This window comes from Spirillospora sp. NPDC047279 (genome assembly GCF_040643285.1).
GTDB lineage: Bacteria > Actinomycetota > Actinomycetes > Streptosporangiales > Streptosporangiaceae > Spirillospora.
Map to the genome: position 1 here is coordinate 580,676 of NZ_JBEYUA010000003.1, position 56,408 is coordinate 637,083.

General features: G+C 70.7%; 51 protein-coding genes, 2 tRNA genes and 1 pseudogene (2 of these 54 running past the window's edge). 24 read left to right on the forward strand and 30 right to left on the reverse strand.

Going from position 1 to position 56,408, the window contains the following annotated elements:
• A protein-coding gene (locus ABZ810_RS09975; RefSeq protein ID WP_358401567.1) for a BBE domain-containing protein crosses the window boundary here: on the forward strand, positions 1–120 show its final stretch. The gene continues 1,473 nt to the left of window position 1, outside the view; only the last 120 of its 1,593 coding nucleotides appear in the window; its start codon lies beyond the left edge, outside the window; its stop codon occupies positions 118–120.
• A 9-nt stretch (positions 121–129) separates the two neighbouring features.
• Here the strand turns inward: ABZ810_RS09975 and ABZ810_RS09980 are convergent, their stop codons facing one another.
• Complete coding sequence (locus tag ABZ810_RS09980) at positions 130–645, reverse strand: Lrp/AsnC family transcriptional regulator (protein WP_358401569.1); 516 nt, start codon at positions 643–645, stop codon at positions 130–132.
• A gap of 34 nt (positions 646–679) precedes the next feature.
• On the opposite strand from ABZ810_RS09980, the gene ABZ810_RS09985 reads away from it, so the two are divergent.
• On the forward strand, positions 680–1,495 hold the full coding sequence (locus ABZ810_RS09985) for an EamA family transporter (protein ID WP_358401571.1): 816 nt from the start codon (positions 680–682) through the stop codon (positions 1,493–1,495).
• Positions 1,496–1,508: 13 nt separating this feature from the next.
• On the forward strand, positions 1,509–2,477 hold the full coding sequence (locus ABZ810_RS09990) for an aldo/keto reductase (RefSeq protein ID WP_358401572.1): 969 nt from the start codon (positions 1,509–1,511) through the stop codon (positions 2,475–2,477).
• Positions 2,478–2,673: 196 nt separating this feature from the next.
• Here the strand turns inward: ABZ810_RS09990 and ABZ810_RS09995 are convergent.
• The 5 genes from ABZ810_RS09995 to ABZ810_RS10015 all read right to left on the reverse strand — a co-directional run bounded on the left by ABZ810_RS09995 (position 2,674) and on the right by ABZ810_RS10015 (position 5,418).
• A tRNA-Leu gene (locus ABZ810_RS09995) sits at positions 2,674–2,746 on the reverse strand.
• Positions 2,747–2,997: 251 nt separating this feature from the next.
• Positions 2,998–3,303 (reverse strand): cytochrome C oxidase subunit IV family protein, encoded by a 306-nt coding sequence (locus ABZ810_RS10000; protein WP_358401574.1) that lies wholly within the window; start codon positions 3,301–3,303, stop codon positions 2,998–3,000.
• Positions 3,304–3,308: 5 nt separating this feature from the next.
• Entirely contained in the window at positions 3,309–3,890 is a 582-nt protein-coding gene (locus tag ABZ810_RS10005) for a cytochrome c oxidase subunit 3 (RefSeq protein WP_358401576.1), read from the reverse strand.
• Positions 3,887–4,666, reverse strand: coding sequence for a hypothetical protein (locus ABZ810_RS10010; protein ID WP_358401578.1), 780 nt, complete (start codon positions 4,664–4,666; stop codon positions 3,887–3,889). Before ABZ810_RS10010 ends, ABZ810_RS10005 begins: the two co-directional genes overlap by 4 nt.
• Positions 4,663–5,418 (reverse strand): hypothetical protein, encoded by a 756-nt coding sequence (locus ABZ810_RS10015; RefSeq protein WP_358401580.1) that lies wholly within the window; start codon positions 5,416–5,418, stop codon positions 4,663–4,665. The genes ABZ810_RS10010 and ABZ810_RS10015 overlap by 4 nt, the downstream gene beginning before the upstream one ends.
• 180 nt (positions 5,419–5,598) lie before the next feature.
• On the opposite strand from ABZ810_RS10015, the gene ABZ810_RS10020 reads away from it, so the two are divergent.
• Positions 5,599–6,189 carry a TetR/AcrR family transcriptional regulator gene (locus tag ABZ810_RS10020; protein ID WP_358401581.1) on the forward strand — a complete coding sequence of 197 codons (591 nt, stop codon included), beginning with the start codon at positions 5,599–5,601 and terminating at the stop codon, positions 6,187–6,189.
• Positions 6,190–6,193: 4 nt separating this feature from the next.
• Here ABZ810_RS10020 and ABZ810_RS10025 read toward each other — a convergent pair whose 3' ends face one another.
• The 3 genes from ABZ810_RS10025 to ABZ810_RS10035 form a co-directional block, all read right to left on the reverse strand.
• A complete protein-coding gene (locus ABZ810_RS10025) occupies positions 6,194–7,288 on the reverse strand; it encodes an ABC transporter substrate-binding protein (RefSeq protein ID WP_358401583.1) in 1,095 nt (364 codons plus the stop codon).
• A gap of 171 nt (positions 7,289–7,459) precedes the next feature.
• A complete protein-coding gene (locus tag ABZ810_RS10030) occupies positions 7,460–8,647 on the reverse strand; it encodes a HAMP domain-containing sensor histidine kinase (RefSeq protein WP_358401585.1) in 1,188 nt (395 codons plus the stop codon).
• The gene (locus ABZ810_RS10035) at positions 8,634–9,308 is read right to left on the reverse strand and encodes a response regulator transcription factor (protein WP_358401587.1); all 675 of its coding nucleotides are present in this window, start codon (positions 9,306–9,308) and stop codon (positions 8,634–8,636) included. Before ABZ810_RS10035 ends, ABZ810_RS10030 begins: the two co-directional genes overlap by 14 nt.
• A 126-nt stretch (positions 9,309–9,434) precedes the next feature.
• Here ABZ810_RS10035 and ABZ810_RS10040 point away from each other — a divergent pair, with 126 nt between their 5' ends.
• From ABZ810_RS10040 to ABZ810_RS10055, 4 genes are read left to right on the forward strand one after another with little or no spacing between them, the layout of a single operon-like run.
• On the forward strand, positions 9,435–9,980 hold the full coding sequence (locus ABZ810_RS10040; RefSeq protein ID WP_358401588.1) for a hypothetical protein: 546 nt from the start codon (positions 9,435–9,437) through the stop codon (positions 9,978–9,980).
• Entirely contained in the window at positions 9,977–11,170 is a 1,194-nt protein-coding gene (locus ABZ810_RS10045; RefSeq protein WP_358401590.1) for a peptidoglycan-binding protein, read from the forward strand. Before ABZ810_RS10040 ends, ABZ810_RS10045 begins: the two co-directional genes overlap by 4 nt.
• The gene (locus tag ABZ810_RS10050; protein WP_358401592.1) at positions 11,167–11,904 is read left to right on the forward strand and encodes an ABC transporter ATP-binding protein; all 738 of its coding nucleotides are present in this window, start codon (positions 11,167–11,169) and stop codon (positions 11,902–11,904) included. The genes ABZ810_RS10045 and ABZ810_RS10050 overlap by 4 nt, the downstream gene beginning before the upstream one ends.
• Before the next feature lies 1 nt (position 11,905).
• Positions 11,906–13,141 (forward strand): ABC transporter permease, encoded by a 1,236-nt coding sequence (locus tag ABZ810_RS10055; RefSeq protein ID WP_358401594.1) that lies wholly within the window; start codon positions 11,906–11,908, stop codon positions 13,139–13,141.
• Positions 13,142–13,166: 25 nt separating this feature from the next.
• Here ABZ810_RS10055 and ABZ810_RS10060 read toward each other — a convergent pair whose 3' ends face one another.
• The gene (locus ABZ810_RS10060; protein ID WP_358401596.1) at positions 13,167–13,517 is read right to left on the reverse strand and encodes a hypothetical protein; all 351 of its coding nucleotides are present in this window, start codon (positions 13,515–13,517) and stop codon (positions 13,167–13,169) included.
• Positions 13,518–13,604: 87 nt separating this feature from the next.
• The gene (locus ABZ810_RS10065; RefSeq protein WP_358401598.1) at positions 13,605–14,285 is read right to left on the reverse strand and encodes a hypothetical protein; all 681 of its coding nucleotides are present in this window, start codon (positions 14,283–14,285) and stop codon (positions 13,605–13,607) included.
• Between the two features lie 158 nt (positions 14,286–14,443).
• Here ABZ810_RS10065 and ABZ810_RS10070 point away from each other — a divergent pair, with 158 nt between their 5' ends.
• From ABZ810_RS10070 to ABZ810_RS10080, 3 genes are all read left to right on the forward strand, one after another.
• Positions 14,444–14,803 carry an HAD hydrolase-like protein gene (locus tag ABZ810_RS10070; protein ID WP_358401600.1) on the forward strand — a complete coding sequence of 120 codons (360 nt, stop codon included), beginning with the start codon at positions 14,444–14,446 and terminating at the stop codon, positions 14,801–14,803.
• 170 nt (positions 14,804–14,973) lie between these two features.
• Positions 14,974–15,498, forward strand: coding sequence for an LURP-one-related family protein (locus ABZ810_RS10075; RefSeq protein ID WP_358401602.1), 525 nt, complete (start codon positions 14,974–14,976; stop codon positions 15,496–15,498).
• A gap of 103 nt (positions 15,499–15,601) precedes the next feature.
• The gene (locus ABZ810_RS10080; protein ID WP_358401604.1) at positions 15,602–16,657 is read left to right on the forward strand and encodes a hypothetical protein; all 1,056 of its coding nucleotides are present in this window, start codon (positions 15,602–15,604) and stop codon (positions 16,655–16,657) included.
• Between the two features lie 316 nt (positions 16,658–16,973).
• Here ABZ810_RS10080 and ABZ810_RS10085 read toward each other — a convergent pair whose 3' ends face one another.
• Together ABZ810_RS10085 and ABZ810_RS10090 are read right to left on the reverse strand one after the other, a co-directional pair.
• Complete coding sequence (locus ABZ810_RS10085) at positions 16,974–17,933, reverse strand: hypothetical protein (protein WP_358401606.1); 960 nt, start codon at positions 17,931–17,933, stop codon at positions 16,974–16,976.
• A 95-nt stretch (positions 17,934–18,028) separates the two neighbouring features.
• Complete coding sequence (locus tag ABZ810_RS10090; protein ID WP_358401608.1) at positions 18,029–18,427, reverse strand: nuclear transport factor 2 family protein; 399 nt, start codon at positions 18,425–18,427, stop codon at positions 18,029–18,031.
• A gap of 84 nt (positions 18,428–18,511) precedes the next feature.
• Here ABZ810_RS10090 and ABZ810_RS10095 point away from each other — a divergent pair, with 84 nt between their 5' ends.
• Positions 18,512–19,069 (forward strand): TetR/AcrR family transcriptional regulator, encoded by a 558-nt coding sequence (locus ABZ810_RS10095; protein ID WP_358401610.1) that lies wholly within the window; start codon positions 18,512–18,514, stop codon positions 19,067–19,069.
• A 13-nt stretch (positions 19,070–19,082) separates the two neighbouring features.
• On the forward strand, positions 19,083–19,775 hold the full coding sequence (locus ABZ810_RS10100; protein ID WP_358401612.1) for a short chain dehydrogenase: 693 nt from the start codon (positions 19,083–19,085) through the stop codon (positions 19,773–19,775).
• A 197-nt stretch (positions 19,776–19,972) separates the two neighbouring features.
• Here the strand turns inward: ABZ810_RS10100 and ABZ810_RS10105 are convergent, their stop codons facing one another.
• From ABZ810_RS10105 to ABZ810_RS10130, 6 genes are all read right to left on the reverse strand, one after another.
• A complete protein-coding gene (locus ABZ810_RS10105) occupies positions 19,973–20,764 on the reverse strand; it encodes an alpha/beta fold hydrolase (protein WP_358401614.1) in 792 nt (263 codons plus the stop codon).
• A gap of 119 nt (positions 20,765–20,883) precedes the next feature.
• Positions 20,884–24,087 (reverse strand): family 78 glycoside hydrolase catalytic domain, encoded by a 3,204-nt coding sequence (locus ABZ810_RS10110; protein WP_358401616.1) that lies wholly within the window; start codon positions 24,085–24,087, stop codon positions 20,884–20,886.
• Between the two features lie 106 nt (positions 24,088–24,193).
• Positions 24,194–26,713, reverse strand: coding sequence for a glycoside hydrolase family 78 protein (locus tag ABZ810_RS10115; RefSeq protein ID WP_358401618.1), 2,520 nt, complete (start codon positions 26,711–26,713; stop codon positions 24,194–24,196).
• A gap of 168 nt (positions 26,714–26,881) precedes the next feature.
• Entirely contained in the window at positions 26,882–27,715 is an 834-nt protein-coding gene (locus ABZ810_RS10120; protein WP_358401620.1) for a carbohydrate ABC transporter permease, read from the reverse strand.
• The gene (locus ABZ810_RS10125; RefSeq protein ID WP_358401622.1) at positions 27,712–28,767 is read right to left on the reverse strand and encodes a sugar ABC transporter permease; all 1,056 of its coding nucleotides are present in this window, start codon (positions 28,765–28,767) and stop codon (positions 27,712–27,714) included. The genes ABZ810_RS10120 and ABZ810_RS10125 overlap by 4 nt, the downstream gene beginning before the upstream one ends.
• On the reverse strand, positions 28,764–30,068 hold the full coding sequence (locus tag ABZ810_RS10130) for an extracellular solute-binding protein (RefSeq protein ID WP_358401624.1): 1,305 nt from the start codon (positions 30,066–30,068) through the stop codon (positions 28,764–28,766). Before ABZ810_RS10130 ends, ABZ810_RS10125 begins: the two co-directional genes overlap by 4 nt.
• A 226-nt stretch (positions 30,069–30,294) precedes the next feature.
• Between ABZ810_RS10130 and ABZ810_RS10135 the strand changes: the two genes are divergently transcribed.
• Both ABZ810_RS10135 and ABZ810_RS10140 read left to right on the forward strand, forming a co-directional pair.
• Positions 30,295–31,380, forward strand: a complete 1,086-nt coding sequence (locus tag ABZ810_RS10135; RefSeq protein ID WP_358401625.1) for a LacI family DNA-binding transcriptional regulator — start codon at positions 30,295–30,297, stop codon at positions 31,378–31,380.
• Positions 31,381–31,526: 146 nt separating this feature from the next.
• On the forward strand, positions 31,527–32,756 hold the full coding sequence (locus tag ABZ810_RS10140) for an ATP-binding protein (protein WP_358401714.1): 1,230 nt from the start codon (positions 31,527–31,529) through the stop codon (positions 32,754–32,756).
• Positions 32,757–32,858: 102 nt separating this feature from the next.
• Here the strand turns inward: ABZ810_RS10140 and ABZ810_RS10145 are convergent, their stop codons facing one another.
• Positions 32,859–33,731 carry a helix-turn-helix transcriptional regulator gene (locus ABZ810_RS10145; protein ID WP_358401627.1) on the reverse strand — a complete coding sequence of 291 codons (873 nt, stop codon included), beginning with the start codon at positions 33,729–33,731 and terminating at the stop codon, positions 32,859–32,861.
• 280 nt (positions 33,732–34,011) lie between these two features.
• Here ABZ810_RS10145 and ABZ810_RS10150 point away from each other — a divergent pair, with 280 nt between their 5' ends.
• The 6 genes from ABZ810_RS10150 (at position 34,012) to ABZ810_RS10175 (ending at position 39,209) form a co-directional block, all read left to right on the forward strand.
• Positions 34,012–34,989, forward strand: coding sequence for an aldo/keto reductase (locus tag ABZ810_RS10150; RefSeq protein ID WP_358401629.1), 978 nt, complete (start codon positions 34,012–34,014; stop codon positions 34,987–34,989).
• Positions 34,990–35,059: 70 nt separating this feature from the next.
• Positions 35,060–35,317, forward strand: coding sequence for an alcohol dehydrogenase catalytic domain-containing protein (locus ABZ810_RS10155; RefSeq protein WP_358401631.1), 258 nt, complete (start codon positions 35,060–35,062; stop codon positions 35,315–35,317).
• Positions 35,318–35,327: 10 nt separating this feature from the next.
• The gene (locus ABZ810_RS10160; protein ID WP_358401633.1) at positions 35,328–36,176 is read left to right on the forward strand and encodes an aldo/keto reductase; all 849 of its coding nucleotides are present in this window, start codon (positions 35,328–35,330) and stop codon (positions 36,174–36,176) included.
• Between the two features lie 26 nt (positions 36,177–36,202).
• Positions 36,203–36,913: a flavodoxin gene (locus ABZ810_RS10165; RefSeq protein ID WP_358401635.1), complete on the forward strand. Its 711-nt coding sequence runs from the start codon at positions 36,203–36,205 to the stop codon at positions 36,911–36,913.
• Between the two features lie 391 nt (positions 36,914–37,304).
• Positions 37,305–37,559, forward strand: coding sequence for a hypothetical protein (locus ABZ810_RS10170; protein ID WP_358401637.1), 255 nt, complete (start codon positions 37,305–37,307; stop codon positions 37,557–37,559).
• 957 nt (positions 37,560–38,516) lie between these two features.
• Positions 38,517–39,209: a hypothetical protein gene (locus tag ABZ810_RS10175; RefSeq protein WP_358401639.1), complete on the forward strand. Its 693-nt coding sequence runs from the start codon at positions 38,517–38,519 to the stop codon at positions 39,207–39,209.
• A 407-nt stretch (positions 39,210–39,616) separates the two neighbouring features.
• Here ABZ810_RS10175 and ABZ810_RS10180 read toward each other — a convergent pair whose 3' ends face one another.
• From ABZ810_RS10180 to ABZ810_RS10200, 5 genes and pseudogenes are all read right to left on the reverse strand, one after another.
• Complete coding sequence (locus ABZ810_RS10180) at positions 39,617–40,045, reverse strand: hypothetical protein (RefSeq protein WP_358401641.1); 429 nt, start codon at positions 40,043–40,045, stop codon at positions 39,617–39,619.
• A 346-nt stretch (positions 40,046–40,391) separates the two neighbouring features.
• Positions 40,392–40,669 (reverse strand): annotated as a pseudogene (locus ABZ810_RS10185) (hypothetical protein); the annotation flags it as partial.
• Positions 40,670–40,909: 240 nt separating this feature from the next.
• Positions 40,910–42,247, reverse strand: a complete 1,338-nt coding sequence (locus ABZ810_RS10190; RefSeq protein WP_358401643.1) for a tetratricopeptide repeat protein — start codon at positions 42,245–42,247, stop codon at positions 40,910–40,912.
• A 251-nt stretch (positions 42,248–42,498) separates the two neighbouring features.
• The gene (locus tag ABZ810_RS10195) at positions 42,499–42,732 is read right to left on the reverse strand and encodes a hypothetical protein (protein WP_358401645.1); all 234 of its coding nucleotides are present in this window, start codon (positions 42,730–42,732) and stop codon (positions 42,499–42,501) included.
• 22 nt (positions 42,733–42,754) lie between these two features.
• Positions 42,755–43,516, reverse strand: coding sequence for a L,D-transpeptidase (locus tag ABZ810_RS10200; protein ID WP_358401647.1), 762 nt, complete (start codon positions 43,514–43,516; stop codon positions 42,755–42,757).
• Between the two features lie 93 nt (positions 43,517–43,609).
• On the opposite strand from ABZ810_RS10200, the gene ABZ810_RS10205 reads away from it, so the two are divergent.
• Entirely contained in the window at positions 43,610–44,299 is a 690-nt protein-coding gene (locus tag ABZ810_RS10205) for a response regulator transcription factor (RefSeq protein WP_358401649.1), read from the forward strand.
• Positions 44,289–46,337 carry a HAMP domain-containing sensor histidine kinase gene (locus tag ABZ810_RS10210; RefSeq protein ID WP_358401651.1) on the forward strand — a complete coding sequence of 683 codons (2,049 nt, stop codon included), beginning with the start codon at positions 44,289–44,291 and terminating at the stop codon, positions 46,335–46,337. Before ABZ810_RS10205 ends, ABZ810_RS10210 begins: the two co-directional genes overlap by 11 nt.
• Before the next feature lie 285 nt (positions 46,338–46,622).
• Here ABZ810_RS10210 and ABZ810_RS10215 read toward each other — a convergent pair.
• The 5 genes from ABZ810_RS10215 to ABZ810_RS10235 form a co-directional block, all read right to left on the reverse strand.
• Positions 46,623–46,713 (reverse strand) — tRNA-Lys (locus ABZ810_RS10215).
• 68 nt (positions 46,714–46,781) lie between these two features.
• On the reverse strand, positions 46,782–48,011 hold the full coding sequence (locus ABZ810_RS10220; RefSeq protein ID WP_358401653.1) for a TIGR02679 family protein: 1,230 nt from the start codon (positions 48,009–48,011) through the stop codon (positions 46,782–46,784).
• Entirely contained in the window at positions 48,008–52,075 is a 4,068-nt protein-coding gene (locus tag ABZ810_RS10225; protein ID WP_358401655.1) for a TIGR02680 family protein, read from the reverse strand. The genes ABZ810_RS10220 and ABZ810_RS10225 overlap by 4 nt, the downstream gene beginning before the upstream one ends.
• Positions 52,072–53,235, reverse strand: coding sequence for a TIGR02678 family protein (locus ABZ810_RS10230; protein ID WP_358401657.1), 1,164 nt, complete (start codon positions 53,233–53,235; stop codon positions 52,072–52,074). Before ABZ810_RS10230 ends, ABZ810_RS10225 begins: the two co-directional genes overlap by 4 nt.
• The gene (locus ABZ810_RS10235; protein WP_358401659.1) at positions 53,235–54,776 is read right to left on the reverse strand and encodes a TIGR02677 family protein; all 1,542 of its coding nucleotides are present in this window, start codon (positions 54,774–54,776) and stop codon (positions 53,235–53,237) included. The genes ABZ810_RS10230 and ABZ810_RS10235 overlap by 1 nt, the downstream gene beginning before the upstream one ends.
• Positions 54,777–55,135: 359 nt before the next feature.
• Here ABZ810_RS10235 and pglW point away from each other — a divergent pair, with 359 nt between their 5' ends.
• A protein-coding gene (gene pglW / locus ABZ810_RS10240) for a BREX system serine/threonine kinase PglW (RefSeq protein ID WP_358401661.1) crosses the window boundary here: on the forward strand, positions 55,136–56,408 show its 5' portion. It continues 3,134 nt past the right edge of the window; only the first 1,273 of its 4,407 coding nucleotides appear in the window; its start codon is at positions 55,136–55,138; its stop codon lies off the right edge, out of view.

The window sequence follows — 56,408 nt, forward strand, 5'->3', positions numbered from 1 at the left end:
TGGTCGCAGCTCTATTACAAGGACGCCTATTCACGGCTGCAACGTGCCAAGGCGCGGTGGGATCCCCTGAACGTCTTCCGGCACGTCCAGTCCATCGAAGCGCCCGCCGAACCCGTTTAGGAGAACGGATCAGGGCGGCGCCTGCTCCGGGCCGGCGTCGGACGGCCCGCAGGGGAGGGGGCGCCGAGGCACGGGCGCCGACTGGAGGATCGAGGTGGTGGTGCGGCCGTGCGGGGTGAAGCGGTCGAGGATCGGTTCGAGCTCGTCGACCGAGCGCAGATGGGCGATGAAGAAGAAGCAGTCGTCGCCGGTGATGCGGTGGCATTCGACGATCTGCGGGATCTCGTCGGCGATCTTGGGGATCAGGCGCAGCTCGCGCGGGGCGGGCTGGACGCGGACCAGCACGCTGATCGGGAAGCCCAGCGCCCGCGGATCGACCGTGGCGTGGTAGCCGACGATCACCCCGGTGCCCTCCATCCGCTGGACACGTTCGGCGACGGCGGGCGCCGATAGGCCGACCCGGCGGCCCACCTCGGCGTGGCTCACCCGGGCGTTCTGCTGGAGCTCGGTGAGAATCCGAAGGTCGGTGTCGTCGAGTTCCTTGGATTCGTAGGCGCGGCCGGGCCTGCTCTTTCTGTTCGCCATTCCGCCAGGTTAGAGAGTGCCCGACGATACGGCCATGCGATTTCCGCCGTCGGGGTTCTTCGTCGGAAGCGCCGTTTTCCACTATCTGGGACCGGCGCTGGCGGTCCTGCTGTTCGTTCGCATGGAACCCCTCGGCGTCGCCGCGGTGCGGATCTGGGGCGCGGCCGTGGTGTTCGCGGTGTGGCGCCGTCCCGCTCTCCGCGGCATCGACCGGACGGTGCTGGCCTGGGCCGCGGTCCTCGCGGCGATGAACACCACGTTCTACCTGGCCATCGACCGGCTGCCGCTGGGCACCGTCGCGGCGATCGAGTTCCTCCCGGTCGTCGTCCTGGCCACGCTCGGCGCCCGTACGGCCCGCAACGTGCTCGCCCTGATCGCGGCCGTGGGCGGAGTGGCCCTGCTGACCGACGCCGAGCTGGCGAAAGAACCGGCGGGGCTGGCGTTCGCCTTCGCCAACGCGGGGTTGTTCGCCGCCTACATCGTGCTCGCGCACCGGGTGGCGCGGCGTCCGGGCGGCGGCGGTGTGGACGGGCTGGCGGCGGCGATGGTCGCGGCCGCGGTGCTGGTGGTGCCGTTCGGAACGGCGCAGGCGGCGCCGGCGGTGTCCGATCCGGCGCTGCTCGCCGCCGGGATCGGCGTCGGGATCTGCTCGTCGGTGATCCCGTACGTCCTCGACCAGCTCGCCATGGAACGCCTGCCCAGGGCGACCTACGCGCTGATGACGTCCCTGCTGCCGGCGACCGCCGCGGTGACGGGCGCGCTGGTGCTCGGGCAGTTCCCGTCGGCCGCCGAGGCCGCCGGAGTGGGATTGGTGATCGCCGGAGTCGCGTCGCATCGCGATCCCGGCTGAACAGGAGAGAGACATGGAACAGACACGGCTCGGGGCGACGGGGCTGAAGGTCTCGCGCATCTGCCTGGGCATGATGAGCTACGGCGATCCCGAGGAGGAGGCCTGGTACCTGGACGAGGAGCGGGCCGAGCCGATCGTCCGCGGCGCCGTCGAGGCCGGCGTGACGTTCTTCGACACGGCCGACATGTACTCGCTCGGGCGCACCGAGGAGATCACCGGGCGGCTGCTGTCCAGGCTGTTCGCGCACCGCGAGGACTACGTGCTCGCCACCAAGGTCTATTTCCCGATGGGGCCGGGGCCCAACGACGGGGGGCTGTCCCGCAAGCACGTCCTGTCGGCCATCGACGCCTCGCTGCGCCGCCTCGGCACCGACCACGTCGACCTCTACCAGATCCACCGCTGGGACCACGAGACGCCGATCGAGGAGACGATGCAGGCGCTGGACGAGGTGGTCAAGGCCGGCAAGGCCCGCTACATCGGCGCGTCCAGCATGTACGCCTGGCAGTTCGCCAAGGCGCAGCAGTGCGCGCCGACCAGGTTCGTGTCCATGCAGAACCACTACAACCTGGTCTACCGCGAGGAGGAACGGGAGATGATCCCGCTCTGCCTCGACCAGGGGGTCGGCGTCATCCCGTGGAGCCCGCTGGCGCGGGGGCTGCTCGCGGGCAACCGTGAACGCGGCGGGGGCCTCCGCACGGTGCGGGCGGGCAACGACTCCATCGCCGACGACCTCTACGAGGACGCCGACTTCGACGTGGTCGACGCCGTCCGGGAGGTCGCGACCGCACGCGGCGTGCCGCCCGCCCGGATCGCGCTGGCCTGGCTCCTCGGCCGTCCGGGCGTGACGGCGCCGATCGTCGGCGCGACCTCGCACAAGCACGTGGACGACGCCGTGGCGGCGGCGGAACTGCGGCTGACAGAGGAGGAGACGCGGCGGCTGGAAGCGCCGTACCGGCCGCACCCGATCCTCGGCCACACCTGACGACCTCTCGGGCGGGCGCAACGGGCTCGGCGGAACGTCCGCCGACGTCGGCTACCTCGACCAACAGCCCGCAGACCGGCCTCCACGTCTTCCCGATCCGCAACTGGCGCCGCGGTGTTCAACTGCCTCACGGCCGCGGTTGAACACCGCCGCGCGGCCCGGAGGGGCCGTTCACCGCCTCGATGGAGGAAACCGGTACCCCCGGTCGGATTCGAACCGACAACTGGTCCCTTTTAAGGGGACTGCCTCTTCCATTGGGCTAAGGGGGCCAATGGAAGGGGATCCTAAGTTTGGAAATGTCGGAACGTCCATTTGTTTGACCGCGCACGGTGGCCAGTGTGCCCTGTTGCACAATTGCGTCCTGCGAGAGGATGTGGCATGCGGGGGTGGGTCTCCAGGGGCTCGGGCGCGAGGATCTGCCGACGGAAATCATCGCGGCGTTTCCCGCGTCAATGACGCCGGCGGCGAGCCGTAGGCCGGGCGGCCGCCGGGGGCCCGCGGGGTCGGAGGCGTCGTGCGGTCAGGCGAGGTGGATGCCGAGGAGGGTCAGCCAGAGGACGGCGAGCCAGGCGTCCGTGGTGTGCTGGAGCCAGCGGGGGGCGTGCCGGACCTCCATGAAGTAGCGGATGATCAGACGGCATTTGATCGCGCCGAGGACGGCGATGCCGGCGACGAGCTCGTCGCCCAGCGCCGTGGCGGCCTGGGATTCGCCGGGGGACAGGAGCCAGCCCAGGACGGTCGCGGCGGACAGCGCCGCCCAGGCGATCACGACGGCTCGCCTGCTCGTCGTGGGGATCCGGTCGTGCGCCGCGGGCGCGCTGGTCATGCGGGTCACCTCATGAGGTAGAGGATGGCGAAGATCACGACCCACAGCAGGTCGATCATGTGCCAGAACAGGACGCCCTGCTCGACGACCGAGACGCGCGGCCGCCGGATCGCGATGCCGAGGATGAGCAGGCCGAGGGCCAGATGGACCAGGTGAACGCCGGTCAGGACGTAGTAGAAGCTGAAGAACTCGTCCTGGAGGGTGTGGCCCTGGCTGATCTTCAAATGCCACTCGTAGACCTTGATCAGGGTGAACAGCGCCCCGCACGCGCCGGTGGCCAGCAGGAGGCGTCGCGCGTCGCGAGGGGCGCCGCGGCGGATCGCGATCACGGCCAGGGCGGCGAACAGGGAACTGGTCAGGAGCACGGCGGTGTTGACGACCCCGACACCGATGTCGAGGTGGCGCTGGGCGGCGGAGAACTCCTCGGCCGACAGCGCCCGGAAGACCATGTAGACGACGAAGTAGCAGCCGAAGAAGAACAGGTCTCCCAGGACCATGACCCACATGTCGACGTCGCCGGGGAGCCGCCGTTCGCCGGCCCGCTCGGCCCTCGGGTCCGTGGACGGGCCGGCGCCGGGGGCGGTCACCGGGCGCCCTCCGGTTCGTAGAGCGCGGGCGTCCGCGCGGTCTCCCGGCGGGCGGCGATGCGCATGAGCGGCAGCAGGCAGGCGACCCACAGACCGAAGACGACCACGGCGATGTAGAGGGTGATCATGCCGTTCCAGGCGAACGCGCCGGAGTGGAACAGCCACATCTGGGTGGCGATGACCTCGGTGACGATCTGCCAGATGGAGACATAGGCGAACCATTTGGGGAAGACGCGGTCGCGGTCGTACAGGATGGCGATCGCCAGGACCATGTAGGCGGCGGTGAAACAGCCGAGCGACCCGTTGTAGGACAACATGCCCAGGTCGTAGAGCAGGTGCAGGATCCGCGGGTCGCGTTCGGGCCGGAAGGTCGCGGTGAGCCAGCAGGCCAGCAGCAGCTGGAAGCCCGGGACCGCGCCCACTCCCATGGTGGCGATGAAGGCGTAGGCCAGCACCCTTCCCGAGGACATGCGCTTCATGAGGTAGCCGATGATGCCGTTGGAGATCGCGGCACCGCCGGCGATCATCAGCAGGGCCACGAACCCGACCTGGATGCCGAGCCGATGCTGGTCGAACCACGCCGCGGCCTGGAGATCGGTGACGTCCGGGCGGGGCGGCGGGGTGGCTCGCCCCAGCAGGCACACTCCGACCGACAGGGCGGCGTAGAAGGCGGCGAACACCCAGTAGGCGACGGTGACGTCCCGCCTGCTCCGGCGGACCGGCTCTCCGGGCTCGCCGGAAGCGCCTTGGGCGAGGGCCGAGGCCGCCTCGGTCATGACGCCACGCCCCGCCCCGCCGCATCGTTCTCCGCCTGCCGGCGGAGCGCGGCCCGCAGGACGAAGAACATCACCACCACGAACAGCGCGAACGCGCCGTTGCGCAGCCAGAACGACACCAGCCCGTCCCAGGCCAGGGGGCCGTCGCGGTACACCGCCGACGCCGCCGAGGGCACCATGGCCGCGGCCGTGAACAGCGCGTAGTGCGCGACCCACCGCGGGAAGACCGGCGCCTGGCGGTCGTCGGCGTGGACGGCCAGCGCCAGCAGGACGAACTGGGCGACCAGCATGCCGATCGGCGCGACGAAGGTGATCCAGGCCAGGTCGTTGAGCACCTGGATCAGGTCGTCACCACGATCGGGCCGGAACGCGGCGACGGCGAAGAAGATGTTCGACAGCGCGAACAACGTCGCTCCGGCGACCACGGCCGCCAGGTAGGAGAAGGCGTAGATGTGGCTCTGCCCGCGCATGCGCTGCATCTGAGCCATGATCAGGACGAAGAACGGGACGATCAGGATCCCGAACAGGTTGAACCCCACCATGCTGAACCGCACCAGCGGGGTGTTGTCCCGGTAGAACGCCCCGACCTCCGCCGCGCTCATGTCCGGCGACATCGGCGGGAAGAACCCGGGGAAGGCCACGAACAGCACCAGCAGGACGAGCGCCACCGCCGGCGCCGACCACAGGATGACCTGCTGGGCCCGCAGCCCCGAAGCGGACGCCTCCCGCGTCCCGGCAAGCGCCGTCTGCATGGTCCCTCCGCCTCTCCCGAGAGAACATCGTTCTCTTCAGGCGTGAAGTGGCCTTCCGTTGGCGGAGCATCGCATAGTTTTCTGACGGTAGTCAATAATCTCGATGCGTTAGAGTGCCTGGTCATGGTGCGGAGTGCGGGGAAGCCAAAAAATGACCATGGTCAGGGCAGGGCCACCCCGGTGCGAGCACGGTCGCACGCGAGCCGGGAGGCGATCATTCAGGCGGCGCTGGCCCTGTGGCGCACCAAGGGCTTCGCCGCCACCACCGTCACCGACATCTGCAAGGCCGCCGACGTCTCCAAGGGCCTGTTCTACGTCTACTTCGAACGCAGGGAGGACGTGCTCCTGGAGATCGAGGTGTTCACCATGAGCGACGCCCACGCCGCCGCCGAGGCCGTCGCCTCCGGCCCCTACGAGCTCGCCGACCTCATCGAGGCGCTCATCGAGCACCTGGAACGTGACTGCCGCCGTTACCCGGCCGAGCTGGTCTTCGAATGCGTCATCGAGACCTACCGCGCCGAACGACGCGCCCTGGCCGGCGGCGCCACCGACGCGGACCTGGCGTTCCTCTTCCTCCAGCCGTTCCGGCGCGCGCAACGCGACGGCAAGATCCCCCCGGACGCGGACGTCGTCCGGCTGGCGCGGATCGCCCAGATGTTCATCGGTGACGGCATCAGGCACTGGGCCGCCTCGGACCTCCGGCAGGAATCCCTCGCCGAGCCCCTGGCCCGGGAGATCAGCGCAGCCGTCCAGGGCCTGGCGAACCTCTGACCGTTCAGCCGGAGTGCAGGACCCGGAAACGGCCGGGTTCGGCCGGATCCCGATCGACGACCTGGACCGGTGGCCAGGCCCACTGCCAGACGCCGATGCCGGGCGTCCGCGAGAACCGGATCGGCCCGCGGGTGCCTTCGACCGCCACACGCGGCCAGGCTCCGGCGGCGCGTGCCCCGTCCGACCGCAGCACATCGGCGAGGACGGTGACCGTGTCGTGGCCCTCGAACGCGACGAACGAGGGCGCCTCGCCCAGCCGTTCGCGGAGGGCCGCCTCGACCCGTTCGCCGAGCGGGCCGAAGCGCTCGGGCAGGTAGCGCAGGAACGGGATCGCGCCGCCGTCCTCACCCAGCGACCTGACCCATTCACCGAACTCCGGTTGCCCGGCCGGGGCACCGATCATGACCTCGTCCAGGCGCCGGTCGCCGCGGACGGCCTTGACGATCGACATCGCCGGCTCCGGGTTGCCGACCAGAAGCAGAAGGGCCGTCGCGCGATGCTCGGCGAGCGCGTCGCACACGGCCGCCGGGGCGAGCGCGCGCATGTCCAGTTCGACGACGGTGCCGCCGCGCGGACCCAGGTGATCCCGCAGAACGCGGGCCCCGGACGCCCAGTAGACGCTCGGCTCGGCCGCCACGGCGATCCTGCCGTGGCCCGCGCCGAGCAGGAAGTCCGCGTAGATCTGCCAGCCATGGGACTGCGCCGGGGCCAGGCGCGCGACCCAGTCCGTCGGCTGTTCGGTGAGCGCGTCGAGAACCGCCGACGAGCAGAGGAACGGCACGCCGATCGCATCGGCTCTGGCGGCCACGGCACGGGCGACGACGCTGTGATACTCGCCCGCCAGGGCGGCCACGCCCAGGCCGGCCAGCTCGTCCACCGCCGCCGCGGCCCGCTGTGGATCAGCCGCGGTGTCCCGGACCACCAGTTCGAGCGGCCGTCCGGCGATCCCGCCCGCGTCATTGACGTCACGAACACCCGACTGGAGCCCGGCGAGCAAGTGCCGCCCCGCCTCGACCCACCCGGGCCGGGTCAACGGAACGAGGGCCCCGATCCGGACCGACGATCCGTCCGTCCGTTCCTCTCCAGATGGCGTGGTCATGAGCAGGCGTCTCCAGCAGCAAGATCGGTGGCCCGTCGACTGTACTAGCGGCAAAGACCTCCCAGCCGAGCACCCTGATCCGCAGCAGAACGGCACCGCCCCGTTGGACGGATCGGCCACGAGGGCCGGCGTCACCGGCCATCACGCAAGATCAGCAGTGCCCGAACGAGGTCACGGCGCGGGGGCGGGGGCTGCTCGGGCTGGGGTGGTGTGGGGGGCGGGGCGGTGGGTCGGGGGGAAGGTGATCTCGATGGAGAGGCCGCCGTCCGGGCGGGCACGGGCGGTGATGCCGGCGCCGTGCGCGGTCGCGATGGCGCGGACGATCGAGAGACCGAGGCCGTGGTGGCCGTCGTTGCGCGCGGTCCGTCCGCCGAGCCGCTGGAAGGGCTCGAAGAGCTGGGCGACCTGGTGCGGGGGGATGACCGGTCCGCTGTTGGCCACCCGGACGAACGCCTGCCCGGCCCTGATCTCGGTCGCGACCTCCACGTGGCCGCCGCTCACGTTGTGGTGCACGGCGTTGTCGACGAGATTGGCGACCAGGCGTCCGGCCAGCGCGGGGTCGCCCGCGGACGGGGCGGGCGTGATGCGGGCGTCGATGCGCACGCCGTGCGCGTCGGCCTCGAGGCTTGCCGAGTCGAGGGCCTGGCGGGCGAGCGTGGACAGGTCGAAGGGCTCCCGGCGGTCGAGGCCACGCTCGCTGCTGGTGAGCGTGAGCAGGGCCTCCAGGAGCCGCCCCTGGTCCTTGTTGATCGCGAGCAGGCGCTTCGAGGTCGTCCGGTACGACTCCAGCGTGGCCTCGCGGTCGGTGAGCGTCTCCTCCAGGAGCGCGCGTTCCAGGGTGAGCGGCGTGCGCAGTTCGTGCGCGGCGTTGGCGACGAAGCGTTTGTGCGCGTCGAGCGCCGCCTCCAGCCGGCCGAGCAGCCCGTCGACGGTGTCGGCGAGGTCGGTCATCTCGTCGCGGGGCCCGGTGGCGGCGAGCCGTTCGTGCACGTTGCGGGCGGAGATCTGCTGGATCGTGGCCGTCATCGTGCGCAGTGGCCGCAGGACACGCCCGGCGACCAGCCAGCCCAGCGCGACCGAGATCACCATCATGATCGCGAGAGCGACGCCGAACTGCGCCAGCAGGTCGCGCAGCTGGTCGTCCTTGAGGCGTTCCAGCTGGTCGCGGATCTGCGGCCCTCTGTCGTCGTGGACGATGATCACCCACTTGGCGCGGCGCATGAGCCAGTAAGTGATCGCGAGAAGGACCGCACTGGAGATCGTGAACAGCGCGCTGTAGAGGGCCGTGAGACGCATGCGCACGGTGCCGAGTGCGAGAGGATCGGAGACGCGCGGGCGGAGCGGGTCATGAAGGCGCATGGGCCTCACCAATCCGGTAACCGCCCTGCTGGACGGTCTCGATCACCGGTGGCGGGCCGAGCTTGGACCGCAGCCGGTTCATCGTGGCCTTGACGGTGGTCGTGAACGGGTCGGCCATCTCGTCCCACACCCGTTCCAGCAGCTCCTCGGCGGACACGGCGCGGCCGTCGGCGCCGAGCAGGTACTCCAGGACCGCGAACTCCTTCGGGCTCAGCGCCAGGCGCAGTCCCGCCCGGGTCGCGATCCGCTGCGCCGAGTCCAGTCGCAGGTCACCGTGGACGAGGACCGGCGGCAGCGCCGGCTGCGCCCGCCGGCCGAGCGCCCGGATCCGGGCCACGAGCTCGGCGTACGCGAACGGTTTCGGCAGGTAGTCGTCGGCGCCGAGGCTCAGGCCCGACACCCGGTCGGCGATCGTGCCGGACGCGGTCAGCATCAGGACGCGGGTCCGGTGCGTCCGGCCCGCCAGGGTGCGGCACACCTCGTCGCCGTGGACGGCGGGCAGGTCCCGGTCGAGCACGACGACGTCGTACTCCAGCAGCGAGGTCCGTTCGATGGCCGCCTCGCCGTCGTGGACCACGTCGACGGCCATTCCCTCGCGGCGCAGGACCCGCGCCACGGACGCGGCGAGCTCGGCGTGATCCTCTGCCACCAGCACTCTCATCGTGTCCTCAGGTTAACCATTGCCGCGGTCACAGCCGGGTCACAGGGGCTCTGACCGTGGTGTGACCGCCCGTTGCCTAGAAATGGCCTCCAGCGCCCATTCATTTGACGCGAAGGAGAGCGCGACATGACCAAGGCGAATCCGATACGGGCCCTGACGCTGCCGCTGGTGGCGCTCACGCTCATGCTGCCGGCGCTCGCGGCCTGCGGTGGATCGGACGAACCCTCCGGCGGCTCGGCCACGGCGGCCGGCGGCGGTTCGAGCACGGCGGCGGCGAGCGGTGGTGGTACCGCCGGCAACGACCCCGCCCAGTACGTGAAGTACGCGCAGTGCATGCGAAAGAACGGCGTACCGGATTGGCCCGACCCCATCGACGGTGACAAGTTCCGCATGCCGCTGGGGAAGATCGACCCCAAGTCTCCGCAGTTCAAGGCCGCGTCGAAAACCTGTGAGCCGGTGCGGCCACCGGCCTGGGCGGCCCCGAAGCAGAATCCGGCCGACCAGGCCAAGGCGCTGAAGTACGCGCAGTGCATGCGCAAGAACGGCGTTCCCCAGTTCCCCGACCCCAAGGACGGAGTGCTGGACCCCGGTGCCATCAGTCCTGACTCGCCGCAGTACAAGGCGGCGGACCAGAAATGCCAGGCGCTGCGGCCGGCGGGTGCCGGGGGATGAGCACCGAGGCCAAGGAGGCGCCTTCCGGTTCGCCCGGGGCCGAGGACACCGCCCCCGGCGTCCCGGTTCCGGACCGCCGGAAGCCGCGCCCGCGCAGGCGGCGGAAGGTGCTCGCCGGGACGGGGGTCCTGGTGCTGCTGGTCGCCGCGGGCGCCGTCGTCGCCGTCATGGATCCCTTCGACGACGGGTCCGCCCGTCCCACGTCCTCGAACGTCGGCACCTCGCTGGCGGCCGTACGCGAAGGATCCCTGTCCACGCAGGTGACGCAGAGCGGGACGCTCTCGTACGCGGCCTACGGTGACGGGAGCCCGTTCGCCGTGATCAACCAGGCCGAGGGCACCTACACCTGGATCCCCGGCGAGGGCAGGGAGATCGACTGCGGCAGGACCCTCTACCGGGTGGACGAGAAGCCGGTGGTGCTGATCTGCGGTGGTACGCCGGCGTACCGCGCCCTGTCGCAGGGCGACGAGGGGCGGGAGGTGCGCGCCCTCAACACGAACCTCGTGAAGCTCGGGTACGCCGAGAGGTCCGAGCTCGATCCCGACTCGGACTACTACGGATCGGAGACCGCGGAGGCGGTCACCGAACTTCAGGACGCGCTGGGCGTCGACCAGACCGGGACGCTGGCCCTCGGGGACGCCGTCTTCCTGCCCGGTCCGCTCCGGGTGACGAAGGCGACGGCCAAGGCCGGAACGCGGGCGGCGCCGGGATCGCAGCCGGCCCAGGCCACCACGGCCAGGCGCCAGGTGACGGTGGAGCTCGACCCCGGCCAGCAGTCCCAGGTCAAGGTCGGCGACCGGGTCGAGATCACCCTTCCGGACAACAGGACGACCCCGGGCAGGGTGAGCCGCATCGGAACGGTCGCGAGGTCCGCCGACGACAAGGAGGACTCGTCCGCCGCCACGATCCCGGCGTACATCACGCTCGACCGCCCGAAGGACGCGGGGAAGCTGGACGCGGCCCCCGTTCAGGTGCAGATCACGACCGACGGGGTCGAGAAGGCGCTGATCGTCCCGGTCACCGCGCTCATGGGCAAGGCCGGCGGCGGCTACGTCGTCGAGGTGGCCGACCCGGCGGGGCCGCGCCGCCTGGTTCCCGTGACGCTCGGCATGTTCGACAACGACACCGGGCTCGTCCAGGTGTCCGGAGACCTGGCCGCGGGTGATCAAGTGGTGGTGCCGGCCTCATGAGCACTCAGGACGGCCGGGCCCCCGCGCTCGAACTGGAAGGCGTCACCAAGATCTACGAAGGGCAGCCGCCCGTGCCCGCGCTGCGCGGCGTGAGCTTCACCGTCCGCCACGGCGAGCTCGTCGCCATCGTCGGGCCGTCGGGGTCGGGCAAGACGACGCTCCTGCACGTCATGGGAACGCTGGAACGGCCCACCGACGGGCTGATCCGGATCGACGGAGTCGACGCGGCGGGGCTCGGCGACCGGCAGCTCGCGGCGCTGCGCGCCCGCAGCATCGGTTTCGTGTTCCAGCAGTTCTTCCTGGCCGAGCACTCCACCGCGCTGGAGAACGTCGCGAACGGCCTGCTGTACGCGGGCGTCGAGGTCGGCGAGCGACGGCGCCGCGCCGCCGAGGCGCTCGACCGCGTCGGGCTCGCGCATCGCCGCGACTTCCGTCCGACGAAGATGTCCGGAGGGGAACGCCAGCGCGTGGCCATCGCCCGCGCCCTGGTGGGCAGGCCGGCGATCGTGCTCGCCGACGAGCCGACGGGCAACCTCGACAGCACCACGGGAGCCTCGATCCTCGCGCTCCTGCGGGAGCTCAACGCCGAGGGCGCGACGATCATCATCATCACGCACGACGGTGACCTGGCCGAGCGGCTGCCTCGCCGGATGCACGTTCTGGACGGCCGGATCATCTCCGACACCGCGTTGGCCGGCTCGCCCGCCCGCAGCGGACCAGCGAAGGCGGACTGACATGCCGATCCCCTCCCATCTCGTACCGGCACGCCTGCGCGCCGGAGACCAGGCCCGGGTGGCGAGCTCCGGGCTGCGCGCCCGGCCCCTGCGGGCGGCGCTGTCCGCGCTCGGGATCGCGATCGGCACCACGGCGATCGTCGCCGTTCTCGGGTTGTCGTCGTCGTCCCAGGCCGGTCTGCTGGCCGAGATCGACCGCCTCGGCACGAACCTGCTGACCGTCAAGACCGGCCAGAGCCTCACCCGGGAGGAGGCGGTCATGCCGGTCGCCGCGCCCGCCCGGGTCTCCCGCCTCGCGTCCGTCGAGGAGGTGGCGCACACCGGCACGATCGACGACGCGAACGTGTACCGGAGCCCGGTGATCCCGCCGATCAACACCAACGGGCTGAAGGTCCAGGCGGCGAGCCTGAACCTGCCGCAGGTGGCCGGCGCCGGCGTCGCCCACGGCCGCTGGCTCAACGAGGCGACGGCGACCCAGCCCACGGTCGTGCTCGGCGCGGTGGCCGCGGAACGCCTGGGGATCAGCCGGGTGCATCCCGGGCAGCGGGTGTGGCTGGGCGGGCAGTGGTTCTACGTCGCCGGGACCCTCACCGCCGCGACGCTCGCACCGGACATCGACACCAGCGCCCTGGTCGGCTACCCGGCGGCGCGACGCTACCTCGGCCACACCACCATGGCCGGCGGCCGGCCGGCGGACGGCCCGCCGAGCACCATCTACGTACGTTCGGCCACCGACGCGGTCGGCGCCGTGCAGTCGGTGCTCGCGCAGACCGCGAACCCGGAGGCGCCGAACGAGGTCAACGTGAGCCAGCCCTCCGACGCGCTGACCGCGCGGGCTTCGGCGAAGGGGGCGTTCAACAGCCTCTTCCTCGGCCTCGGCGTGGTGGCCCTCCTCGTGGGAGCCGTGGGCGTCGCCAACATCATGATCATCTCCGTCCTGGAACGCCGCTCGGAGATAGGCCTGCGCCGGGCCCTCGGCGCGACCCGAGGCCAGATCCGCACCCAGTTCCTCTCGGAGGCGATCATGCTGTCGGTCCTGGGCGGCATCGTCGGCGTGGCCGCCGGCGCCCTAGCGACCGCCGTCTACGCCGCCACCAAGAACTGGACGGTGGTCATCCCCACCGAGGCATGGGCGGGCGGCATAGCCTCGGCCATCCTCATCGGCGCGATAGCAGGCCTGATCCCCGCCCTCCGAGCCGCCCGCCTCTCCCCGACCGAAGCCCTCCGAACAGCCTGACCCGCGACGCCCGTCACCGTCGTGCTCAGGAAGGTGTGATGCCGGCCCGCCGCTGTTGCCGAACGCGCCGCTTCATGGCCGCGGCGGGGATGGCGACCGCGAGCAGGAGGGGGATCGCCGCGACGATCCCGACCCAGAGGACGATGGCGAGGTAACCGAGGGCGGCGTTGTTCGTGTCCGCGTCCGCCAGGACGAGGAAGACGATGCTCGTGACGAACGCGACCACCAGGAAGACCGCGATGACGATGGCGAGCCCGACGAGAACACTCGCCCACCGCCGGTAGGCGGCACTGACCGGCCGGGCCTGCGGTGGCGCGTACACGTTGGGCGGAACGGGCATCTGGGCCGGGCGATGGAATGGCTGCTGGTCAGACATGGGATCCAGTTCTTCTGTGCGCGTCCCGGAACACTACCCGCACCGCTGCCGCGCGCCCCGCCTCAGGGTCGTCGCACGACCGGCCGGTCACTTCTTGCCGGCGTCCCATGCGTCGGGGCCGAAGGTGCGCAGCAGGGCGATGAGCGCGGCCCCGAGCCGCCAGTCCAGTCCCGGCGCGTGCACATGCAGCTTGTCGCCCTTGGACCTGAACTCCAGCGGCATCTGCCCGCCCGCGCGCCACCTGATGCGCCGGGGACCGCGCGCGACACCGGCCTCATTGCCGGGGATGCTGTCGAAAACGGTGAACACCAGGATCAGCACCTGCATGGGCAACAACGACCACCACATGAGCCACCACAAGATCCGGCCCTTGAAGCCCACCGCCTCGGGGCCGCCGGCCTGTGTCACGGTCCAACGTGTGCGCAGGCCCCGGCCACGGAGCGCCTTCTCGCGCACGAGCGTGCCGATGAGCGCACCCTGCGCGTCGAGCACCTGGAACGTCGCGACCCCGCCGCCGGCCGACCGGGTCACCACGGTGGCCACCCGCTCCTGACACTGCGCGTCGGCCCAGAGAACCAAGGAACGAGCGCCGCTCTTGCGGGCCGCGAGGTACGCGGGCACGCCGCCCGCCGGCAGCTCGCGCTCCACCCACGCGACCACCCGGGACGCCCCTGATCCGTCGGTGAGGTCGACCAGGCCCGTGACCGGCGCCTCGGCGCCGTCGCGGCCTTGCGCCCGGGAGATCCTCATGGTCAGTACGTTGCTCACCCGACGTGCTCCTTCATGCTCGGGCGGTCGCGCCTTCAGCCGCGCCCGCACCACCTTCCACTGCCTTGACCTGGCCCTCCTGGAGGCCGCACCGGCATCCAGAGGCCCCTCCCGGCCGACGACCGTCGAGCGGTCCGATACCAGGAGATGATCCTCCTATGGTGGATCTGGTCTTCTTCGACCTGGACGGCACCCTGGTCGACCATCGAAGCGCGGTCTGGGAGACGATCGGCCGGATCGTCCAGGCCGCGCCGAACGCGATGGCCTCGCGGGACGAACTGGTCACGTTGTGGTGGACGCTCGAGGGGCGCCACATGCGGGAGACGCGGACCGACCCCGAGCGGGCGGCCAACGTCGGCGACATGCTGGAGAGCGACGTGAACGCCGCCACCCGCGCCGGGCTCACCGGCATCTGGCTGGACCGAGGCATCGACTTCGTCACCGGCGGACCCCCGCCGCCTGCGGGCGAGTCGGTCCTCCGCATCGAACGCCTCACCGACCTCCCCGACCACCTGTGACTCGTTCGCGTCGGTGGGGAGCCACGCGACGCGATCCGAGGGCACGCCTGGCGGCCCTTCCGGTGGGCGAGCCTTTGCGGCCTGCGAGCTTTGCTTTTACCGGTATTCAGGGAATTTGTGACCCATGGGGTATCTCGCCGGAATCGGTACCGGCGTTCTGGGGAGGCGCGATGTTCGGTCGTAAGCATCAGGAGGAGGCCCCGCCGGCGGTCACCTCCATGTTCCAGATGCGGCAGAAGATGTTGTCGATCGGCGACGACTACTGGATCGAGAACGGCGTCGGGCAGAAGGCGTTCCACGTGAACGGCAAGCTGCTGCGCCTGCGCAAGACGTTCGTGCTCGAGGACGCGTCCGGGCACGAGCTCCTGCGCATCCACAGCAAGATCCTGCGTGTCCGCGACACGTTCGTCATCGATCGGGGCGAGGAGAGGGCCGCCACCCTGCACAAGAGCCTCATCGGCTTCCGCGACCGCTTCGCCATCGACCTCGGCGATGCCGGCGAGCTGCACGCCCACGGCGACATCCTCGAGCACGAGTACTCCATCAGCCGCGACGGCACCGACATCGCCCAGATCAACAAGCACTGGATGCGGGTCCGCGACACCTACGGCGTCTCGATCGTGCAGGGCGAGGACGTCCCGCTGCTCCTGGCCATCGTCATCTGCATCGACACGATCAGCCACGAACACCGCTGATCCCGCCGCGGCCGGAGCCGCGGATCACTGCCCACACCGCTACCGTCATCAGTCGGAACAAAGCGCGGGGCAGAGGCCCCATCGGGTGAGGGGACATCTCGACATGAGCGACGGCGGTCCGGCCCTGGAGGATCTGACCGGGTACTGGGAGCTGGAGGCCTGCTCGGAGGCTCGCGAACTCTGTGAATCGGAGGGGGCGGACACCGGACCGCACGTGCGGGGCTGGCTCGACGATCCTGCGTTGCCCGAGCCGGGGGACTTTCGTCCGGTCAGCGGCTTCGTCCTCCACGTCGCCCCGGACGGGAGGGCTACCGAATATGCCACTCGCCGGATGCGCATGCCGTGGTGGGACAGCGAGGTGACGCTCGACAATCGTTGCGAGCCGTTCGACGGCGAGGTCGTCCACAGAGCCGGCGCGCTTTACCACGTTCCTGATGAGGACCAGAACGGCGAGGTGGAACCCAACGGGTACCACTACGGCAACGGCTCGGACTGTTTCGCCACCGCGCGGTTGACCCTCGATGAGGCGGGGCGGCTGGTGCGCACCGTGTCGGTGGACTTCGAGTCGGGGTTCCTGCTGGCACGGCTCTGGTACCGGTACGTGCGGGTGAACGCGCCCACGCGTCCTCGGCCTCGGCGCGTCGAGGACGCTCCCGCGCCGTCGTCGATCGACGAGGCCGTCGTGGTGTCCGTTCCCGGGGACATCGCTTCGGCCCTGGCCGCGGCCTATCGCGCGACGATCGTCGACCATCGCATCGCCGGTGAGGGCTACGGTGACACCACCGCCGTCACCGGCGTGGTGGAGTATGCCGATCTCACCCGAGGCCCAGGCCGGGAAGGGGAGCGCCTGACGGCGAGGAGCGTCCCGGGCCTCAGCGGCCTGCGGTGCACGACACCGTTCGGCGCACCCGGGAAGGCACTGGAGGAGGCGCGCGCCCAGCTGGGCGACCACCTCTTCGAGGCCCATGCGGACGCGATCGCGGCGGATTGGTGGGACACGCGGCGCATCTCCGTCCTGACCCGTTACAGGGAGGACGCCGGGGCGGTCGAAGTGCGGGCATTCCTCGGGCCGGCCGCTTGGGGTCTGGGCCGCGAATTCGAAGCCCAGAAGAAGCTGCTCGCCCAGTTCGCGGGCAGCGATCGCGGTTCGGAGGGTTGAGGCTGGATGCTCGTTCGTGAACTGTTCGCGGAGTATGTCGAATGGCTGGGCGTCAACGTCCCGCATGCGCACGCCAACCTGGCGCCGACGATGCCGACATCGAGGCACTGGAGACGGGGATCGGGGCGCGCCTTCCCGAGGAGGCGTCATCAACGGCAGCGGCGCCCGCCCCTGGTTCGGAGACCCGGAGGAGCACTTCTTCAACACCCTCTACACGCACTTCGCCGAGCGAACGTCATAGCGTCCAGGCTCAGCCTGCCCGTGAGCGGCGGGGGCCGCGCGTGACAGGGACGGGGAACCCGCCTGACCGGCCGGGCTAGTAGTCGCAGTAGCCGCAGGTGCAGGGTGGCTCGTACATGTCCCGTCTGCGGAGGTCGTCGCCACGGCGGGCGAGGAGATGCTCCGGCAGGTGGTCCTGCACCTGCCACCATTCCAGCGTGAAGTCGTGCTCGTCCTCCGCGTGGACCAGGAACGGGCCGTTCTCGCGCAGCGGCTCGTAGGAGTACCAGCGGTCTCTCCGGGCGAGCACCCTGTCCGCGGCGGGTTCGGTGAAGCCGCCTCTCATGGAGTCGTAGACATGGTGAACGTCGGCCGCGGTGATGTCGCGCACGGGGGTGAGCACGAGCGGCCAGCAGGCGGGGTCGTCGGAGCCGTCGACGTCCTCGGGCACCCTGGCGGATTCCCCGCTGAGCGCGTGCACCGTCCACTCGTGGATCCCGGTCGCGCGGCCGACCTCGGCCGCGGACAAACCCGCACGGACCGCGTGCACGGCCAGCGCCTCCGTCTCGGTGAGTCCGCCGCGACCGCGTTCGGCGGACCTGGCGGCTTCGCCGGCCATGCGCAGCCAGTGGTCCGGGCCGCAGACGTCCGGCACCGGATCGCCGAGGTGGCCGGCGCAGCGGCTCCCGGGACCGGCGGGCGCCTCGTTGGAGCAGGAGGAGTGCCCGCACAGCTCGATGACCCGCTGGGTGCCCAGCTCGGGGACGAAGACCGTGCATGCTCGAAACACCCGTCTGGGCCTGCCGCCCGCCGCGGTGAAGTACCGCACGCGCTCACCCCGCTCGGCGCGTTCGACCTGGAACGTCCTCACCTCCCACGCGGAGAGGACATGCCCGGCCATGGCGATCGCCAGGGCCGGGAACGGCCGGAAAGGCGTGGGACCGTCGAGGGTCGGGATCTCGGTGAACGGACGGCGGGTGTCGGCGTCGTCGAGGTGACCGAGCGCGAGCGTCAGGAGCTCCGCGGCGTTGACGTGCGTGCTGTCGGCTTCGGTCATGAACTCTCCGGACGGCGGCCAGAACCGGAGAATACTCAGCCGACCTCTCATGACCGAAATGCTTTTCCGCCGGGCGTCCTGCCGGCCCGCCGCCGTCACTCGGGCAGCGGCAGCCCGCCTGGCCTCTTGGTGTATCCGAGCTGCTCGATGACGCGACCGCCGCTGACCCGCGTCACGTTCACGCCGAGGACCGATTCCGCGTCGGTGGCCCCGAAACGATAACGCCACCGCACCGCGGCCCAGTCGCCGTCCGAGATCACGTGCTGGACCTCGAACGTGGTCGACTCGTCGTCCATCAGCTCGCCCCAGAACGCCACGCACGCCTCCTTGCCCACGTACGCGGTGCCGTCGGGGGCGGGCTGGGCCGACACCATCAGGCAGTCCTCATGGACCAGCACGGCGAGCGCGTCCTTGTCGCGGCGCCGGAACGCCTCGTTGAAGAGACCGATGGTCTCGGCGGTGCCCCTGGCCGCCGGCGTGGCGGATGTGGTCATCTCACCCTCCCGATCAGTAGAACGATTGGTCTACATTCGACGGTATAGACTGGTCTATCTACTGTCAAGGCAAGGAATCACGAGATGAGCCCCACGACCTCCCCGGGCCCCCGGGAACGCCTTCTCGCCGCAGGGCAGGAGCTCTTCTACTCACGCGGCGCCTCGGTCGGAGTGGACGCGCTGCTCAAGGAGGCGAACGTCGCCCGCAGGTCGCTCTACGAACACTTCGGAGGCAAGGACGGCCTGGTCGCGGCGGTCCTGCGCCGCGCCGCCGAGGACGATCTCGCGTGGTACGAGGGCGCGCTGGCCGGTGCCGCCGAGCCCCGGGAACGGCTTCTCGGCCTGTTCGACCGGCTCGACGACCTCGTCTCCGACCCGGCCTTCCGGGGTTGCCGGTACTTCGCGACCGACCTGGCACTAGCCGATCCCGGCCATCCGGCCCACGCCGAGAGCGACGCGTTCCGGCAGCGCCTCCGCGCACTCCTCGTCCGGGAACTCCAGGCCCTGGGCCACGACCACCCGGAGCGCGCCGCTGAGCAACTGCATCTGCTGATCGAGGGAACGCTGGTCATGGGCGCCACGCAGGACGATCCCCACCCCGGCCGCGCCGCCCGCGACCTCGCCGCCACCCTCCTGGCCTGACGTTCAGTACGACGTGAAGACGGCGCTGGTCCCGTCTGCTGTGGCCGGCCTCCATGTCTGTGATGGTGGCCGTGCCCTGTTGCGGCTCGCGCGCCGCGGCATCAGTGGCATGCTTGCGGCCATGAGGGTGATCGTTATCGGGGCGACCGGAACCGTCGGGCGTGCGGTGGTGAGCGCGCTGGAACCCGCCCATGAGGTGGTGCGGGCGTCACGACGCGGACCGGTCGGCGTTGACCTGGGGAATCCGAGTTCGCTGGACGCTCTGTTCGCCGCGGTGCCCGACCCTCATGCCGTGATCTGCTGTGCGGCCAGTGGCCCGCTGGTGTCCTTGGAGTCGGTGACGGATCAGGAGTTCGCCGAGGGATTGCAGGGCAAGTTGCTCGGGCAGGTCGCGTTGGCTCGGCGGGCGGTCCATCACCTGCGTGACGGAGGCTCCATCGTTCTCACCGGTGGCACCTTCGCGGCTCCGCTGGCCGGCGGTTCGTTGGGAGCCCTGGTCAACGCCGGCCTGGAAGGGTTCGTCCGCAACGCCGCCGCCGAACTTCCACGCGGACTGCGCATCAACGTGATCAGTCCGGGATGGATCCGCGAGACGCTGGAGCACCTGGGGATGGACGGCTCGAACGGCACGCCGGTCGCTGATGTGGCCAAGGCCTATGTCGAGGCGATCGAGGGCGGCGCGCAAGGCCAGACGATCGTTCCGTGAGGCGCTGACGCCGTTCGTCGTCGCGGCGGTCATCGTGGTCGCCGGCCGCGACTCTGGACCGGGCGTTCGAAGGTGAAGGTGATCGTGCGGCCTTGGTGACCGTGGCCGACCGCCTCCCAGCCCTCGGGACGGCGAACCAGCCGGCCTCTCTCCTACGGGTCCATCGCGGTGATCTTCCAACGGCGGTGGGTGGCTGGTCAGGTGTGGTCGGCGGGCTTCAGGTGGTGGCGCAGGAACGTCAGCGTGGATCGGTGCAGGCGGGTGCGATGCGGGACGGTGCCCCATCCGTGGTCGGCGCCGGGAACGGTTTCCATGTCGGCGTTGTCGCCGTAGTGGTCCAGGTAGCGGCGCGCGTAGTCGATGGGGGCGATGTCGTCGTGGTCGCCGTGGATGATGAGGAGGGGCCCGGTGTAGGCGCGGGAGCGTCCGTACACGTCCAGCGTGGTGATGTCCTCGACCAGGGCGGGGCTCATCCGGTGGCCGTCGGCGTCGAAGTAGCCCTTGGCGGCGATCTCGGCGGCGATGTCGCGGCCCTTGAGACGGCCCGCGCCGACTTCGAAGGGGGCGACGGCGGCGGGTGACCACAGGACCGTGGCGGTGATGCCGGGTTCTTCGGCGGCGACGATGCCGGCGACGACACCGCCCATGCTTCCGCCGACCAGGCCGATGCGCTCGGGGTCGATGAAGTCGAAGGTCCGTACCGCCTGGACGACCGATCGGGCTTCGGCGATCTCGCCGCTGATGGTGACCTGGGCGAAGTCGCCGTCGCTCTCGCCGTGGCCGGACAGGTCGACGCGGACGGAGGCGATGCCGGCGTCCCGCAGGAGGCGTGACATGCGGACGAAGGAGGCGCCGGTCTCGAGGCGGTTGTTGGCGAAGCCGTGGACGAGGACCACGCCGGGCCACCGGGTGCCGGGCGGGCCCTCGGGGATGTGCACGGTGGACCGCAGGGTCAGGTCGTCGTACTGGAAGTCGTGGTTGACGATCACGTGGCCGTCCTCGGTGAGGGTTGACGGGGGCCGCGGGACGTACGGGTGCCGGGCGGGAGGCACCCGTACGTCCGGTCCGCGGGGGTCGGGATCAGGTCGCTGTCATCGGATGGAGAGGGTCATCGTGGTGCGGTGAAGGTGAACTGGCCTGCGGGGACGGTGTAGACGGCGTGACCGTCGGCGAGCCGCAGGAAGGTGGCGCGGGGCGGTGTCGGCCCCGGGCGGCCGTCGGCGGGGACGCGGACCTCGGCGGTGGTTCCCGCCGGGACGGTGATCTGGAGCCGGAAGGTGTGCTGCGTCGTGGTCCAGGCGCTGCGGGCGGTCCCGTAGGGGGTGGCGAACGTGCCGTGGGCGTAGCGGAGATCGCCGACCGGCTTGGGCTGGTAGATCAGCCGGTCGGCGGCGATGGCGCCGGGGGCGGTGCGGATGCCGGCGATGCCGGCGTGGAACCATTCCTGGATCTGGGCGAGGATCATGTGGTTCTTGGAGTCGCCCCTGGTCCAGCGTTCGCCGATGGTGGTCATGCCGCCGGGGTTGGCGGGGGTGGACTCCATGAAGTAGCCGTAGCCGGGCTGGTCGTTGGTCTGCAGGAGGTCCCACAGGACGTCGTCGCGGCCGCCGTCGGCCAGGGCCCGGATGATGGGCGCCATTCCGATGGTGCCGCCGCTGAAGTGCGGCCCCTCCCCGTTGGGGTGGAAGGCCTGGACGAGCTCGACCAGGGCGCCCAGCACCTGCGGGCGCCGGCCGGCGGGCACCAGGCCGGCGTCGAGCGCGAGCGCCTGGGCGGTCTGGGTCGCGCCATCGGCGCCGGCGTCGCCGGTGGCGGTGTAGCGGCCGAGTTCCTGGTTGAAGAAGGCGTCGTTGAACGCGGTCTTGATGTCGGTGCCCAGCTGCCGGTAGGTGGCGGCGTCGGCGGTGTGGCCGGTCAGCTCGGCCATGCGCGCCATCTTGGTGATCATGACGTGGTAGCCCCAGGTGCCGGTGATGCGGCCCGAGGTCTGGTCGGCGGCGACCCAGTCGGCCAGGGCGGCGTCGACGATGTGCGCGTCGGCGCCGGTGCCGGCCTTCTCGCGGCGGATGTAGTCGACGTACTCGACCATCTGGCGGTAGTGGGTCGCCATGGTCTGGGTGTCGCCGTACAGCTCGTACAGCATGGCCGGGACCAGGACGATCGCGTTGCCCCAGTTGATCTCGTCGCCGAACCGGCCCGTGTAGCCCCAGTCGTAGACGGGGGTCTTGAGCGCCACGTTGCCGCGCATCGGGGTGTCGGCCATCGACTGGCCTTCGACCAGGTGCCGCACGTGGGTGCGCAGGTAGGCGGCGAGCTGGAAGTCGCGGTGGATGGCGCCCATCGGCATGGTGTAGTCGGCCGGGTAGGACAACTTCTCGCGGCCCGGGCAGTCGGTGAACGTCGACATGATGTTGCTCGCGAACGAGTAGTAGGCCATCTTGTGGATCCGGTTGATCCGCGCGTTGGAGCTGCCGAACTCCCCGGCGCGGGGCGTGTCGGCCTGCAGCCGGACGCCGGTGACCAGGTCGCGGGTCGGCGTGTAGCCGTCGGGAAGCCCGGTGATCTGGATCCACTGCATGCCGAAGTAGTTGAAGCCCGGGTGCCATGCCTCGCCGCGCGGGTCGCCGTGGGCGGTGTAGGTGTTGAACAGGTCGGTGCCGCGGGACCCGCCGCCGCCCATCAGGGAGGCCTGGTTCACCGTTCCGTCGGGGTTGAGCGACTCGGCGGGCGCCATCTTGACCGTGGTCCCGGCCGGGACCTTGCCCAGGCGCAGTTCGGGCCGGCCGGTGATGTTCTGGCCGAGGTCGAACACCCAGGTGCCGGGGGCCGGGTTGGTCATCGAGATCGGCCGCAGCCGCTCCTGCGCCCGGATCGGTTCGGCGGTCCGGGCGACCAGCCTGGTGGCCAGGTTCGGCGGTGGCGCGATGCCCGCGTTCACCCATGCGGTGGCCGAGCCGTCGCGTCGCCTGGCGGTCGCGGTGAGATCGGAGCCGGGCAGGTTCCAGCCGGGCTGCTCGCGGCGCGCGTCGTGGTCGGAGCCCGAATACCAGGCATCGGTGACCAGCGGGCCCAGGGCGGTGCGCCAGGTTCGGTCGGTGACGACGGTGTCCTTGCCGCCGTCCGTGTAGCGGATCTCCATGCGGCCGATGAAGCGGGGCGTCACCGCCGCTCCGGCGGAGGGGTCGCTGGCGGCGATGTTGTTGCCGGAGCCGGTGACCTTCGCGCCGGCCGGGTGCGCGCCCGCGAGGGCCGGGGTGAAGGCGATGCCGGTGCCGTCGGCTCCGGCGGTGCCGATCCGGGTGATCGTTCTCGATTCGAGCCGGTCGCCGCCTCCGCCGGTGGCGACGTTGATCGTGCCGTCGACGTGGTAGCCGGTCACCGAGTCGAGCTTGACCGCCGTGGCTCCCGCGGCGGCGTCGGCGGCGAGCGTCCCGGTGCCCTTGGGCTGGCTCTGCCACCAGGAGTACGGCGCGTTCCGTCCGACCGCGGGATTGGTCACGCTGCGGCGTACGTAGGCGGTGCCGTTGCCCAGCTCGACGCCGATGGTGTTGTCGCCGTCCCGGACGACGCGTGTGAGGTCGTAGGCGCGGTACTCGCTGGACAGCTGGTAGTTGGAGTTGCCGGGCGCCAGCACCTCATCGGTCAGTTCCCTGCCGTTGACCGTGGCGTGGTGCAGCCCGACGCCGGACAGGTACAGGCGGGCGTCGGCGACCTTCTTACCGCGCGGTACGCGGAACGGGCGGGCGAAGATCGGCATTGGCTGGTTCTCGGCGCGGTCGGGATAGTCGATCCACCGGGCGTTCCCCCAGTCGCCGTGCTCCAGGAGGCCCATCGTCCAGGTGGAGGCGGCCGACCAGCCGGACGGCTGCTGGTTGGCGTCCCAGACCCGGACTCGCCAGGCGACCCTGTCGCGTGACTTCAGGGCCCCGGCGAAGGCGGCGCTCTGCCGAGTGCTGCGCACGCGGCCCGATGACCAGGTCAGCCGCCCCGATTCGAGCTTCGCCGACGTCTCTGCCGCCTGCACCTCGTAGGCGGTCTGCCGATCGCCCGGACAGGGCGTGCGGGCTGCGGGGCGGCGGCAGGGGTGGGATCTCGCGCGGCCGTTCTCGGCGATCTGCCAGGTCAGGACGGGCCGCCGGTTGTCGATGCCCTGAAGCGAGTCGTACCTGCCGTCCACGCCGAGATGGACCGGCTGAACGTAGCCGGTCTCGCGGACGGTGGCGGTGTGGGCGGCGACCGGGGATGGCGCCGCCAGGCCCACGAGCAGAGTCGTGGCTCCCGTGACGCAGATCGAGCGTTTGCCGGCTGACATCGGTCCTCCTCTTTCCGTCGGGGCGGGAAAGCACGGATGTGGGAGCGCGGAACGTTCAGTTGCGGGCCGTAGGGGTGCGGGCGCGCACAGGTGCGTGCGCGAGGTGTCACGCGTGAGTGGCGGGCATCCGGCAGGCGAAGGTGTGCCGCCCGGGGCCGGCGTCGATGGGCTGGTCCGGCTCGGCGGGCAGGTGCACGGTGGCCGTGGTGTTGGGAGGGACGAGGAGGCGCACGGTCAGGAGCCCTCCGGTGAGCTCCCAGCCGACTTCGGCCTGGCCGAACGGGGTGAGGTGGGAGGCGCGTGCGTGGGTGAGGCCACCTCCGGGACGGGGGCGGACCAGGAGACGGCGGTAGCCGGGTTCGGCGGGGGCGAGACCGGCGACGGTGCGGTGCATCCAGTCGGCGACGGCGCCGAGGGCGTAGTGGTTGAACGAGGTCATCTCGCCGCGGTTGACGGTGCCGTCGGGCAGCAGGCTGTCCCAGCGTTCCCAGATGGTGGTGGCGTCCATGGTCACCGCGTACAGCCAGGACGGGCACTCGGTCTGCAGCAGCAGCCGGTAGGCGTCGTCGACGGCGCCGGCGTTGGTGAGGGCGTCGCAGATGAGCGGGGTGCCGACGAAGCCGGTGCCGATGCGGTGGCCGCCGTCGCGGACGAGTTCGGCCAGCCGCCGGCCCGCGTGGGCGCGGCGGTCATGGCCGTCGATGAGGCCGAACTCGAGCGCGAGCGCGTAGGCGGTCTGGGAGTCGCTGGACACCTTGCCTTCGGGGGAGACGTAGGCGGTGTCGAACGCGGCGCGGACCCGGGCGGCGAGTACGTCGTAGCGGCGGTGGGCGTCGGTGTCGCCCAGGAGGCCGGCGGTCTGTGCGACGAGACGCGTGGAGTGGGCGAGGTAGGCGGTGGCGACCAGGCTCGGGTCGGTGCGGGTCTCCGCGGGCCGGTCGGAGGGCGCGGCCGGGTCGAGCCAGTCGCCGAGCTGCTCGCCGGTGTCCCACAGCAGCGATTCGCCGGCCAGGCCGGCGATCTGGTCGGCCCAGGCGGTCATGCTCGGGTATTGGCGGCGCAGCAGTTCCAGGTCGCCGGTCCGCTGGTAGAGCGTCCAGGGCAGCAGGACCGCGGCGTCGCCCCAGGCCGCCATCGGCCGCGGCTTGACGGCCGGGGCGAGTTCGATCCACGGGACATAGAGCGGGACGGTGCCGTGCCGGTGCTGCTCGGCGGACAGGTCCTGCAACCAGGAGCCGAGCATGCCGGTGCAGTCGTACAGGAACGCGGCGGCGGGGCCGAAGACCTGGATGTCGCCGGTCCAGCCCAGGCGTTCGTCACGTTGCGGGCAGTCGGTGGGGACGTCGACGACGTTGCCGCGCATGCTCCACACGATGTTGTCGTGCAGCCGGTTGAGCAGCGGATCGGAGCAGGAGAAGTCGCCGATGCGGCGCATGTCGGTGTGGCAGACCACGGCCTGGACGTCGGCGGGGTCCAGGTCGCCGGGCCAGCCGTCGATCTGGGCATAGCGGAAGCCGTGGATGGTGAAGCGTGGTTCCCATTCCTCGGGGGCCGCGTCGCCCCGCAGGGTGTAGGTGTCGTGTGCGGCGGCCCTTCGCAGTGGCCGGGTGCACAGGGCGCCGCCTTCCAGCACTTCGGCGTGCCGCAGTGAGACGGTGTGGCCGGCCGGGCCGTGGACGCGGATGCGCAGCCGCCCGGAGATGTTCTGGCCGAAGTCCAGGATTGTCTCTCCCGCCGGGCCGATCAGGACGTCGGCCGGGGCGAGGGTCTCGACGCGGCGGACCGGCGGGCCGGACGGCGCGACCAGCCTGGCCGGATCGTGGGTGAAGGTGTCCGCGGGAAGCCAGCCGGAATCGTCGAACCCCGGGCTCGACCAGCCCGGCGGCAGCAGCCGGGCATCGTGGTGCTCCCCGTCGTACAGGCTCGCTGCGGTGACCGGGCCGGGTGCGCAGCGCCAGTCGTCGCCGGTGAGCACCGTGCCGGTGGTGCCGTCGGTGTAGGTGACCTCCAGCTGGGCGATCAGGGCGGTGCGGTCGCCGTAGACCGCGGTCCTGCCGCCGCCGAAGCCGATCCGGCCGCGGTACCAGCCGTCGGCGAGCATGGCCGCGATGGCGTTCGGGCCCTCGTTCAGCAGCCCGGTGACGTCGTGGGTGCGGTAGCGCAGCCGGTGGTCGTAGCTGGACCAGCCCGGGGCGAGCACGTCGTCGCCGACCGGGCGGCCGTTGATCTCCACCTCGAACAGGCCGTGCGCGGTGACGTACAGCCGGGCCGAGGCGACGGTCCCGCGCACGGTGAAGTCACGGCGTAGCAGCGGAGCCGGACCATCGGGTTCCCCCACGAGCCGCGGGGCCGGTGACACCGCGTCCGCCAGCCAGTCGGCCGGGTCGAGGAGTCCGGCCTCGACCACCGCCCACGGGCTCCAGCCGGTGCTGCCGCCGTCACGGCCGTGCACCCGTACCCGTACGCCTCTGCGTTCACGGGAACGCAGAGGCGGCCCGGGCCAGGGCACCAGGACCGACTCACCTGAGTCGACACGGCCGGTACGGGTCTGGTCGAGGCCGGTACGGGTCCGGTCGCCGAACTCGAGCTCGTAGGCGGCCTGCCGCCAGCCCGGGAGGTCGGTCACCACGGTCCACGACAGGCGTGGGGAGGCTTCGCCGATCCCGAGGGGGCGGCGATGATGTTCGAAGGCGGGAGCTTTGACACTCGGGGTCGTCACAGGCGTCCGGTTCCTCTGGGAGTCGCTGAGATCAAGGCAGGCGTCGCCCTGCCGGCTGGAGCGCGTGGGCGGGACTCAGCCCGTGAGCGCCTTGTCGGTCATGCCGTTCACGATCTTGTTGTTGAAGAAGACGAACATCAGCAGCGGCGGGATGGTGATCAGGACGATGTCCATGAACAGCAGGTTCCACTGCGTGCTGTACTGGCTCTGGAAGTTGTAGAGGGTGACCTGCACGGTGGCGTTGTCGTCGCCGGGCAGGAAGTACAGCGGGTTGACGAAGTCGTTGAAGACGGCCACCGAGCTGGTGAGGATGACGGTGATGGTGACCGGCCGCAGCAGCGGGAAGATCACCTGGAAGAACAGCCGGACCCCGCCGCAGCCGTCGATCATGGCGGCCTCGTCGAACTCCCGCGGGATGGCCGCGATGAACGCACGGAACAGCAGCACCGCGTACGGGAGCCCGTAGGCGACCTCGACCAGCGTCAGGCCGGGCAGCGTCTTGAACAGGCCCAGCTCCTGAAGCAGCCAGATGGTGGGCACGACCGCCGGTGGAATGATCAGCCCGGTGAGCACCAGGAAGCTGGCGGCCGAGCTCATCCTGTCCTGGCGGCGTTGCAGGACGAACGCCGCCATGGCCGCGAAGAGGACGATGAGCGTGACGGACGCGACGGTGAGGATCGTGCTGTTGACGTAGGCGCGCAGCAGCACGTAGTCGCGCGCCTGGACCACCTCGGTGAGGTTCTGCACGATCCGCCACTCGGTGGGCCAGCCGAAGCCCAGGTCGGTGGCCTCCTTCTCGTTCTTCACCGCGTTCAGCAGGATGAAGGCGAACGGGATGAGGAAGACCACGGTCGCGACCGTCAGCGCGACCGTCTCGGCGCCGAGTCTCTTGAGGGTTCTCGTTCTCATGAGGCGACCTGCCGCTTGCCGAGGACGTAGGTGAGCGGGACCACCAGCGCGGTCACGACGAGGAACAGCAGCACGTTGCCCGCGGTCGACAGGCCGTAGAAGCCGGCCTGGTACTGCTTGTAGATGATCGAGGAGATGGTGTCGCTGGTGAATCCGGGGCCGCCGCGGGTCATCGTCCAGATCAGGTCGAACGTCCGCAGCCCCCCGATGAACGACAGCACGATCACCGAGTAGGTGGCCGGCCAGGACAGCGGCAGCGTCACGTGCCGGAACCCGTGCCAGGCGGTTCCGCCGTCCACCATCACCGCCTCGTAGTAGGAGCCGGGGATCGACACGATCCCCGCGATGTAGATGACCGTGGCGAGGCCGACGCCCTTCCACACGTCCACCAGCGCCACCGACAGCAGCGCGGTGGTGGCGTCGCCGAGCCAGTCGCGCCCGTCGACGCCGACCAGCCCGAGCGCACGGTCGACCAGTCCGGTGTCGGGCTTGAGCAGCATGCTGAAGGTGATGCCGACCGCGACCGTGGAGACCAGGACGGGGAAGAAGACCACCGACCGCAGGAACCCGCGCGAGCGGAGGCTGCTGGTGAGCAGCACGCCCAGCGCCATCCCCAGCACCACCTTCAGCCCGCTGGTGACGACGGCGTACACGATGGTGTTCTGGAAACCGACGCGCAGGTTCTGCTCGGACAGGAAGTCGCGGAAGTTCTCCAGCCCGACGAAGGTGCTGTCGAACAACGTCCACCGGGTGAGGGAGAAGTAGAACGCCATCACCGTCGGCACCAGGAAGATCACCAGGTAGACGGTGGCGGCCGGCGCGTACAGGGCGTAGGGGTACGAGCCGTGCCTTCTCCCGCCGCGTGATCTGGTGCGCCGGTGCGAGAGGGGCGAGGGGCCGCCCCTCCCCGGCGCGGCTGCGCGGCCCGGTCGGCGACGCCGGTCCGGCCCGGCGGCCCGGCTGCGGCGCCCGGCGGCCCGGCTGCGGCGCCCGGCCGCCTCCTCGTCCGTCACGTGCTTGTCGACCGCCCGCCCGGCCACCCTCCGGGTCACCCCCACCCCGGGAGGCCCAGCTGCTTGGCCTGCTTGGCGACGTCCTTGTCGTACTGGGCGGCGCCGGCGGCGGGCTGGGTGAGCCCCGACCCCACGGCGACCGTGATCTGTTCCAGGGACGGCCCCTTGACCGGCGACAGGAACTCCAGCGCCGGCGTGGTGGCCCGGCGGTCCAGGTAGACCTGCAGATCCTTGGCCACCTGCAGCGCGTCCGGAGGCAACGTCGCACCCTCGATCCGGTACGGCCCGGACGGCGGAACGGCCTTGGTGACCGCGGCGGTCCCCGCCGGGGAGGCGACGAAGGCCAGGAACTTCTTGGCCTCGTCCAGATGCTCGGTGGTCTTGGCGATGTAGATGGCGGGCGGCTCCCACACGGTGGCGCCGTGCTTGGCCGGGTCGTTGCCCGGGATGCCGAAGAAGCCGACGTCGGTGGCCGCCTGCGGGTAGTTCGCCAGCTGCGGCGGCAGGGTGACGCTGAGCATCGCGTAGTGGGCGCCCTTGCCCTCGATCAGCATCTTCAGGCCCTGCTCGTTGGTGGCCGACCCGAAGCCCTTGTTGCTGTAACCCCTGGCGTGGATCTCGGCGAGGTGCTGGAATCCGGAAACCGCCGCCGGGGTGGAGGCGAACTTGGTCTTGCCGGCCGTGTAGTCCTGCGCGAAGGTCGGCACCGCCGCCTGCACGTTGTAGTAGTCGGCCAGGACCATCAGCTGCGAGGTCCAGGTGTCCTTGAACGTGGTGACCACCGGAGTGATCCCGGCGGCCTTGACCTTGTCGTTGTTGGCGATGAACTCCGCCCAGGTCGTGGGCGGCTTCAGCCCCAGCCGCTGGTAGACCTCGCGGTTGTACAGGATGCCGCCGCCGGTCGCCGCGGCGGCCGGGACGCCGTAGACCTTGCCGCCCTGGGTGACGACCGGCAGGTAGTCCTTCTTGACGTTCGTCAGCACCGGGTCGCCGGTGAGGTCGACCATGGTCTGCGCCGGGTTGAGGGCCTGCAGCAGTGATCCGGGGTTGTACCAGAACACGTCCGCCATGTCGCCGGTCGACAGCCGGGTCTTGACGATGTTGTCGCCCTCGCTGCCGCCCGCGATCACCTCGATCTTGATCTTGATCTTCGGGTCGGACTGCGTGAAGGCGTTCGCCAGCGCCTTCGTGGTGTCCACCGTGGACTGGTCGTTGCCCATCAGGAACGACAGCGTCACGGTGCCGTCGGATGACGATCCCGATCCTGAGCCGCACGAGGTCGAGGCCGCCACCGCGAGCGCGGTCGCAGCGGCTCCGAGCATGCGGAGAGGTGGTTTCACGATGCCCTCCGGGAGTGAATTAAATCGTTTTAACTGCTCCCCGATGCGCTTAACGTAGGCGTAATCTCGAAGACCCGTCAAGGCTCAATTTGAGTAACGATCCACAGCAGATGAGCAGCTAGATCAGCTTCTGTGAAAAGGAAGGGTCCAAATTATGGGTAACGTTACCCATCACCTGCGACCGTCCTGCCCCTACAATCGAGGCGCCGCCTGAACGAGGAGGATCATGGCCACCGGTGATGGGCCGCGTCGAGTGACGATCGCGGACGTGGCCAGCCACGCCAAGGTCTCCACCACCGCGGTGTCCAAGGTGATACGCAACGCCTACGGCGTCAGCCCGGCCATGCGCGAGCGGGTCAGCGCCGCCATCGCCGAGCTCGGCTACCGGCCGCACGCCGCCGCCCGTGCGATGCGCGGACGCACGTACACCATCGGCCTGATGCTCCCGCACATCAGGAACCCGTTCTTCGCCGACATCCTCGACGGCCTGATGGAGCAGCTCGCCGACACCGACTACCAGGCGATCCTGATTCAGGGCGGCGCCACCCGCACGACCGAGCGGCGGGCCGTCGACGCGCTCATCGACCGGCAGGTCGACGGCATCGTCATGGTCGGCCCTCTCGCCCCCAAGACCCGCCTGGAAGAGGTCGCCAGGCAGACCCCCACGGTGGTGCTCGGCCGGCACGAACGCTCCACCGTGTACGACGCGGTCTTCGACGACGACGAGACCGGCGCCGAACTGGCCGTGCGGCACCTCATCGACCTGGGGCACCGCCACATCGTGCACATCACCCACCAGGACGACAGCGTCGCCCGCCCCGCCGACCTCCTGCACAAGATCCGCTCTGAGGCCTACGAGCGCGTCATGCGCGAGCACGGCCTCGCCGACGAGATCGCCGTCGCCACCACCTACTACACCGAAGAAGGCGGCTACCAGGGAGCCCTCGAACTCCTCGAGCGTTCCCCCTGCCCGACCGCCATCTTCGCCGGCGCCGACCAGGCCGCCTTCGGTGCCCTCGCCGCCGTCCACGAGTCCGGCCTGTCCGTCCCCGGGGACGTCTCCGTCGTCGGCTACGACAACACCCGCCTGGCAGCGCTCCCCAACATCTCCCTCACCAGCATCGACCAGGACGGCGCCCTCATGGGCCGGACCTCCGGCCGCCTCCTCCTCGAACGCATCGAAGGCCGCACCTCAGCCGTCCGCTTCTCCGTCACACCCGGCCTGGTTCAACGCCGTTCCACCGCCCCACCGCCCCACAGCGCACGAGCCCACGCCTCGTCCGGCATGGACACCGCGAACCCGCCTCACTGAGCACATGACGCCGGCTGGAAGATGCGTGACGAGTTTGGCGGTCACCGAAGCCTGTCTTGGCGTGCTGATTGCTGTGAGAAGGGGAGGTTTCGGTAGACAGGCAGGTGGTTCGGGTTCACCTGAAAGGGTGGGGGCCGTTGGACGGGGTGGATTTCGCCGCGGTGTTCGACGCTTTGCCGATCCCGACCGCGCTGCTGGATCCCGGCGGTGTGTATCTGCTGGTCAACCGCGCCTATGAAGCCGTGTCCGGGAGTTCTCAGGCCTCGCTGATCGGCGAGAAGAGCTATGAACGGTTTCGCGGCGGCCCGGCCGATCAGGGCGCGGTGATGTTGCGGGCGTCGCTGGAGCGGGTCGTCGCCGAGGGCCGCGTCGATGTGATGCCGCTGCTGCGCTATGACGTGGAGTCGCCCGCCGGTGTGATGGAGGAGCGGTACTGGAGTTTGATGAACGCTCCGGTGCTGGGCCCGGACGGTGCCGTCAGGTACGTCATCCACCGGGTCGAGGAGGTGACCGCGTTCGTCGATCAGGTGCGCGGCCGCGCCTCCGAGCCGATGAGCCGCCGCGCCGGCCCGGTCACCCTCAAGGCGCGGATGCAGGTGATCGAGGCCGAGCTGTACGCGCGCGCCACCCGGTTACAAGCCGACAACCTGCGCCTGCACCGTGCGCTTGAGGGCGATCTCGCCGAGCTGCGCCGCGAGATGGAGCGTCACCGCAACGCCGTCGCCGACACCTCCCACGACCTGCGCGGCCCCATCACAGGCCTGCAACTGCGGTTGCAGGCCGCGCTGGAGGATCCGCGGGCCGATCCACACGACATCCTGCGGGCGGCGCTGCTGGACGCCGAACGGCTCGGTGACATCGTCGGCGACCTGCTGGAGCTGGCCCGCCTGAACGCCGGGGTGGCGGCCGAGCGGGAGCGGGTCGACCTGGCCGGGATCGTCCGAGCCTGCCTGGAGCGGCGCACGCTGACCGGACCGGCGGTCGACGCCCGGCTGGAGGAGGGCGTGGTCGTCACCGGATCGCCCGTACGGTTGATGCGCCTGGTGGAGAACCTGGTGAGCAACGCCGAACGGCACGCCCGGTCGCGGATCGAGATCCAGGTGGCCGCGCGGGACGGGCACGCGGTCCTGGAGGTGAGCGACGACGGACCGGGCATCCCCGAGGAGGATCGCGAGGCGGTGTTCGACCGGTTCTTCCGCCGCGCCGACGCCCGCCGCGCCGACCCGTCGGGCACGGGACTCGGCCTGGCGATCTGCCGGGAGATCGCGCACGCCCACGCAGGCACGCTGGACCTCGCCGACAGCCAGACCGGCGCCCGCCTGGTCCTGCGCATCCCGTTGGGCCCAAGCGCCCCGCAGGACGAAGGCGCAGTGTGAACGGTCCCGAGTAACCGGATGGCAGCCAGACACGAGCTCAACGCCACCGTCTCGTTCTCTTGTACTGCTCCGCCATCCGCCCGCCGGCTGTTGTCTGCGCGGTCATTCGCCCGCCGGGGCGGGGGCGTCGGCGTTCCGCGCCGCCCAGGTGGCGAGGAGTTCGAGGCCGTCGCCGGAGGGGGTTCCCGGTTCGGCGGAGTAGGTCAGGAGCGTGAGGGTCTCCTCGCCCGGCAGCTCGAACGCCTCGTAGTCCAGGTCGAGGTCGCCGATGGCGGGGTGGTGGAAACGTTTGCTCCCGTGCCGGTGAACGTAGACGTCCTGGGCGGCCCACCAGGAGCGGAAGGGGTCGCTGCGCATGGACAGCTCACCGATCAGGTTCACCAGGTGCTGGTCGTGAGGGTTGCGGGCGGCGGCGATGCGCAGCGCTGCGACGGCGGAGCGGGCGACCTGTGCCCAGTCGAGGTAGAACCCCTGGGCGTGAGGGTTGAGGAAGGTGAAGCGCATCGAGTTCACCGGCAGGGACGCGTTCGCGGCGAACATGGGCGCGTACAGGGCCATGCCGAGGGGGTTCGCGGCCAGGATGTCGAACCGGTGGTCGCGCACGAACGCCGGCACCCCGGTCATGGCCTCCAGCACCCGGCGGACCGGCGCCCGCACCTCGGGTGTCTTGACGCGGCGGGCACGGGCCTGCGGGGTGGCGGCGGCGCGGGCCAGGTGGTGCAGGTGCGCGGTCTCGGTGTCGTCGAGCCGCAGCGCGCGGGCGATGGCGTCCAGGACGCTCTCGGAGGCGCCGGCGAGGTTGCCGCGCTCCAGGCGCGTGTAGTACTCGACGCTGACCCCGGCCAGCGCGGCGACCTCGCCGCGCCGCAGCCCTTCCACCCTGCGGCGGCCGTGCGAGGGGAGTCCGGCCTGCTGCGGGCTGACCTTCGCCCGGCGTGAGCTGAGGAACGCCCGGACCTCGGTGCGGTTGTCCATATTCCCAGGCTAAGCACCCATCCCTGGATGAGGGGGTCCCTGTCGGTACCCCTTTAGGCGGTGACTGTCTGCCGGTACAGGTCAAGGGTTAGCTGTAAGCAGCGAACCCGCGCCCCGGCCGGCACACGTCTCCCGGCCCAAGGCCCCGGGCAAAGAAACGTTTGCCCGGGAACGGCCGCCGCGATAGTCCGGGCCTACCGGGCCCGGGTAGGGCTCCGATGAGCAGCCGGGTCAGACGGCACGAGTCGGGGGGGTCCGACCTCACAGGGGGATAGCGATCATGAAGCATGTGAAGCTCGGCGAGCTGGAGGTGGCTCGGATCGGGCTGGGCGCGATGGGCATGTCCCACGGCTACACCGATTCGGGGACCGACGAGACCGAGTCGATCGCCACGCTGCACCGCGCCCTGGAGCTCGGTGTCACGCTGATCGACACCGCCGAGATCTACGGGCCCTACACCAACGAGGAGCTCCTCGGCCGGGCGCTCAAGGGCCGCCGTGACCAGGTGGTCCTGGCGACGAAGTTCGGGATGATCGCCCACGCTGGGGCCGGCCCGTGGAACCTGGACTCCAGCCCCGCCAACATCCGCACCGCGGTCGAGGGATCGTTGAAGCGCCTGGACACCGACCACATCGACCTGTACTACCAGCACCGCGTCGACCCGGCCGTCCCGATCGAGGACACCGTCGGCGCGCTGGCCGAGCTGGTGGCCCAGGGCAAGATCGGCCACATCGGGCTGTCGGAGGCCGGGCCCGACACCATCCGCCGCGCCCACGCCGTCCACCCGGTCACCGCCGTGCAGTCGGAGTACTCGTTGTGGACGCGCGGCCTGGAGCAGCGGGTCCTGCCGCTGCTGCGCGAGCTGGGCATCGGGCTGGTGCCGTTCGCGCCGCTGGGCCACGGCTTCCTCACCGGCACCATCCGCTCCACCGACGGTTTCACCGAAGGCGACTTCCGGCACGGCAATCCGCGCTTCACCGGCGACAACTTCCAGCGCAACCTGCGCATCGCCGACGAGGTCGAGGCCGTCGCCGCCGAAGCCGGCGCCACTCCCGCCCAGGTCGCCCTGGCGTGGTCGCTGGCCCAGGGCGACGACATCGTCCCCATCCCCGGCACCAAGCGCGTGCACCGGGTGGAGGAGAACACCGCCGCCGACGACCTCCGGCTGACCGACGAGCAGCTCGGCAGGCTGAGCGGCCTTCCTCCGGCGGCCGGCGACACCCACACCGAGGCAGGACTGCAGATGCTGGAGCGCTGACCCGGGCGGTCGCTTCACCACCGCCCGGCTGCGGGCGGGGGCCGGCCAGAGCGAACGAGAGGAACAGCCCATGCGTGCAGCCGTGATGTGCGGCGCCGGTGACGTGCGCGGCGAGGACCGTCCCGACCCCAAAGCCCAGCAGCCCACCGACGCGGTCGTCCGCGTGGTGCTGTCGTGCGTGTGCGGCAGCGACCTGTGGCCCTACAAGTCGATGCCCGCGGCCGGCACCGGGCGGCCGATGGGACACGAATTCCCGGGCGTGGTGGAGGACGTCGGCTCCGACGTGACCTCCTTGAAGCCGACGAACCAAGCACCATCGCATCGATGAAGGACAGGTCATGCAGAACATCACCCTGAACAACGGTGTGCGGATGCCGATCCTGGGATTCGGCGTCTTCCAGATCCCGCCCGAGGAGACCGAGCAGGCCGTCACCGACGCGCTGGCCGCCGGCTACCGCAAGTTCGACACCGCCTCGGCCTACCAGAACGAGGAGGCCGTCGGCCGCGCCCTGAAGAACAGCGGCATCCCGCGCGACGAACTGTTCGTCACCACCAAACTGTGGGTGCAGGACGACCCCGCGGACGACAACACCAAGCGCGCCTTCGAGACCTCGCTCACCAAGCTCGGCCTGGACCACCTGGACCTGTACCTGATCCACCAGCCCTACGGCGACGTGTACGGCCAGTGGCGCGCCATGCAGGACCTGCACCGCCAAGGCCGGATCAGGGCGATCGGGATCTCCAACTTCCACCCCGACCGCGTGGTCGACCTGATCGACCACAACGACGTGGTGCCCGCGGTCAACCAGATCGAGGTCCACCCGTTCTTCCAGCGCGACACCGACCAGAAGATCAACAGCGACAACGGCGTGGTCATCGAATCCTGGGGCCCCTTCGCGGCCGGGAAGAACAACCTGTTCACCGACCCGGTCCTGACGCGGATCGGCGAAGCGCACGGCAAGTCCGTCGCCCAGGTCGTGCTCCGCTGGCTCATCCAGCGGCAGATCCCCGTCAACGCCAAGTCGGTCAGCCCCGACCGCATGGCCGCCAACCTCGACGTCTTCGACTTCACGCTCACCGACGACGAGATGGACCGCATCGCCGCCCTGGACACCGGCACCACGCTCTACTTCGACCACCGCGACCCCGCCATGGTCAGCCGGCTGGGCACCATGCGCGTCGAGTGACGCGACCAGAAGGGCACGAGGCTGAGATGAGACCACCACCACGCGCCGCGCTCGGGCGCCGCTCGCTGCTGCGCGGCGCCCTTCTCACCACCGGAGCCGTGATCACCAGCGGTTGCTCCCCACCATCACCGCGCGGCTCCAGCCCCTCGTCGGGGCCTTCATCGAGACAGCCGAGCGAACGCCCCGTTCCGCGGCGGTCTTCCTCGACGGGCGCGCCGGTGCTCCTGGCCTACTTCTCCCGAGCGGGCGAGAACTACCACTACGGCGGCCGTCGCAACCTGGAGATCGGCAACACCGAAGTCCTCGCCCGGATGATCCGCGAACGCCTGGACTGCGACGTCCACCGCATCCAGCCCGCCGACCCCTACCCCGCCGACTACGACCAGACCGTCGCCCGCAACGTCGAGGAACAGAACGCCGATGCCCGCCCCGCCATCGCCGGCGCCCTGCCCGACATCGACCCCTACCCGACGGTCCTGCTGGCCAGCCCCATCTGGAACGTCCGAGCACCCATGATCATGCCGACGTTCACCGACAAGCTCGACTTCACCGGCAAGGTCGTCCACCCCCTCACCACCTACGCCATGAGCGGTCTGGGCACCACCGAACGCGACTACGCCGCCTCCTGCCCCCGCGCCACCATCGGCGCAGGCCTCGCCGTCCGCGGCGAACAGGTCACCAGCGCCGGACCCGACATCGACGCCTGGCTCCGCCGCACCGGCCTGCCTCCCCGCTGACCCGGCGCCCCGGGGAATTTTCAAGGCAGTCACCGAGCCCCGCCCGCCCCGGGCAGAGCCCCTCCGATGACGAGCTCGCCGATGAGGCCGGCCAGGTCCTTGTCGCGCGGAAGGTCGCCACGATCGGCGTTCCCTCTGCAAGATCGCTATCCTTCGGGGATGCGGCTTTTCAATGGAGATCCCGCACCCCCTCCCCGCGAGACACCAGCCGATCTGAGGTGAGCCCGGGTCCACCCGTGGGTGGGCCAGGACCTGATGCCTGTCACTTTTGTGGAGCCGTCGGTGTCTCGTTGGAGCGCGTGGACAACGACCGGTCCGAGCAGCTGCGACCCGGGAACCGAACGCACCGTGCCGGTGACCGGGGATCCGTCCGCCGCCTTGCACGCTGAGCTTGAGCGTTCAGCTTCGCGAGATTCCGCCGGCGGCCGCTCGAATCGTCTCGCTGCGCCGCAATGTCTTCGCCAACGATCCGCAAGGACCTGAACACGAGTCACAGGCCGATGCGATCAAAGAGATCACGGAAAAAATCACACGCGAGGTTGCACTCGAGTACGAGCTGCAGAGCGACGGCGAGTGGGAGCGCCAGTGGTGCTACTTGATAGACACCGACCACACTGTCCACGGCTACTACGCCTATCACCGCTAGGCGATTCGCTTTCTGCCGGCGGCGCCTGAACCTCGACCCCTTTCAAGACGCGGTCATGCGGCTCGCGGAACTGGAACAAGGGAGCAACGCCGATCTCGCGCTACGGTACCTTCAACAGGTCACTGACAGAGTCGACGACCCGGCCGCTGATGAGCTCCATAGAAAGATGATGCGGATCCAGGCGGCTCGCCCCCGATACCAACCGGACGCGCCGACGCCTCCATCGGGCTCATGCACCAGCGGGCGTCGCTGCGGACAGACGAGTGCGCCGTCAGGGACTTGACTCCCGAACCCGCGGCTTAAGAGTCGCAACCCTGCATGCCAGGCGGTATTCGCCACCGCCAGATCGTGCCGTTCTGTTCGCGTCGGTGGCGCTTCACGTGACGCACCCTGTCGACTCGTGACACCCGCTACCAGAGCCGCCGAGCGAACATGGCGATTTGCGACCATGAACGCCGGCTCAGGGCGAGGGGAGCTGAGAGCGCATCCTGAAGTCTGATGATGTCGGCGAACGTGTTGCGATCCGCCCCCGGTGGCCCTGCCAGTGTCAGGGACCTTGTGGCGGGAGCCCTGGGCACGTGCGTTCACTGTCAGCGCGATCCGAGGACGATGATGACGGGGATGAGGGCCAGTGAGAGGCACAGGACCCAGATGGCGGCGGCGCTGCCCCGGTGTTTCTGCGGCCCCTGTCCAGCGAGCCCCGGATGCAGAACCACGACGGCGCGGCGTAGTTCAACCGTACGTCTCGCCCGGCTGGACGTCGATCGCCGTCTCCGCCCGGCCGTACATCAGCAGGCTCACCCTGGGGTTGGGGACCTCGACGAACACCCGCGATTCATGCCCCCGGCGTTCGCCCTCACTAAGGTCGAGAAACAGCTGACCAATGTGCTTGGCCCGGCCCCCTTGGCGACCGGGTGAACTACGCGCAGGCAACAGCCGCACCCGAAAAGGAGATCGATGACTAAGCGCGCCGGCAACAGCCGAGTCTGGGATCCGTTCGGCACGCTTGGCCGGCTCCTCTGGATCGGTGGCGGGCAATGGGCCGGCAAGTCCACCGTGGCCCGGCTGCTGACCGACCGATACGGGCTGACCGCCTATCACTACGACCATCACGACGCCCGCGGCCACAACGACCGTCGGATCGCCCGCCAGGTCAAGCTCGGCCACTCGCCTGCCGATCCGGACCCGGAAACCATCTGGGTGAACACCACCCCAGAAGACATGGCCGCGGAAACACTGGTCGGCTTTCCGATCCGCTTCGAATGGGCTCTGGACGACCTGCGTGCTCTGGTCTCCGGGCGGCCCATCATCGCCGAAGGCTGGGGTCTTCGCCCCGAGTTGGTCGCACCGATCATCGATTCGCCACGGCGGATGGTCGTCATGGTGCCCACCGAGACATTCCGCGACCGGCAACTGGGTGAACTCACCCGAGCCGCCGCTGTCAGCCACGACCTCAGCGATCCCGCCCGGGCACAACGCAACCGGCTCAGGCGAGACCGCCTCGTCGCCGACGACGCCGTCCGCTCCGCCCAGCACCTCGGCATCCGTGTGATCGAAGTCGACGGAACTCGCGACGCCGACGCCATGGCCGACATGGTCGCCGATCACTTCCGGCCCTACCTCCCACCCCCGGAAGAGCACAGGCCCTGACCAGCGCACGCATAACGCCATGCGGACATGGCATCCAACAGTCCGGGTCGGCGAGTTCGGCGTGCGCCCGAGACGAGTTCGTGACGCTCGCGCCCGATGGGTGAGGCGGGGACGTGACCCCCGGTTCTCCGGCCCGTCCTCCCAGCGGGCCGGGGACCCGGCATCGCGACACGGGTCAGGCGCCGCGGCGGATCGGACTGCTGGAGGGCCGGCTCACCGTGGACCCGCCCGACGGGACGAGGGTCCTCCCGAGGTCCCACGAAGCCAAACAGACATGATCGTATAGCTGCCCGGAGCGTTCCGGTTGGGATGAACGCGTCCGAGCCGGCGGGCCCGAGACGATGGCCCGGGGAAGGACAGGGAGACCTGCGCTGAGGAACGACGGCTCGGGGAGCGGACGAGATTGGCTATTGGCAGATGGTGACGGTGCCGGAACGCAGCTGATGGCCCTCTGCGCCGGTGGCTTTGATGCGCCAGCTGTAGGTGGCCTGGAAGCCCACCAGAAGGGGTCTGCCTATACAGGGTTCCAGGCTGGAGGCGAAGTCGTCTCTGACCTCTTGCCAGTCAAGGTTCGGCAGGGATCCACCAGGTGGTGAGACTGACACGCTGCCGATTTTGACCCGCGCGTCGGCGCCGCCCGCGACGTCGATGATCCAGGCCCATGCTCGGTAGCGACGGTTCACGTCGTCGTAGCGCAGTTCGAGACAGCGCAGGATCTCGGGTCCTCCGACGCAGGTACCGTCACGGGCGGGATACCGGTGAATCGTCGCGTGGGCGTTCGGACTGCCGATCATGATCGCTGGTCCGGCCAGCGCCGCGACGGCGAGCAGCCGCACCCCTGTCCTCGAGATGGTCTGCAACGAGCCCTCCTGAACGGTTGTGGCTTGGACGGACGTGTGGGCACGTCGAAGACCGCTCCGACAGTGCCGTTCGCACTGAGCGCGTAAGAACGCCGCTTCAGCCCGACTGCCTCAAGCGTCCAAGCACATGCGGAACAGGTCCTTCAGATGAGCGCACAGGTTTTGGGTTTGCGTGCACGGTCGCGCCCAACCACCGGAACGGGCGCGACCGGGCTGGCCGGAATGCGGTCTGGCCCCGTGGACGAGTCGAACTATCGGGCCGTAAGGATCTACTGACTCTCCTTGGGCCGCCGAAGTCGAGCGGGCATTCGCGCCGACGTCTTCAGCGGTTGGGAAACCGGGAGGTCAAGCGGCCCCGAGCGGCTGGTTTGCGTGAGGGCCGGTCGGGCTGTTGGTCGCGGAGCATGGCGTAGCTGACGTCGGAGCGGCGGGCAGACCAGGCAAAATGAGCGCGGCGTTGTGTTTCTTGCCCTGGGCTCTCTTCTTGTCGTAATAGGCCCTGCTCAAGGGCCCGGAGAGTGAGGCGAACACCGCTAGGGGCATGGCCTGTCCGAGGGCATCGTTGCCGCCTTCGGGTGGGTGTTCGCCCGCGTTCCTGATCCCGAACCCGTGCATCGAGATCAGGACCCGGGCGAGACAGCGTCATGTTCTCCACACGATGCCTGCGAAGGGACTGGATGCGGACCGTTGAGAACGCACGGGATGTGGCTATGTCGTCGACCGACACCGCTAAGACGTCCGCGCCCGCGAGCAGGCATGGAGCAGCCGTGGGAAAAAAGGGGGCAAATCACCCCGTGCGCCCAGCCGGAAAATAGAACCTGTTCAATCTGCCCGGCTCGATCAGGTGGCCTTGCCGCGGGCGATGTAGAGGTTCATGTCGGTGAAGTCGACGGTGATGTTGTAGGGCTTCCAGAAGCAGTGGGCGAACCAGACCATCGAGTCGACCCCATCCCCATAGGGCCAGGGCACGTTGACCTCTGCGTTCGGGTTCGTGTAGCAATAGACCTCCTTGGCGACGGCGTCGCCGATGCGGATCTCCTTCGGGTAGCAGGGGTAGGCGACGGCCGGGTGACTTTGGGCAAATGTCCCGATCTGGCGGTCGTAGTCGACGCGGACCCCCAGCTGCTCGGCCGTTTCCCCGACCATGCCCGCGGCGATCTCGCCGACGCCACCGAAGTTCACGCCCACCACCCCGGCGCCGGAACCGGCTGCGCCGGCGAAGCTGCCCGTGCTGCTCAGATATTGCTCACGGCCCAGCCACAGCGGCAGGGGCTTGGTGCCCGCCCGGGCGGCGTCGGCGCGTACCTTCCTGGCCGCTTCGGGGGTCGGGCGGCGCAGGATCAGCGACTGGCCCGCGTAGTCGAAGGTGGTCAGCAGGTGGTAGAAGACCCACGTGCCGATCAAACCGTCGCTGTCTGTGTCGACATCGTCGCCCGACTCCGTCGCCGACCAGCTCACGGGGACGTTGCGCAGTTCGATGCCACCGAGCTTGAAGGAGTCCAGTATCCCGTAGTACGCCCATATGGTGGTGCCCTCGAAGTCGAGCTTCTGGCTGGCGACCGGGCTCAGCCCGGCCTCCTTGGCCACCGACGCACGCATGCCCAGATACGGGGCGCCGGTGTAGAACACGAAGCGCTTCGCCGGGCCGCCGTTGACCGAGGCCTCCACCAGTGGCTCCGGGTCCATCTGCTCAATTTTTACCCGGCCGATGTCGCCGTGGATCTGATACGCCTCGCCGCGGACTGCCGCGAACCATTTGGCGTAGGCGTCCTCGCCGGCCGCCTGCCAGCGTGGTGCGGCGAGGGAGTATTTGTCCTGCCGGATGTAGCAGTCGCCCAGGTAGTAGTTGGTCTCCTTGTCCTCGGGCGCCAGTTTGAGGGCCATGTTGAGATACTTTTCAGCGTCGGGGAACTTGTTGCCCAGCAGCCCGATATAGCCGCGCCGGCGGGCCGCGTGCAGGTTCGCAGGGTCTTTCTTCAGGATCTCCTCATACGCCCGGGCGGCCTGCTCGAACTTCCCCGCCTGGTACAACGCATCCGCGTCACCGCCGCCGACTCGCGCCGTGGCCGCGCCGCCCAGTAGTGGCGCGGTCGCGGCGGCACCGGCCACCACGGCGGCGCCCCGCAACAGCGAACGCCGGTCCCATCCTCCGTCATTAGTCCGAGTTTCCCTGGTCATGGCCTCTTCCTTTCTCCCTTTTCGTGATCACTTCCGCGGCGGTGTGAATCTTGATGTGCCGCATGCCGGGAGATGCTGGCCGAGGAAAGTGAAGAAGCTGTGAGGCCGATGTGATGATCTCGTGGTGCCGTTCAGGTCGCCGAGCAGCACCACCCGCTCGTTCTGCTCGGCGGCGACGGCCCTGCCGAGCAGGCCGCAGCCGGAACCCCGTCAGGCCCGCACGGGAGATGTGCGGGCCTGCGGTCCAGGGGTCAGCCGGTGTAGTTCGGCGCCTTGGGGATGGGCTTGCCGGGCGGCGCGGCGATCGGCGGCTCGCCGGGCTTTGACGGCTTGTCGCCGGGGCGGCTCGGCAGTTGGCCGGGCGCGGTGGGCGCGGCGGCCGGCGTGGTGGTCGAGGCCTCGGTGGCGGCCTCGGCGGCGGCCAGACCGGTGCCGGCCAGGCCGACGCCCAGCGCGACGGCTCCGATGAGGGGCTTCAGGCGCATCGATGTTCCTTCCGTTGTTGTTTCATTCCTTGACGACGACCGGTGTGCCGATCGCCAGGGTCTTGGCCATCCAGGTGATGTCGTCGTTGGCGACCCGCACGCAGCCGTGGCTGGCCTTGTCGCCCAGCGCCGACGCCTTGTTCGTGCCGTGCACGGCGAGCTGTCCGGGGCCGCCGGCGAAGGTCTTCAACGTCGGGGAGAAACCGCTCAGCCCGAAGGCGTACGCGCCGTAGTCGCCGTTGGGGTTCGGCGGTTTGACCAGCTCGGTGAAGTAGAAGCGGCCGGCTGGGGTGGGGGTGCCGCCCTCGCCGGTGGCGACTTGGCCGGTGCGCAGCACCTTGTCGCCATCGAAGACGGTGAACGTGAACGCCTTCGGGTCGATCTCCACCCGGTGGGTCGTCGACGACAGCGTGACGTCGGACGCCTTGACCCAGCCGGTGCTGCCATTGGGCCGGATCGGCAGCAGCACCTTGAGCCAGTCGCCGTCCTTGGTGTCGACGAGGAGGACCCGGGTGGCGCCCATCTCGTTCGGGCTGGACAGCGTCTTCCAGGCTGCTCCGTCACCCTTCTGCTTGTGCACGGCGATCCGGCGGCCGCGTACGGTCGCTATCTCCGCACCGCCCTGCAGCTGCGCTGCCTGCTGTGGCCCGGCGTTGGCCGCCGGGCTGCCCGTCCGGGGCGGCCCGCCCTCCGATTTGCCATCGTTCGACGAGCCGCAGCCGGCCAGCCCGGCGATCAGGCCGGCGGCGAGCAGGACGCCGGTGTGAATCTTGACGTGGCGCATGCCGCGAGATGCTGGCCAAGGAAAGTGAAGAACCTGTGAGGCCGTTGTGATGATCCCGTGGTCCCCGTCACGAGTCGCCTACGCTCGAGGGCTATGTGCGCGAATGTCCTGGTCGCGGAGGACGACGCCAAACAGGCGGAGCTGCTGCGCCGCTATCTCCAGCACGAAGGACACTCCGTGGTCGTCGTCCACGACGGGCGGACCGCGATCCACGCGGCTCGCGCGCGCCGCCCCGACCTCGTGCTGCTCGATGTGATGATGCCGGGCGTCGACGGCCTCGACGTGTGCCGCGTGCTGCGCGCCGACTCCGACGTGCCGGTGCTGATGCTGACCGCCCGTTCCACCGAGGACGACCTGTTGCTCGGCCTCGACCTCGGCGCCGACGACTACGTCACCAAGCCCTACAGCCCGCGCGAGCTGATGGCCCGGGTGCGCACGCTGCTGCGGCGCACCGGCCGGGGGACCGGCGAACGGGTGCTCCGGGTCGGCGGCATCACGGTGGACCCCGAGCGGCACACGGTGCTCGCGGACGGTCGCGAGGTCGAGTGCACGCCCGCGGAATTCCGCATCCTGGAGGCGCTGGCCGCGCGGCCGGAGCAGGTCTTCACCCGATCGCAGCTCCTGGAGCACCTGCACGGCTTCGACCGCTTCATCACCGAACGCACGGTCGACGTGCACGTGAAGAACCTGCGCAAGAAGATCGAACCCCAGCCGCGGCGACCGGTCCGGCTGCGCACGGTGTACGGCGTCGGGTACAAGCTGGTGGGCGACCATGCGTCATAGCCTGCTCGTACGGCTGGTCGCCAGCTCGGTGCTGATCGCGGTGTGCTCGATCGTGGCGACCGCGTGGCTGGCAGTGCGCAACACGTCCGGCGAGATCCGGCATCAGCAGGGCCAGACGCTCGCCCGCGACGCCCGCATCAACGACGCGCTGCTCGGCTACGCGGCGAGCCACCCGCGGTGGGACGGCGTCGAGGAGACCGTACGCGCCCTGGCCCGGCAGAGCGACCAGCGGGTCGCGCTGGCGACCGAGGGCGGCACCCGGATCGCGGATTCGGCGGCCGGTCGCCCGCCGCTGCCGGCGCGGCCCTCGGCCGTCGTCGACCCACTCGCTGTCGACGTCTCGCTGGTGCCCGGCGCGGCCACCGACCGCATCGACGCACGCGCGGTCGGGCCGTTCCGACTGCCGGAACCCGAGCGGATGCGGCTGCGCAAGGATGTCGATGCGCAGGCGGCCTGCCTGCGGCGGGAGAGGCAGCGCGCCACGGTCGTCGTTGGGCCCGGTGGCCGCGCGTACCTGCGGCGCGAAGGCGGGCCGACCACCCCGGCGCCGGGCACGGCCTCCTCGCGGCCGCCCATCGGTGCGCCGTCCGGACAAGGCCCCTCCACGCCGCGAGCGACGTCCGCCGCACTGGCTGCTTTCACGACGCCCGCCGTGGCGCTCCTGCGGCCGTCCGGCGGCGAAGCCGGAGGGCTCGCGGGCGGCGCTGCAACGCGGCTGGTAGCGACCGCAGCGACGATGAACCCTGCTCCGCCGGCCAACCCGGTCGAAGAGCCGCAGCAGCCGGGGACCGAGCCCGGCAAGCCGACCGGCCGGTTGGAGGACCGGTCCACCGTGACGACGCAGCGCACGGTGCTGCCCGCACCGCCGAGTCCCGGCTCGCCGCCGTGCTCGTCGGACGTGCCCGGGCCGACTGCCACCGAGAAGCGCGCGCTCAGCCGGCTTGCCGCCCTGGTCCGGCAGTGCCACGGACGCCGGGTCGAGGTGTGGCTGGACGAGACCGGCACGCCGGCCGCTCCGGCGTCGGCCGCCGAGTGCCTGGCGACCGCGCGCCGCACCCAGTTGAAGCCGTACGTCGCGCCGGCCGCGCTGCTCTACATCGGCTCGCCGGAGGACCGTACGCCGACCCTCGACCCGTACGGCATCGCGGGGGTCACCGCGGTGATCCTCGCCCTGGCGGTCGGTGTCAGCGTGCTCGTCGCAACCCGGCTGGTGCGGCCGGTGCGGGCGGTGACCGCGGCGGCCCGGCGGATGCGGGCCGGCGACGGCTCGGCGCGGGTCATGGTGCGAGACAAGGGCGAGGTCGGCGAGCTGAGCGCCGCGTTCAACGAGATGTCCGAGCACCTGGACCGCATGGAGCGGCAGCGCAAGGCGATGGTCAGCGACGTGTCGCACGAGCTGCGCACGCCGCTGAGCAACATCCGCGGCTGGCTGGAGGCCGCCCAGGACGGCGTGGCCGAGCTGGACCCGGCGCTGACCGCTTCGCTGGTCGAGGAGGCCACATTGCTGCAGCACATCGTCGACGACCTGCAGCAGCTCGCGCTCGCCGACGTGGGCAAGCTGCGGCTGCACCCCGAGCCGGTCGACGTGGCCGACCTCGTCGAGCAGATCGCCACCGTCCACCGCCCCGCGGCCGAGGCCGCCGAACTGGCGCTGACCGTCGAGGTGACGGGCCATCCGTGCCTGGACGCAGATCCGGTACGGCTGCGGCAGGCGGTCGGCAACCTGCTCGCCAACGCGGTCCGCTACACGCCGGCCGGCGGGCGGGTAAGCCTGCGCGCGGATACCGACGGCGATGACGTGCTGATCGAGGTGGCCGACACCGGGCCGGGCATCGCGGCCGAGCACCTGCCATATGTCTTCGATCGGTTCTGGCGGGCCGAGAAGTCGCGCAGCCGGCAGACCGGCGGCAGCGGACTGGGCCTGGCCGTCGTGCGGCAGCTCGCCGAAGCGCACGGCGGGTCAGCGGCGGCGCGCAGCGAGCCGGGCCAAGGCGCGACGTTCATCCTGCGGCTGCCCCGGACAACCGAGATCGCATGATGGCCTTGCATGCCGCGACCCGCAGAGTTTGGCGCAGGTCAGGTGCCAGTTCAGCGATCAACTCCACGGCCCAGGACACCCCGTGACCTGGCTACATGGCTTCGGGGTCAGGGGTGCGTCCGTCCGCGCATGGCCGTGCTTCGGGGAGCCTTTGCAGGGCCTGAGAGGGGGTGATGTGCCCGGTCCGCGCCCGCAGGTAGGCATGGAGCGACTGTGGGGGCTAAAGGGGGTAAAGACGGTGCGGGGCATACGTGACATTTTCGCGTATGCCCAGGTGGCGTGCGGTACGCCGTCAGGGACTTGAACCCCGAACCCGCGGATTAAGAGTCCGCTCCGCTCGCTGTTACCCGTGTCGTTCGGTGATCCGCGGTGTCGTTCTGTGCCGCTTCATCCGCGCCTCGTCCGATTTCGATGTCGGACTCTACCGCCTGCTGGTGGTCCGTGTCATTGCAGGTCGGCAAGGAGATCGGTGAGGACGAGCTCTTCCTCGACGCGGACGGCGCGTTCGGTCATCGCCGCGGCGAGGGCGGGGTCCCAGGGGGTGGGGGAGGGGCGTCCGGGCAGGGGCGCCGTCGACTGGGCCGCTCGGTAGGCTTCCGCGTCGTACCGCCAGGGGCGCCAGCCGATGCGGTCGTAAATGGCGGCGGCGATGCCGACTCCTCCCCAGTCGAAGTCGCCGTGATAGGCGAACTCGGAGCCGCCTGCGGCGAGGAGTTCCAGGAGCCGCCAGACCGCCGCCGAAGGCCGTCCACCCGCGCAGATCAGGGGAGGGCAACGCTTGCCGAGGGCGTCGGCCGCGGCGGCGACCACCACCGGGTTCTCGCAGATGCGCACCAGCCCGGCGGCCATGGGCTCCGGGTGACGGCGCAGCTGGCGCAGGGTCAGCGCGACCGGCTCGCCCGCCTCGCCCGCCACCGCGAGCATGCGGCCCGTCGTGGTGGCCTGATCGCCTCGCATTCCGAGGCAGAGGACGGAGGAGGACAACTCGTCGAGGTGAACGCCGACCCTGGCCCAGGCGGCGCGGCGGGACTCGGCTCCGCCTTCCACCCGGTAGGGCAGCCCGCTGAGGGCGCGGACGGCTGACAGGGCGAGCGTGGCCAGCGCCGAGCCCTCGTCGAGGGCGTGCGCGTCCCCGCAGGTCTCGGCGGCGAACCTGCCCAGCGGAACGTCCGGGGACGGCAGCCGGTCCAGGACCGTGGCGAGCGCGCCGAGGACGGTTCCGGCCTCGGCGGGGCCGGTGGTCAGGCGCCGTACCAGACCGGTCGAGTCCAGCCATGCGCGCCAGCCGTCCAGTTCGGTGCGGTCGGCGATCACCCGGTCGAGCATCGCGAACGCGTCCTGCCAGGCGGCCTTCGACTCGGCCCTGTCCCGGAGAAGGTCGCGGACGGGGCCGTCCAGCAGGACGACGGCGGCGGCCAGACCGCCGGGGGAGGCGCCGCTGGCTCGCAGGACACGGTCGACCTCGTCCAGCGACACCGAGAGCGAGGAACCCGATCCGGCGCGGCGGCCCAGGAGGAGTTCCACCGCGCGCCGCTCCTCGGGGGTGGCCTCGGTCAGCGTGACCGTTCCGGTGAGCGGGGCGCCGCGTTCGAGCCGGCGTCGTGCGCGGGCCCGGAGCCAGGCGATGTCCGGGCCGCCCAGGAGCCGCCGGAGGCGGTCCACCTCGGCGCTCACGCGAACAGCCCGGCCTGCTCCGTGGCCGCGGCGGGCGCCGGGGAGAGGTCGGCGCGGGTGCGTTCGCGGCCGTCCCAGCGCCAGGGCGTCACCAGGACGGCGTCGATGCCGTCCCGCCGGGAGAGCTGGCTGATGGCCAGCCCGGGAACCTGCGGGTAGCAGCCCCACTCGCGTTCGCTGGTCATGACCACGTCCATGTCGAACGTCGCGAGCAGCCCGAGGCATTTGGCGCGCGAGTCGTCGTCCACACCCGCGAAGGCCTCGTCGAGCGCCACCAGGCGCGGAGCGTGCGGGTTGCCGGCGGACTTGTAGTGCGCCGAGGCGGCGGCGAAGAGGGGGACCGAAGCCGCGAGCACGCGTTCGCCGCCGGACGCGGGCCCGGTGGCGGTCCGCCAATGGCCGTCCTGGAGCCGCTGGATCGCGAACTCGTGCCAGCCGCGGTAGTCGAGCGCCCGGGTGAGCTGCTCGGTCCAGCCGGAGGCCGGGTTGTCGGCGTGCTCCCTCGCGATCTGCTCCTGGAGGAAGGCCCCCACCGCGGCGCGGTCGTCGACCGACCAGGCGTCGACGGTCTGCCGCAGCTTCTCCCGGACGCGCTCCAGCCCGTCGGGGGCGTTGCGGGCGGGCTTCCAGACCAGGCGCAGCCGCATCCCGGTGGATGTCGGACGGGACGTCAGTTCGGCGTTCATCTCCCGGACCTCGTCCTCGGCGGCCGCGATGAGCTCGTGCAGGGTGCCCGCCACCTCGTTCAGCAGGTGGTTCTCCAGGATCTCCCGTTCCTTGGCCGACAGCAGCTGCGCCCGGTGCGCGGTCTCGGCCTCCAGGGCCTCGGCGAGCCCGGGAACGTTGCGCGACCGGCCCTGGAACACCACGTCGACGACCATGATCCCGTCGCGCAGGGTCAGCCCGACCGAGTGGCCGTGCCGGGACATGGCGTCCGACAGCAGCTTGTGCTCCTCGGCGACCCGCTTCTGGCTGCGGTCCCACGGACCGTCCGCGTCGTCGACCGTGTCGAGTTCGGTGTTGACCGTCCGGGCCAGCTGCACGGCGGGGGTGGCGGCCCATTCCTGTGCGGGGTCGGGGATCTCCAGCCCGGGGAGGGCGACGCCGAGCAGCCCGGTGGTGGCGAACGCCCGGAACCCCGCGACCGCGTCGTCACGCGCGTCCGCGGCCTGCGTGATCTCCGCACGGAGGCGCTCGCACGCCCCCTCGGCCTTGCCGCGCCGCTCCAACGCGTCCCGCTCCCGTCTCTCGGTCGCCTTCGCGGTCTCGTCGCGCGTCTGGAGTGCCCGCCGCACCTCCTCCAGCCGGCGGAACAGCTCTTCGACGGCGGCGCCCGCGGTTTCCACCAGGGCACGGTAGGTCTCCCCGGCCGCGGCGGCCTGCTCGCTGGCCAGGGCCGCCTGCTCGGCCGCCTCCTCCAGCCGTGCCTGGACGTGTTCGAGCTCATCGCGGGTCTCCCGGATGGACTCGCGGGCGGACAGCAGCGCGTCGGCGGCGGGCCAGAGACCCGCCAGCGCCAGCCGGTACTCGGTGACGCCGGTACGGACTTCGGCGAGCTCGTCGTCGCCGGTCGGGAGGCCGACGTCACCGGCGAACTCGGTGGCCTTCTCCTGCGCGGCGGCGACGTCGCCCTGCCGGTCGGCGACGACGGTGAGCGCGGCGCGGTGCTCGTCGTCGAGCTCGCGTCGCCGCCGGTGCTCCCCGGCGAGCCGGACGTGGGCGTCACGCAGATCGGTGTCGCGGGGGACCTGCCGGTGCTCGGCGGCCAGGGTCTGCTGCCGTCCGGCCAGCGCCAGCAGCTCCCGGTCCAGTTCGTCGATCCGGGCCTCGGCCTCGTCCAGGTCGGCACGGAGCCGGGCGAGCCGGGCCCGCCGGGCGGCCTCGCGCGCACCCTCCCCGATGTAGTCGGCGCTCGCCTTGTGCCAGGAACCGGTGAGCACGCCGTTGGCCCACCGCCCGTCCACCGCGACCCACGTCCGCGCGCCGGGTCCGAGCCCGATCCCGGCGAGGACGGCGCGGACGGCGTCGTCGCCGAGCGCGGCCGCCCGCGGATCGGCTCGATCGATCGCCGGGTGCAGCACGGCGCCGCAGGACGGGCCCTGGACGGCGGCGCCCGTGGTGAGGAACGTGTCGTCCGCGCTCAGCAGCGTGCCCTGCGGCGTCACCCAGGCGTCGAGGACGCCGGACGCCTCCAGCGCGGCCTCGAGCCCGGCCCGGTGCTCGGCCGGGACCGCGTCGGCGAAGTCGACGACGCGCCACAGCGGCGCGCCGGGCCGGTCGGTGCGCGCGTCCGGGGCGCGGGTGTGGGGGACGGGCGGGACGTCGTGTTCACCGGATTCGAGGCGTTCGATCTCCTGCGTGAGGCCGCGCGCCGCTTCGCGCTGGGCGTCCCGCAGTGAGGTGAGCTCGGCCTCACCGCGGCCGAGCGCGGTGGTCGCGGCTCGCGCCGCGTCGTCGATGGCGGTGGCGGCCGGGTTGGGGCCCTCGGCCGTCTGCGCCCACGATTCGAGCTCGGCCAGGATCACGTCGGGGTCGCCGACTTCGATCTCGGAAAGCCGGGCGAGGTAGGTGATGTAGGCGTCGAGCAGCTCGGCCGTCGCCGATCGTGTCGCCGTGCCGGCCGTCTCGATCCGCTCGGCGGCGGCCTGTAGCTCGTGGATCAGCCGCTCGACCTCGGCCTGGGCCTTCTCCAGGCGCGTGCGGGCTTGGGAGAGCGTGTCCAGGAGGCGGTCGAGCTCGGCCAGGGCTCGCCTGCGGGCTTCGGCGAGGTCGTTCGCGTCCCGCCGCGCCCGCGCGAGATCGTCCTCCCATCGAGCGATGATCGCCAGGTGTCCCGGCGTGCACCGGGCTTGGGCGGCGGCCTCGGCGGCACGTTCCTGCTCGGCCGCCATGGCCCGCGTCGCATCGTCCAGCTTCTGCCGGGCGGCCTCCGCGCGCTGCCGGCGGCGTCCGGCCTCCGCGGCCTGGGCGTCGCGATCGCGCTCGCAGCGCTCGGCGTGCGCGGCCAGGCGGCGGGCCTCCTGGCCCATCTGCTCGATCCGCTTGGCGTCGCGCATCTCCGGGCTGGCCTGCAATGCCTCCCGGCGGGCCTCCAGCCGGGTCCGCTCGGCCGCCAGCTCTTCCAGCAGGCGGGCGGCTTCGTCCAGGTCGGCCTGGGCGGCGGCGCGGCGGCTCTCGGCGTCGGTGAGATCCCGGCCCAGGTGCTCGTATCTGCTCTGCGTCAGCCGGGGGCCGGACGCCTTGCGCTTGGCGGCGATCCCGGCGTACCGGCGGTAGTGGGCGAGGAAGGCGGAGGCCGCCTTCTGGGCTTCCTCAAGGGCGCGCAGCGCGTCGCGTTCCTCGTCCAGGCCACGGAACGCCTCGGCCACCGTGGTGATCAGGGCGGGGCTCAGCGGTGGGAGCGCTTCGGTGAGGGCGCGCGAGAGCAGACGTTCGTCGGGCTTCTTGGACAGCTGCGGTTGGCGGAGCTGGATCAGCAGATTGACCAGCGACTCGTAGCGGTGCTCGCCGAGCCCGAACAGCGTCTCGTCCACGGCACGCCGGTAGTCGGACGCCCGGTCGTACACCATGCCATGCCCGTCGATCGCCTCGCGCAGCTTCTCACGGGTGAGCGAGACCCCGGTGGGGGAGACCAGGCCGAGGTCCGCCCCGACCCGCCGCGTGGTGACGAAGAACCAGTGCCGGACGATGCCGCGACCGCTCACCGCCTTGAGTCCGCACCCGACCGTCCGGTACTCGGTCGCGCCGTCGGCGGCGCGGCGGCCGAACTCCAGCCAGGTGTAACCGAGCCGTTCAGGATGCGGGTGCTTGCCGCCCAGCAGCAGATTCCACTCCATGCGCTTCTGCCGGTCGCCGTCGGGCTCGACGCGGTGTGGGGACAGCTCGCCGTCCAGCAGGAAGGGCAGCATCAAAGCCAGCACCTTCGACTTGCCGGTGCCGTTGTTGCCGCGCAGCAGCAAGCGTCCGTCGTGGAAGCGGAACTCCTCCACGTCGTAGTAGAACATGTCCACGAGCCCGGCGCGCAGCGGCTTCCAGCGCTCGGAGGTCGGCTCGGGCAAACTCACGCGTGGGCCTTTCGGGTTTCGCGGATGGTCGGTTCGTCCAGGGCGTAGCGGGCGATCGCCGGCAGGGCTCGCACCCGGTCGGGCAGCACCACCACCAGCCGCAGCGCGGCCAGCTTCTCCAGGGCGACGTTGAGCAGCTCGCCCTCGGCGCCGGGCTCGGTCACGCCCTTGCGCCAGTAAGCGGTGTGCTCGGAAGCGGCCTTGCGGACGAAGGCCCTGAGCTCGTCGAGGTCGGCCTCCGCGCGACCGGCGAGGTATTCGGCGACCAGGAGGGTGACGTGCCCGTCGGTGCGCTGCTCGGGCATGCGCACGTCGGTCAGCTCGTCCTCGGGATCGACCATCGCGATCCCCTCCGCCCGCACCTCCGGGACGAGCCCGGTCGCCTCCTCGACGCGGCGGGTGATCGCATGCCGCTGCGAGGTGAGGTACGCCCGCTCGGCCTCGTCGAGATCCTCGAAGTAGAGGACGGGATCCTCCAGCAGCCTGCGCGTCAGCCGGCGCCGTAGTGCCTGATTGCGCAGGTCGTCGGTATCGGGAACCGGCTCCTCGGTGAGCGCCCGCAGACGTTCGTCAAAGGACGCCGCGGTCACCGTGGACGGCCCGCGCACGCCGGTGAGCAGCGCGGCCAGCACGTTCCGCCGGACATCGTAGAGGACGTCCCCCGTGGCGGTCAGGTAGGCCTCCTCGTCCCCGGCGACACGGCGAAGCACACCCCAGTCGAGCAGGATCCGCACCACCGCCACCAGATCGGCCCGCTCGGCCCGGCTGTCGAGCGTGAACGGAAAGTCCAGCCCGGGTTCGGCGGCCGCATTCAGCACCTCCTCGGCGAGCCGGCCCAGCGTCGTCTGGGCATCGGCCCGTTCCAGCACGGCCAGCGCCAGGCACAGCACCACGTAGCGGCGCCGCCCGAACGGCTCCCTGGACTTTCCCCGCGCCGGATGCGTCCCGTCGGAGAGCGTGGGCGCGGTCTTGAACAGCCGCGCGGTCTCGGCGTCCACCTGCAGCCGCCAGCCCGTCTCCCGGCTCAGCCAGTCGCGCAGCTCCGCCTGGCACCGCCGGACCAGGACCAGCTCCTCCGGATCGGCGTCCGCGGTCAGCAGCGGCCTGCGCAGCAGAGCCCGCAGCGCCGCGCGCCGCCTCTCCAGTTCGTCATCGGTCATCACGACGACTCCATCAGATCGGTGATCTCGATGATGTGCTCCGGCCCGGTCAGCACCCCGTCCTCGGTCCGTACCGAGACCTCGCCCCCGTCCGCCACCACCGACAGCCGCACCTCCATCGACCCGTCCCCGGTCACCGCCTTGACCTCGGTCTCGCCCGGCCCCCGCGCCGCCAGCGCGTCGCCCAGCAGCGCGAGGAAGAGCCGGAACGCCCGCGGATCGAGCACGTCCAGCTCCGACAGCAGCGTCGGTCCGCCGGTGCGGAGCCGCGCCCTGGCCGCCGCGGTCTCGGCCGCCTCCCGCTCGGCCTGCTCCCGCAGCATCCGCCGGGCCTCCGACCGGTCCTGCACGCGGTTGGGCTTGCCGCGCCGCTCGTACGACCCGGTCCGGCGAAGCTGCGGCGAGATCCGAACAGGCGGCGCCTGGCTCCATGGCACCCCCGCGTCCTGCTCGTCCCATGCCGACAGCGTCTCCGCCGTCACGGTGAGATGCCGCGCCGAGGTCAGCCCGAACGCGACCCGCCACAGCCGGTGCATCGCCTCCTCGTCCGGCGCCTCGGCGAACCAGCGCGCCAGGGTCCGGAAGTCCGCGCTGCGATCGGACCGGCCCGCCCGCCGCTCGTTCAGCAGCCCCACCGTGTCGATCAGCTGCTTGATCGCCGTCACCGCCGCCTGCCGCAGCAGCCGCGCCTGCGACGGCCGCCCCGCCCCCGCCGACACGAACCAGTCCCGCAGCCCCCGCCAGCGGTTGCGCCACGTGTCCAGCGCGGCCGCCTCGGCCCGCGCGAGGGCCTGCGCCGCGTCCGCTCCCTCAGGCACCGCGTCGGCCGCCTCCCGCCGCGCCGCGAGCACCAGCAGTCGCTCGTGCCCGCGGGATTCGAGCCCGTCCAGCAGCGCCGCGATCCGCGCCCCGGAGTTGGCCAGATCCGCGATGAACCGGTTGATGTAGTCGATCAGGCGTTCCTTGTAGGCGACGAAACCCTCGACGTCCCCGTCGGAGAAGTCGATCGCCCTGCGCAGCGACGCCATGAAGGCTTGCGCGTTGTCGGCCAGCGACGAGAACCGCTCGGCCAGGCTCAGCAGCAGCAAGTGGACCTTGACCGGGTCGGGGTCGGCCTCCCCGCCCAGCGCCGTGAGCGCCTCGAGCTGATCCGCGATGTCGGCCAATGCCACCGACTGCAGCGACCCGCGCCTCCCGATCGCCTCCTCGTAGAAGGCGATGGCCTCCTCCGCGGCGTGCCCGGCCGCCGTGAGCTGGAACAGGAACCGCTTGCGGTGGAAGTCCTCGACGGTCGTGACCCGCCCGGTGTCGGCGTCGGTCCGCAGGTTGCCCCAGCCGACCAGCTGCTCCAGCGCCTGCCCGAGCTGCTCGTCGCTCTCACGCCGCAGCTCGGCCGCCACGTCCTCGGGCCGCAGGTGGACGATGAACCGCTCCTTCGCCCGCGCGAAGGCCCGCAGCACATCCCGGTAGAGCGCCGCGTTCGGGGCGCTCAGATGAGCGAACGGCTGAGGCTCCTGCTCAACCCGCTGCTGCTCGGCCACCGGTACATTCTCGCCGATACCACCGACAGACTCGTACGCTTCCGACCACCCCGCGCGTCACCGGTGGTTCATCGGCGTCCTCGCCCAGCGATTGGCCGGATCGGCAGCATTTCTTGTATTTGGCGTAGAGGCGACCCGCATGGTTGTCGGCTGAGACGTCGTGCCGCGAACCCCGAGCCCAGGCGGTGAACGAGTCAAGAAAGGATTCTGGCGCGTCACGGATCGAGGCCACTGGTGGCCACCGCCGGACCCGTCCGTCTGCGGGGCCGACAAATGCGGCCGGGCGGGCGGTCTCGCGCGGATAGGATCGGTCTCGCGCGAAGCGGCGCGGTGAGCAGGTGGTGAAGCGGAGGACGACGGTGCCGGATCCGAACACGCCCGTGCCGAAGCCGCCGCGGTCCGCACGGCGCTGGTTCCAGGAACGCAAGTCCGAGTACCCCTGGGAGCAGGCGGGGCTGGACTACATCGAGTCGCTCATGCCCAAGGTCGAACCGTATCGGGCTTGGGCCACCTTTTCTTTCGTCGCGCCCTCCGGCCGTGTCCATGAATGCGACCTCTTCATCGCGACTCCGGGCGGCCTCTATCTCGTCGAGCTCAAGGGGCACCTCGGTGAGGTCACCAACAACGGCTCGACCTGGAGTTTCCGTAGCTCGCACGGCGTCAAGAGCCTGCGCAATCCGCTGCCCCTCACCAACCAGAAGGCCAAGGAGCTCAGGCAGCGCCTGTCGTGGGCGGCCGAGCAACTTCCGGGTGATCTGAAGGTTCCCTGGATCGAGCCGGCGGTCTTCCTCACCGACGCGAACCTCACGTCGTCGCTGGACGAGGTGCAGCGCACCCGGGTGTACGGGCGCGACGAGGCCGCGACCGGGCTCGACCGGATCTGGGGAGATCTCCTGGGCGTGCCGCCCGCGAAGGAGTCCCAGCGGGTCTCCCCGCGGTTCTCCCAGCACCTTGAGAGCCTGTTGCGGAAGATCGGTATCTCGACCTCCCGGGCACACCTGAGGTTCGACGACGACTGGAGGATGCGGGACGAGGTCCTGGACGCCGGTCCGACCTGGGAGGACCGCCTGGCGGAGCGCAAAGGCCTCGTCCAGGAGGAAGGCCGGGTCCGCATCTACCTGGTCAGAAGGCAGGCCACCGACGAGGACAGGCGGTCGGTGCAGCGGGCGGCCAAGCGCGAGTACCAGGTGCTGCAGGGCATCAACCATCCGGGCATCGCGCAGGCCGTGCAGATCCGCGACCACGATGCCGGTCCCGCCATCCTGTTCCGGCACGGTGAGAGCGACCTCCGGCTGGACGCCTATCTCGACGTGTACGGCTCGTCCCTCACCCCCGAAGCGCGCCTGGACCTCGTCCGGCAGTTGGCCGAGGCGGTGCGGTACGCCCACAACCGGTCGCTCTACCACCGTGCTCTGGCAGCCCGTTCGGTCTACGTCTCGTCCAGGGACGACGGTTCCAAGCCCGTACTGAGGATCATCGACTGGCAGACCGCGGCACGGGACTTCGACACGACGAAGCCGATGTCGATCGGCCATTCCAGCCTCGACGACGCCAACATCGAGGACGCGGCGCTGGTCTATCTCGCGCCGGAGTTCGACCTGCCCTTCGCCGACCCGGTCGACCTGGACGTGT

Coding starts and splice junctions, on each gene's coding strand:
- ABZ810_RS09980 (WP_358401569.1), bottom strand. CDS start 645: ATGGCGAACAGAAAGAGCAGGCCCGGCCGCGCCTACGAATCCAAGGAA.
- ABZ810_RS09985 (WP_358401571.1), top strand. CDS start 680: ATGCGATTTCCGCCGTCGGGGTTCTTCGTCGGAAGCGCCGTTTTCCAC.
- ABZ810_RS09990 (WP_358401572.1), top strand. CDS start 1,509: ATGGAACAGACACGGCTCGGGGCGACGGGGCTGAAGGTCTCGCGCATC.
- ABZ810_RS10000 (WP_358401574.1), bottom strand. CDS start 3,303: ATGACCAGCGCGCCCGCGGCGCACGACCGGATCCCCACGACGAGCAGG.
- ABZ810_RS10010 (WP_358401578.1), bottom strand. CDS start 4,666: ATGACCGAGGCGGCCTCGGCCCTCGCCCAAGGCGCTTCCGGCGAGCCC.
- ABZ810_RS10015 (WP_358401580.1), bottom strand. CDS start 5,418: ATGCAGACGGCGCTTGCCGGGACGCGGGAGGCGTCCGCTTCGGGGCTG.
- ABZ810_RS10025 (WP_358401583.1), bottom strand. CDS start 7,288: ATGACCACGCCATCTGGAGAGGAACGGACGGACGGATCGTCGGTCCGG.
- ABZ810_RS10030 (WP_358401585.1), bottom strand. CDS start 8,647: ATGCGCCTTCATGACCCGCTCCGCCCGCGCGTCTCCGATCCTCTCGCA.
- ABZ810_RS10035 (WP_358401587.1), bottom strand. CDS start 9,308: ATGAGAGTGCTGGTGGCAGAGGATCACGCCGAGCTCGCCGCGTCCGTG.
- ABZ810_RS10040 (WP_358401588.1), top strand. CDS start 9,435: ATGACCAAGGCGAATCCGATACGGGCCCTGACGCTGCCGCTGGTGGCG.
- ABZ810_RS10045 (WP_358401590.1), top strand. CDS start 9,977: ATGAGCACCGAGGCCAAGGAGGCGCCTTCCGGTTCGCCCGGGGCCGAG.
- ABZ810_RS10050 (WP_358401592.1), top strand. CDS start 11,167: ATGAGCACTCAGGACGGCCGGGCCCCCGCGCTCGAACTGGAAGGCGTC.
- ABZ810_RS10055 (WP_358401594.1), top strand. CDS start 11,906: ATGCCGATCCCCTCCCATCTCGTACCGGCACGCCTGCGCGCCGGAGAC.
- ABZ810_RS10060 (WP_358401596.1), bottom strand. CDS start 13,517: ATGTCTGACCAGCAGCCATTCCATCGCCCGGCCCAGATGCCCGTTCCG.
- ABZ810_RS10070 (WP_358401600.1), top strand. CDS start 14,444: ATGGTGGATCTGGTCTTCTTCGACCTGGACGGCACCCTGGTCGACCAT.
- ABZ810_RS10075 (WP_358401602.1), top strand. CDS start 14,974: ATGTTCGGTCGTAAGCATCAGGAGGAGGCCCCGCCGGCGGTCACCTCC.
- ABZ810_RS10080 (WP_358401604.1), top strand. CDS start 15,602: ATGAGCGACGGCGGTCCGGCCCTGGAGGATCTGACCGGGTACTGGGAG.
- ABZ810_RS10085 (WP_358401606.1), bottom strand. CDS start 17,933: ATGACCGAAGCCGACAGCACGCACGTCAACGCCGCGGAGCTCCTGACG.
- ABZ810_RS10090 (WP_358401608.1), bottom strand. CDS start 18,427: ATGACCACATCCGCCACGCCGGCGGCCAGGGGCACCGCCGAGACCATC.
- ABZ810_RS10095 (WP_358401610.1), top strand. CDS start 18,512: ATGAGCCCCACGACCTCCCCGGGCCCCCGGGAACGCCTTCTCGCCGCA.
- ABZ810_RS10110 (WP_358401616.1), bottom strand. CDS start 24,087: ATGTCAGCCGGCAAACGCTCGATCTGCGTCACGGGAGCCACGACTCTG.
- ABZ810_RS10120 (WP_358401620.1), bottom strand. CDS start 27,715: ATGAGAACGAGAACCCTCAAGAGACTCGGCGCCGAGACGGTCGCGCTG.
- ABZ810_RS10135 (WP_358401625.1), top strand. CDS start 30,295: ATGGCCACCGGTGATGGGCCGCGTCGAGTGACGATCGCGGACGTGGCC.
- ABZ810_RS10145 (WP_358401627.1), bottom strand. CDS start 33,731: ATGGACAACCGCACCGAGGTCCGGGCGTTCCTCAGCTCACGCCGGGCG.
- ABZ810_RS10150 (WP_358401629.1), top strand. CDS start 34,012: ATGAAGCATGTGAAGCTCGGCGAGCTGGAGGTGGCTCGGATCGGGCTG.
- ABZ810_RS10155 (WP_358401631.1), top strand. CDS start 35,060: ATGCGTGCAGCCGTGATGTGCGGCGCCGGTGACGTGCGCGGCGAGGAC.
- ABZ810_RS10160 (WP_358401633.1), top strand. CDS start 35,328: ATGCAGAACATCACCCTGAACAACGGTGTGCGGATGCCGATCCTGGGA.
- ABZ810_RS10165 (WP_358401635.1), top strand. CDS start 36,203: ATGAGACCACCACCACGCGCCGCGCTCGGGCGCCGCTCGCTGCTGCGC.
- ABZ810_RS10175 (WP_358401639.1), top strand. CDS start 38,517: ATGACTAAGCGCGCCGGCAACAGCCGAGTCTGGGATCCGTTCGGCACG.
- ABZ810_RS10190 (WP_358401643.1), bottom strand. CDS start 42,247: ATGACCAGGGAAACTCGGACTAATGACGGAGGATGGGACCGGCGTTCG.
- ABZ810_RS10195 (WP_358401645.1), bottom strand. CDS start 42,732: ATGCGCCTGAAGCCCCTCATCGGAGCCGTCGCGCTGGGCGTCGGCCTG.
- ABZ810_RS10200 (WP_358401647.1), bottom strand. CDS start 43,516: ATGCGCCACGTCAAGATTCACACCGGCGTCCTGCTCGCCGCCGGCCTG.
- ABZ810_RS10205 (WP_358401649.1), top strand. CDS start 43,610: ATGTGCGCGAATGTCCTGGTCGCGGAGGACGACGCCAAACAGGCGGAG.
- ABZ810_RS10210 (WP_358401651.1), top strand. CDS start 44,289: ATGCGTCATAGCCTGCTCGTACGGCTGGTCGCCAGCTCGGTGCTGATC.
- ABZ810_RS10230 (WP_358401657.1), bottom strand. CDS start 53,235: ATGACCGATGACGAACTGGAGAGGCGGCGCGCGGCGCTGCGGGCTCTG.